This is a genomic window from Variovorax sp. H27-G14 (assembly GCF_046156345.1).
Lineage (GTDB): Bacteria > Pseudomonadota > Gammaproteobacteria > Burkholderiales > Burkholderiaceae_C > Variovorax.
Genome location: NZ_JAYLVN010000009.1, coordinates 225,934 through 268,501, shown reverse-complemented (window position 1 = coordinate 268,501; position 42,568 = coordinate 225,934). Strand labels below are relative to the sequence as shown.

The window sequence follows — 42,568 nt, the reverse complement described above, 5'->3', positions numbered from 1 at the left end:
GATTCTCGTGCGTGATGTGTGCGGGGAGCTATGTTAGGCCATCCCCGCCGTACCTCGACACTACAGCAGTGAGGGCGCTAGTGTTTCCGCCAGTTTCCCTGCATAGATGCCGCACCACGGCAGCAAGACCTCGTCGGGCGCGCCGTTTGTGGAGGCCGTGCAGCCGCGCATTGCGCTGGTTCAGGCCGGCTACCGCAACCGCTTCGGGCATCCGGCGGCGGAGGTGGCGGAGCGCTATCGGGCGCGCGGCGTTCGGTTGGTCGAGAGCACCCGGTGCGGGGCGGCGCTCTGGGCGAGCGAGCGGCCGACCGAGGTGATTTGCGAGCGTGAGCGGCGGCCGCGCTACCGGCGCCACCATGTGCCGTGAGCCCGTGGGGGCTCGTGGGAGGGCGTCGCCAAGTGCCTGACTTCGCCGTCAGATTCGGGGAGCTCGAGCTTTTTGTTTGCCGAAATCTGTGAATAAGTTGGCAAATCTGGCGCTGAAGATGGGCTGCGCGCTCGGCCAGAGTGAATCTTCTGCGTTGAGTAGTTTCGTATTCATTTCATGAAAAGGAAACACACTATGCGCCTCTCTTGCGGCTTCAGGCAGCTGTCGTCTTGCGGACAGCCCTCATGAACACCTCCGCCTCCCTCGTCACCGAGCTGTACGGCGCGCGCCTGCGAACGCACCGTGAGGGCGCCGTGCTCGTTCTCACGCTCAGCAACCCGAAGGCGCGCAATGCGCTCAATCCGTCGATCTACCGGGCCGCGGCCCAGGCCGTGCGTGCCACAGCGGGCTTTCGCACGGTGCGCGCCATCGTGCTGACCGGGGAGGGCGAGCACTTTTCGGGCGGCGGCGACCTCAAGCGGCTCGCCCGCCAGCGCAAGTTTCCGGAGGCCGAGCAGCGCGGCCACATCGACGCGCTGCACGAATGGATCATGGCCCTGCAGGACGCTCCCCAGCCGGTGATAGCCGCCGTCGAGGGCGCGGCCATGGGAGGCGGCTTTTCGCTGTGCCTGGCCTGCGACCTGATCGTGGCCGCCGAGGACGCGCGCTTTGCCATGTCGTACGTCAACATGGGCCTGTCGCCCGACGCCGGCGGCACCGACTCGCTGGCGCGGGCGCTGCCCCCGCAGGCCGCGCTGGAGATGCTGCTCGACGGCACCCCCGTGAGCGCCGACCGCTTGAAGCACTGGGGCGTGGTCAACAAGGTGGTGCCGCGCGGCACCGCCTGCGAGGCGGCGCTCGAATGGGCGCAACAGCTGGCGCGCGGCCCGTTCGAAGCCCAGGCCCGCATCAAGCAGCTGGTGCACGCGGCGCGCGACCGCAGCCGCCGCGAACAGCTCGACGCCGAGCGCGACGCTTTCCTCACCAGCCTCTACGGCGACGAGAGCGGCGAGCGCATCAAGAAATTCCTGGCACCGCGAAAGGCGGCGCTGGCCGGCGAAGGCACCGCGCAATAAATCGCGGGGAGAAACTCGCCGGGGGAAACCCTCGACCCTTCTTTTGCCTGGGCATCAGGGCTTTCACTGGCCTTGAACTTGCTAAGCTATAAGCCCAAGGAGATTGGTCGTTCCATGCACAAATTCGACGAGATGTACGAGCAGTTGCCCTATTCGGGGGCTGCGATCCGACAGCACTACAAGCGCTACGACCAATGGCTTGCGAAGCAACCCGGTGAGGTGATGCGATCGCGGCGAGAAGAGGCGGAAATGATTTTCCGCCGGGTCGGGATCACCTTTGCCGTGTACGGCGCCAAGGACGAAGACGGCTCGGGCACCGAGCGGCTCATTCCGTTCGACCTGCTGCCCCGCATCATTCCGGCCCACGAGTGGGCCAGCATGGAAAAGGGTCTGGTGCAGCGCGTGACCGCGCTCAACCGCTTCCTGTACGACGTGTACCACGACCAGGACATCATCAAGGCCGGCATCATTCCGGCCGAGCAGATCCTGAACAACGCCCAGTTCCGCCCGGAGATGATGGGCGTGACCGTGCCGCACAACGTCTACTCCAACATCTCGGGCATCGACATCGTGCGTGCCCCCGATGCCGATGGCAACGGCGAGTACTACGTGCTCGAAGACAACCTGCGGGTGCCCAGCGGCGTGAGCTACATGCTCGAAAACCGCAAGATGATGATGCGGCTCTTCCCCGAGCTGTTCAACCAGAACCGCATTGCGCCGGTCGCCCACTACCCCGATCTGCTGCTGGAAACGCTGCGCGCCAGCGCACCCCCCGCCACGGCCGAGCCCACGGTGGTGGTGCTCACGCCCGGCATGTACAACAGCGCCTACTTCGAGCACGCCTTCCTCGCGCAGCAAATGGGCGTGGAACTGGTCGAAGGGCAAGACCTGCTCATCAAGGACGACTTCGTCTACATGCGCACCACGCGCGGCCCCAAGCGCGTGGACGTCATCTACCGCCGCGTGGACGACGACTTTCTCGACCCCGAGGTGTTCCGCTCCAGCTCCACCCTTGGCACCCCCGGCCTCATGCGCGCCTACCGCGCGGGCAACGTGGTGATCTGCAATGCCGTGGGCACCGGCGTGGCCGACGACAAGTCGATCTACCCCTACGTGCCCAAGATGATCGAGTTCTACCTCGGCGAAAAGCCGATCCTGAAGAACGTGCCCACCTACATGTGCCGCAACAAGGACGAGCTGCAGTACACGCTGGACAACATGAAGGACCTGGTCGTGAAGGAAGTGCACGGCGCCGGCGGCTACGGCATGCTGATCGGCCCGGCCGCCACGCAGGCCGAGATCGAAGACTTCAAGAAGGCCGTGCTCGCCAAGCCCGACGGCTACATCGCCCAGCCCACGCTGAGCCTGTCGACCTCGCCCACCTTTGTGGACGCCGGCATTGCGCCGCGCCACATCGACCTGCGCCCGTTCGTGCTCTCCGGCAAGGAGGTGCAAATGGTGCCCGGCGGCCTCACGCGCGTGGCACTGAAGGAAGGCTCGCTGGTGGTCAATTCGTCGCAAGGCGGTGGCACCAAGGACACCTGGATTCTCGAAGCCGATCGCGCGCCCAAGCCCAAGGCGGCCACGCAGTCGCAAAGCCAATCGTCCACGTAGAAACGCAGGAGCCCATACGATGCTGTCCCGCACCGCCGACCATCTCTACTGGATGTCCCGCTACACCGAGCGCGCCGAGAACACCGCGCGCATGCTCGACGTCAACTACCAGACCTCCCTGCTGCCGCAGTCCGCCGAAGTGGCCAAGTACGGCTGGCAGGGCGTGCTGTCCATCAGCGAGCTGCTGCCGCTCTACAACAAGAAGTACGAGCACATCACGCCCACCGACGTGATGGAGTTCATGGTGAAAGACGAGAGCAACGCCTCGTCGATCGTCTCCTGCCTGAAGGCCGCCCGCGAAAACGCCCGTGCCGTGCGCGGCGCGCTCACCACCGAGGCCTGGGAAACCCAGAACACCACCTGGCTCGAAGTGAACCGCATGCTGCGCGCGGGCGACTTCGAGCGCGACCCCGGCCAGTTCTTCGAATGGGTCAAGTTTCGCTCGCATCTGTCGCGCGGCGTGACGCTGGGCACCATGCTGCAGGACGAGGCCTTCTACTTCTCGCGCCTGGGCACTTTTCTTGAACGCGCCGACAACACCGCGCGGCTGGTCGACGTGAAGTTCCATGCGCTCAACAGCGAGTTCTTCGGTGCCGCCACCGAGGAAGATCAGGAGTACGACTTCTATCACTGGAGCGCCATCTTGCGCAGCGTCTCGGCCTTCGAGGTCTACCGCAAGGTGTACCGCGACGTCATCAAGCCCGAGCGCGTGGCCGAGCTGCTGATTCTTCGCGCCGACATGCCGCGCTCGCTGCACGCGAGCCTGGCCGAGGTGGTCAACAACCTTGCCAAGGTGCAGAACGAGCAAAGCGCCGAAACCCAACGCCGCGCCGGCAAGCTGCTGGCCGATTTGCAGTACGCGCGCGTGGACGAGATTCTGGCGACGGGCCTGCATGCGTACCTCACGCAGTTCTTGGACCGCGTGAATGAGCTGGGTGGGCGGATCAGCCAGGACTTTTTGGTTCCTACGCACTGAATGACCGCGCGAGGACGCATGCGGCAGGTTGCCCATTCGTCGCGTGCGTTTTCCATCGAGGGCTTTCTTGCGCCGGGGGAATGCGCGCAGCTGGTTTCTTTGGCAGAGCGCGAAGGCTTCGCCTCGGCCGGTGTGCGCACGGCGGACGGCCCAAAGGCCATGCCAACCATCCGCAACAACGAGCGCGCGATGCTGCTGTCGCCTGTGTGGGTCGAACTGCTGTGGCAACGCTTGGCGCATGCGGCTCTGCCCGAGGTCGGCGGGCAAGTGCCCAAGGGCTTGCCGAAGGACCTTCGCTTCTACAAATACGCACCCGGTCAGCGCTTCAAGATGCACAAGGACGGGCCCTGGCATGAAGGCGGGCTCACCAGCCAACTCACGCTGCTGGTCTACCTGAACGGCGGCTTCACCGGTGGCGACACCGACTTCCGCGATTTCCGCGTGACGCCGTCAGCCGGCTCGGCGCTGCTGTTCCTGCACGATACGTGGCACGAGGGCGCAGCGGTAGAGGCGGGAACCAAGTACGTCCTGCGTTCAGACGTTCTCTACGGTCAGCGCAAGAACGACTCCACCACCACCGGAATCACCGGCGCCTGCCACCGATAGCTCCCCCCCAGCGCATCGCGCTCGGCCTTCTGCCCGCTCCACTGGATGTGCAGCATGTCCATCAGCGTCCAGCCGGTCCAGTCCGCGCGAAACGGTTGCTGCAGGGCGTTCTGCGGCCAGGGCGGCTGGTTGCGCCACACCACGGCCGGAATGCGGTAGCCCGAGGCGGTCGAAGGGCTGTGGCCCGCGCGGTCGCTCACGTGGCCCACCTCTTGGCCATGGTCCGACAGGTAGAACCATGCGCGGTAGTCGTCGGGCTTGCCCGCGGTGCGGGTCTGCTGCAGCAGCTCGGACACCACGAAGTCGTGGTACAGCAGCGCGGCGTCGTACTCTTGGCGAAAGCGCCTCACCCAGGGGGAGCGGCCTTCTTTCACCAGGCCGTTTTCCACCGCGTCGACGTCGTCGTCGAAGGGGTTGGCATTGGCCGGAAAGCGCAGGCTGTAGTGCGGGTGCGCGCCCATCAGGTGAACGACGATGAGCTTGCGCTCGGTGCTGGTGTCGGCCAGTGCCTCCTGCACGCAGTCGAGTATTTCGCCGTCCAGCGACGCGCTGGCGCGACCGGGGGTGCGGTTGACCATGTCGACCACGTCTGCAAAGCGCGCATGCTGCTGCTCGATGGCCAGATCGTCGTGGTTGCTGATCCACCAGACCTTGTAGCCCGCGGCGCGCGCCAGGGCCAGCACATGCGGCGGGTTGTCGCTGTCGGGCAGGCCGAAGCGAAACAGGTTGTGCAGCGCGGGCAGTGTGCTGGCGTCGACCGACCAGGCGTTCTTCAAAACCGCCATCTGCTCGCCGGCCTGCGCCCGGTGCGCCTGCAGGCGCGGCGTGGTCGGGCGGCCGTAGCCGTACAGGCCCATGTTGTCGCGGTTGATGCTGTCGGTAATGACCAGCACCACGGTGGACGGCCCGGCCTGCGTGATGACGGGCGCAATGGCCTTGGCCTGCGCGGTCAGGCGGTCGCGCTGCGTCTGCTGGTCGGCCCACGAGGCCTGCAGCGTGTGCAGCGACTCGACCCACTGGCTCCAGAAGACCACCGGGTGCAGCCGGCGCCACGGTTTGCTTGCATAGGCCACGCAGGACACGAGCAGGGCCAGCGCCACGAAGGCTGCGGTCCAGCGTGACGGGCGGGCAAGCGAAGACGCCGAGCGCGCGGCCCCGCGTCGCGCGAACATGCCCACCAGCACGCCCGCCACAACCAGCGCGGCACCCCACACGGCGGCCGAGCGCCAGTGCATCCACAGATATTCAGTGCTCTCGCGCGCATTGGTGTTGGCGGCGGCGCCCAGCACCATCGCGCCGTCGGGCGCGGCCTGGTAGGTGTCGAGCAGGTAGGCGCGCACCGCGCCGTCGAGCGCAAAGGCCATCACCCATAACCAGACCAGCACCGTGCGCAGCCGCCGCATGCGCGCGCTGCGCAAGGGCCACAGCAGCCACAGCACCGCGGGCGCGGCCAGCACGGCAAGCTGCGCGATGCGCCGTCCGTCATGGCCCAGGGCGATGAGCGCGAGCAGCGTGGCGCCGACCACGCCGCAGGCGAGCAGGGCGCCGCGGCGGGACGTGGGGCGTGACGTGGCAACGTCGGAAGGCAGGGTGGTCAAGGGGGCAGCGCGAGGCAAGGGCGGGCACGGAGGGCGGGGCGGGGCGGCCCGCATTCTGCCCCGGCCCCTGCGGCACCCGCCCCAGTGCCCCGATGGTGGCGAGGTTGATTCGGGGACATTCCCGGCGGAACCTGTGCGCCCTCGCGCGCCTTGTCGAAGCGCCTCACCCGGGCCGGCAGGCCCAAGGCAAGCGCCAAGCCCCGGCTCAGGTCGCCGTGGCCTGGCGCACCGCGCGCTCCCAGCGCGCCATCGATTCTTCGGCCTGCGCGCGGCCCATGGTCGGCAGAAAGCGGCGCTCGATCTTCCACAGCTTCGACAGCTGCCCCGCGTCGCTGTACACACCGGTCGACAGCCCCGCCAGGTAGGCGGCGCCCAGCGCGGTGGTCTCGATCACCTCGGGCCGCACCACCGGAATGCCCAACAGGTCGGCCTGGAACTGCATGAGCAGGTCGTTCACGCTGGCGCCGCCGTCCACGCGCAGCTCGGCCACCGGCTTGCCGCCCGCGGCCACCGCGTCGCGGCTCATGGCCTGCAGCAGCGCGGCGCTCTGGTAGGCGATGCTTTCCAGCGCGGCGCGCGCGATGTGCGCCACCGTGGTGCCGCGCGTGAGGCCGGTGATGGTGCCGCGCGCGTCGGCGTCCCAGTAGGGCGCGCCCAGGCCGGTGAAGGCCGGCACCATCATCACGCCGCCCGCGTCGGGCACGCTCTCGGCCAGCGATTGCACTTCGGCGCTGCCCTTGATGGCCTTCAGGCCGTCGCGCAGCCACTGCACCACCGCGCCGCCGACGAACACGCTGCCCTCCATGGCGTACTGCGGCGTGGTGTCGGCCTGCGCCGCACTGGTCACCAGCAGGCCGTTCTGCGAAGGCTGAAACGCGCCGCCCGTGTGCATCAGCAGAAAGCAGCCGGTGCCGTAGGTGTTCTTGGCCATGCCGGCGTCGAAGCAGGCCTGGCCGAAGAGCGCGCTCTGCTGGTCGCCCGCCACGCCGCCGATGGGCAGCGCATGGCCGAGCAGCGCGGCGTCGGTGTCGGCAAAGTGCGAGCTCGACGGCTGCACCTTGGGCAGCAGCGCGGCGGGAATGTCCAGCGCCTTGAGCAGCGCGGTGTCCCATTCGTTGGTGTGCACGTTGAACAGCATGGTGCGCGAGGCGTTGCTCACGTCGGTCACGTGCGCCTTGCCGCCGGTGAGCTGCCACATGAGCCAGCTGTCGACCGTGCCGAAGGCCAGCTCGCCGCGCTCGGCCTGCGCGCGCGCGCCGGGCACGTTGTCGAGCAGCCAGCGCAGCTTGGTGCCGGAGAAGTAGGCATCGATCACCAGGCCGGTCTTCTCGCGGATGGTGTCGGTCATGCCTTCGTCGCGCAGTTGCGCGCACAGGGGCTCGGCGCGCCGGTCCTGCCAGACGATGGCGTGGTGCACCGGCAGGCCCGTGGCGCGGTTCCACAGCACGGTGGTCTCGCGCTGGTTGGTGATGCCGATGGCATGGATGTCGGCGGCCTGCAGCTTCGCCTTGGCGAGCACTTCGCGCGCGGTGGCCAGCTGGCTGCGCCAGATTTCCATCGGGTCGTGCTCGACCCAGCCGGGCTGCGGGTAAATCTGCGTGAGCTCTTTCTGGGCGATGGCCACGATGTGGCCTTCGCGGTCGAACACGATGCTGCGCGAGCTGGAGGTGCCTTGGTCGAGGGCGAGCAGGTAGGTGGTCATGGGGTGTGTGTTTCCGTTGAGGCCGGCAGAGGGCCGTGCGCTGTGTTGCTCCTTCCCCTCCCGGGGGAAGGCTGGGATGGGGGCAGGCCTTCGACGAGGCGCCGCTTTCTTTTGCCGGCCGCCGTGCCCCCACCCCACCCCTCCCCCGTGAGGGGAGGGAGAAACGCGGGCGCGCTCATGTGTCCTTGGCAATGTCCAGCTGCACCTGCGCCGCCTGCAGCAGCTCCGCAAACGGCGCGGGCGGCTCCGCGTCGGTGAACAGCCGGTCGATCTGCGACAGGGTGCCCAGCTGAATCATCGCGGGCCGGTTGAACTTGCTGGCGTCCGCCGCAAGCCACACCTCGCGCCCCTGCGCAATGATGGTCTGCGCCACCTTCACCTCGCGCAGGTCGAAGTCGCGCAGCGACCCGTCGGCCTCGATGCTGGACACGCCGATGAGCGCAATGTCGACCTTGAACTGGCGAATGAAGTCGATGGTGGCCTCGCCCACGATGGCGCGGTCGCGCGCGCGCACCGAGCCGCCCGCCACGATCACCTCGCAAGACGCATTGCCGCTCAGGATGGTGGCCACGTTCAGGTTGTTGGTGATCACGCGCAGCCCGGTGTGGCGCAGCAGGGCCTTGGCAATGGCCTCGGTGGTGGTACCGATGTTCAGAATCAGCGAGCAGTCGTTGGGCACCTGCTCGGCCACGCGGCGGGCAATGCGCGCCTTGCCTTCGGCGTTGAGGTTTTCGCGTTGCTGGTAGCCGATGTTCTCGGTGGTCGAGCTGGGCACGCGCACCCCGCCGTGAAAGCGCGTGAGCAGGCCCGCGTCGGCCAGGCGCTGCACGTCGCGGCGCACCGTCTGCAGGGTCACGCCGAGCAGCTCGGACAACTGCTCGACGGTGGCGGCGCCGCGCGTGCGCACGGTGTCCAGGAGGTTGATCTGGCGCGGGTTGGAGTTCACAGAAGCGTCGTGGAGTGCAGGGAAACTGCAGCAAGGTTACAGTGCGCGTCGATTAAAAACGAAAGCAAACGAATCCGGGTAAGGGAAAACTCGGAGGAAAATCGCGCCAAAAGGAACCTAAATGAAAAATCTCGAAAATACAATGGCCGCCGTTGGTGACCCAGGTCACGGTTCCATGGAAGCCCTTCCAGTGAGCGATTTCTCCTCCGCCCCGGCTGCGCCGGCCTCCCCGGCCACGGACTGCGACGTGCTGATCGTCGGCGGCGGCATCAACGGCTGTGGCATCGCACGCGACCTGGCGGGGCGCGGCTGGCGCGTGGTGCTTTGCGAGAAGGACGACCTGGCTGCCCACACCTCTTCTTCTTCCACCAAGCTCATTCACGGCGGTCTGCGCTACCTGGAGTACTACGAGTTCTCGCTGGTGCGCAAGGCGCTGCAAGAGCGCGAGGTGCTGCTCAAGAGCGCGCCGCACATCATGTGGCCGCTGCGCTTCGTGATGCCGCACGACCCGTCGATGCGCCCGGCCTGGATGATCCGCATCGGCCTGTTCATGTACGACCACCTGGCCAAGCGCGAGGTGCTGCCGCCTTCGCGCAGCATCGACCTGCGCCGCCATGCGGCAGGCAAGCCGCTCAAAGACCAGTACAAGCGCGGCTTCGTGTATTCCGACGGCTGGGTCGACGACGCCCGGCTGGTGGTGCTGAACGCGCTGGACGCCAAGGCACGCGGGGCCGAAGTGCTCACGCGCACGCGCTGCGTGAGCGCCCAGCGCAACGCCGACAGCTGGACCGCCACGCTGCAAGGCGCCGACGGCACCCAGCGCACGCTGCGGGCCCGCGCGGTGGTGAATGCGGCGGGGCCGTGGGCCGAGTCCTTTCTGCGCGGCGTGGCCAGGTCGGCCAAGGGCGAGTCGCTGGCCACCAAGAGCCTGCGCCTGGTCAAGGGCAGCCATATCGTGGTGCCGCGCCTGTTCGAGCATGACCATGCGTACATCTTTCAAAACCCCGACAAGCGGATCATCTTCGCCATCCCTTACCAGGACGAGTTCACGCTGATCGGCACCACCGACATCGAGCTCACCGGCGACGACCCGGGCGCCGCGCAAATTGCGCAGGAAGAAATCGACTACCTCTGCACGCAAGCCAGCCGCTACTTCGACAAGCCCATCGTGCCGGGCGACGTGGTGTGGACCTATTCGGGCGTGCGACCGCTGCTGGACGACGCCTCGGGCGACCCGTCGGCCGTCACGCGCGACTACCTGCTGGAGTCGAATACCACCGCCGCGCCGTTGCTGTCGGTGTGGGGCGGCAAGATCACCACCTTTCGCAAGCTGGCCGAGGACGCGGCCGACGAGGTCGGCAAGATGCTGGGCCAGTCGAACGCGCAGCGCCCGGCCTGGACCGACGGCGCCTTCCTCGCGGGCGGCGACCTGTCGGGCTGGATCGGCGCGGCACGGCGGCCCGACGAAGACTTCGAGCGCTTCGTGTCGGCCGTGCAGGCCAAACACCCGTGGCTCTACGGTCAGCTGGCTCGCCGACTGGCGCGGGCCTACGGTGCGCGCATTGCCGACGTGCTGGGCAACGCCAAATCCTTTGCCGACCTGGGTGCCGAAGTGGCGCCCGGGCTGTTCGAGCGCGAACTGCGCTTCTTGCAAGACCACGAATGGGCCGTGAGCGCACAAGACGTGCTCTGGCGGCGCTCCAAGCTGGGCTTGCACTACACGCCGGCGCAGCGCGAGCAGGTCGCGGCATGGTTGCAGGCGAACGAAAAGGCATACGTGCAGGTGCACGAGAAGGTGCACGCGACGACGGACTGAAGCAGCAGGGCCGCGGAGCCGAGGGGCCCTGGCAACGGACTGGCGAGCGAAGCAGCCCGATGGAAGAAGACAGACAGACAAAGCGACAGAGAGCGAGCGAACAGCGGCTGAACCAAGACCCGTAACGGGCGGAGGGGACACATGCAACTGACTCTGGAGCGCGTGACCAAGAAGGTCGGCGCGCAAACCTGGCTCTACGCACAGAGCATCGCGCCGCGCAGCGGCGCGGTCACTGTGCTGCTGGGCGCCACGCAGGCCGGCAAGACCAGCCTCATGCGCCTGATGGCGGGGCTCGACACGCCCACCGAGGGCAAGGTGCTGGTCGACGGCAAGGACGTGACGGGCATGCCGGTGCGCGAGCGCAATGTCGCCATGGTGTACCAGCAGTTCATCAACTACCCGTCGCTCAAGGTGTTCGACAACATCGCCTCGCCGCTCAAGCTGCGCGGCGAGAAGAACATCGACGCGCGTGTGAAGGCGCTGGCCGACAAGCTGCACATCGGCATGTTTTTGGACCGCCTTCCGGCCGAGCTGTCGGGCGGCCAGCAGCAGCGCGTGGCGCTGGCGCGCGCGCTGGCCAAGAATGCGCCGCTGATGCTGCTCGACGAGCCCCTCGTCAACCTGGACTACAAGCTGCGCGAGGGCTTGCGCGAGGAGCTGACGCAGCTCTTCGCCTCCGGCGACTCCACCGTCATCTACGCCACCACCGAGCCGGGCGAGGCCCTGCTGCTCGGCGGCTACACCGCGGTGATGGACGCCGGCGAGCTGCTGCAGTACGGCCCGACCGCCGAGGTGTTCCATGCGCCGCAATCGCTGCGCGTGGCGCGCGCCTTCAGCGACCCGCCGATGAACCTGCTGCCCGCCACGGTCACGGCGGGCCAGGTGCAGCTGAACGGTGGCCCGACGCTGGCGCTGGAAGTGCCCGGCGGCGCGGCAGGCGCGGTGACTGTGGGCCTGCGCGCAAGCGCGCTGAACGTCAATGCGGGGGCGGGCGACATCGCCTTGCCGGGCAAGGTGGAGCTGGCCGAAATTTCGGGCTCCGACACCTTCGTGCACGTCGACACCGCGGTGGGCGAACTGGTGGCGCAGCTCACCGGCGTGCACCGCTTCGAGCTGGGCACGTCGATCACGCTGTACTTCAGCGCGTCGCGCGCCTATGTGTTCGATGCCGGCGAAAAGCTGGCCCTGGCGCCGGCTTGGCGCAAAGGAAACTGACATGGCCCGCATCGACCTCGACCTGGCGCATGCCTACCGCGCCAACCCCACGCAGGAGAGCGACTACGCGCTGCTGCCGCTGCAGATGAGCTTTCGTGACGGCGGCGCCTATGCCTTGCTCGGCCCTTCGGGCTGCGGCAAGACGACCATGCTGAACATCATCTCGGGCCTGCTGGTGCCTTCGCAGGGCACGGTGAAGTTCGACGGGCGCGACATGACGCGCGCCACGCCGCAGGAGCGCAACATTGCGCAGGTGTTTCAGTTCCCGGTGATCTACGACACCATGACGGTCGCCGAGAACCTTGCGTTTCCGTTGCGCAACCGCAAGGTGCCCGAGGCGCAGATCAAGAAGCGCGTGGGCGAGATCGCCGAGATGCTCGACATGAGCGGCCAGCTCAACCAGCGCGCCGCCGGCCTGGCGGCCGACGCCAAGCAGAAGATTTCGCTGGGCCGCGGGCTGGTGCGCAGCGACGTGTCTGCGGTGCTGTTCGACGAGCCGCTCACCGTGATCGACCCGCACCTGAAGTGGCAGCTGCGCCGCAAGCTCAAGCAGATTCACCGCGAGCTGAAGCTCACGCTGATCTACGTGACGCACGACCAGGTCGAGGCGCTCACCTTCGCCGAAGAGGTGGTGGTCATGACGCGCGGCAAGGCGGTGCAGGTGGGCAGCGCCGAGGCGTTGTTCGAACGGCCGGCGCATACCTTCGTCGGGCATTTCATCGGCTCGCCGGGCATGAACTTTCTTTCGGCGCAAAGCGCGAACGGCACGCTCGAGGTGGCCGGCACGCCGCTGGTGTCCCTGCGCGAGCTGCCGCAAGGGCCGCTGAAGATCGGCATCCGGCCCGAGTACCTGCGCCTGTCGAGCGCGGGTGCGGCGGGTGCGGTGCCCGCCCTGGTGAAGAACGTGCAGGACGTGGGCACGCACGTGATGCTGACGGTGGAGGCTGGTGGCAGCGTGCTGAAGGTGCGGCTGCATTCGGACGACCCGCCGCCGGCGGTGGGCGACACGGTGTGGGTGCGGGTGCTGGATGCGCATACGTGCTACTACAAGGATGAGGAGTTGGTGGCATGAGATACCTCTCAGCGATCTCCCCGATTTCTTCCCTCTCCCTCTGGGAGAGGGTCAGGGTGAGGGCAGGGGCCTCAGCATTGTTCGCGGAGGTTCTATCGCCGTCGGCCCTCACCCTGGCCCTCTCCCAAAGGGAGAGGGGACAACGCAGCAGAAGGGAGCTCACACCATGAACGCCACCAACAAACCCGTCAATCAAAAGGCCTGGTGGCTCGTGCTCCCGGTGCTCATCTGCGTGGCCTTCTCGGCCATCGTGCCGCTGATGACGGTGGTCAACTACTCGGTGCAGGACATCATCTCGCCCGATCGCCGCGTGTTCGTGGGCACCGAATGGTTTGCCGCGGTGATGCGCGACGACGAGCTGCACGAGGCGCTGCTGCGCCAGCTGGGCTTCTCGCTGTCGGTGCTGCTGGTGGAAATTCCGCTGGGCATTGCGCTGGCGTTGTCGATGCCGGCCAAGGGCTGGAAGTCTTCGGCGGTGCTGGTGGTGGTGGCGCTGTCGTTGCTCATTCCATGGAACGTGGTGGGCACCATCTGGCAGATCTACGGGCGCACCGACATCGGCCTGTTCGGCCACGCGCTGGAGGCCATGGGCTTTCAGTACAACTACACGGGCAGCGCGACCGACGCATGGCTCACGGTGCTGGTGATGGACGTGTGGCACTGGACGCCGCTGGTGGCGCTGTTGTGCTTTGCGGGGCTGCGCTCCATTCCCGATGCGTACTACCAGGCCGCCCGTATCGACGGTGCCAGCAAGTTCGCGGTGTTTCGCTACATACAGCTGCCGAAGATGCGTGGTGTGTTGATGATTGCGGTGCTGTTGCGGTTCATGGACAGCTTCATGATCTACACGGAGCCTTTCGTGTTGACGGGTGGCGGGCCGGGCAATGCAACCACCTTTCTGAGCCAGTACCTCACGCAGAAGGCCGTGGGGCAGTTCGACCTGGGGCCGGCGGCTGCGTTCTCGTTGATCTACTTCCTCATCATCCTGCTCTTCTGCTTCGTGCTCTACAACTGGATGCAGCGTGTGGGGACTCAGGAAGCTGAGGTGGAGAAATGACTTTAGCGCTGTCTTCAGGGCGCGCCCACGCCGACGGGGTACCTTGCTCCGCGAATGTCCCCCGGCCTGCGGCCTCCTCCTTTATTTCGCTGCGCAAGGCACCCCATCGGCGTGTGCGTTGGACAGAGCAGTCGTTGATCAGCGGAACACCAGCAGCGTGTCCAAGTGCACAGGGCGTCGGGTACTCCCCGCAGCGAAATAAAGGAGGAGGGCGAAGCCCGGGGGACATTCGCGGAGGGGAGTACCCGGCGGCCTGTGCACCCGCCCTGAACACACCCGCCCTGAACAGCCCAAGCTCAAGCCACCGCGCAACGGAGCAGCCGACATGAACGACAAGAGATTCCACAAGCGCAGCATCTTCCTGCTGCTGTACATCCTGTTCGCCCTGTTGCCCATCTACTGGATGATCAACATGAGCTTCAAGACGAACGAGGAGATCCTGTCGAGCTTCTCGTTCTTTCCGCAGCATTTCACGTGGGCCAACTACGTGCGCATCTTCACCGACGAGTCTTGGTACTCGGGCTACATCAACAGCCTGATCTACGTGGCCATCAACACCGTCATCTCGCTCACCGTGGCGCTCCCCGCCGCCTACGCCTTCTCAAGGTACTCGTTCCTCGGCGACAAACACGTCTTCTTCTGGCTGCTGACCAACCGCATGACACCGCCCGCCGTGTTCCTGCTGCCCTTCTTCCAGCTGTACACCACCGTCGGCCTCATGGACACCCACCTGGGCGTGGCGCTCGCGCACCTGCTGTTCAACGTGCCGCTCGCGGTGTGGATCCTCGAAGGCTTCATGAGCGGCATACCGCGCGAAATCGACGAAACCGCCTACATCGACGGCTACTCGTTTCCGCGCTTCTTCGTGCGAATCTTCCTGCCCCTCATCAAGGCCGGCGTGGGCGTGGCGGCGTTCTTCTGCTTCATGTTCAGCTGGGTCGAGCTGCTGCTGGCGCGCACCCTCACCAGCGTGAACGCCAAACCCATCGTCGCGACCATGACGCGCACCGTCAGCGCGTCGGGCATGGACTGGGCCACGCTGGCCGCGGCCGGCGTGCTCACCATCGTGCCGGGCGCCATCGTCATCTGGTTCGTGCGCCACTACATCGCCAAGGGTTTTGCGATGGGCCGCGTCTGAACTCAAGGAGTACCCCATGTTCAACTGGATGGTCTGGACCACCCCCGTGGCCGTGTTCTTCATCTGCATCGCGTTCATGCTGGTCGGCATGACGGTGTGGGAGCTCAAGTCGCCCACCACCATGCGGCGCGGCTGGCTGCCCATCGACACCACGCGTGGCGACCGCCTCTTCATCGGCCTGCTCTCGGCCGCCTACATCAACCTGGCCTTCGTCGGCCTGGCCGGCAAGTTCCAGGAATGGATGAGCCTGGAGGCCGAGCCGTCGATCTGGATCGGATTCGTGATCTCGATGCTTGCCCTTGGGCTTGTCATGCGCAAAGGCTGAGCCCATCGGGTTTTCGTCGGACGGCCGGCTCTCCGCCTCCCCGGAGCCGCGACCAAGCAGAACGGGGAAGTACCAACCGAGGAGACACAGTCATGAAGATGCGCTACACGGCACTGGCAATGGCGGCGGCAATGTTCGCCACGCACGGCGCTTGGGCTGGCGAGGCCGAAGCCAAAAAATGGATCGACAGTGAGTTCCAGCCGTCTACCTTGTCCAAGGACAAGCAGATGGAAGAAATGAAGTGGTTCATCGACGCGGCCAAGAAGCTGCAGGCCAAGGGGGTGAAGGAAATTTCGGTCGTGTCCGAAACACTGACCGTGCACGAGTACGAATCCAAAACGCTGGCCAAGGCCTTCGAGGAAATCACGGGCATCAAGGTCAAGCACGACATCATCCAGGAGGGTGACGTGGTCGAGAAGCTGCAGACCTCGATGCAGTCGGGCAAGTCGATCTACGACGGCTGGATCAACGACTCCGACCACATCGGCACCCACTACCGCTACGGCACCGCCCTGGCGCTGACCGACCAGATGACCGGCGCCTGGAAGGACTACACCAACCCCGGGCTCGACCTGAAGGACTTCATCGGCACCAGCTTCACCACGGCGCCCGACAACAAGATGTACCAGCTGCCCGACCAGCAGTTTGCCAACCTGTACTGGTTTCGCGCCGACCTGTTCGCGCGCAAGGACCTGCAGGACAAGTTCAAGGCCAAGTACGGGTACGACCTGGGCGTGCCGATCAACTGGTCGGCCTACGAAGACATTGCCGCCTTCTTCAGCGAAGACGTGAAGACCATAGACGGCAAGCCCATCTATGGCCACATGGACTACGGCAAGAAGGACCCGTCGCTGGGCTGGCGCTTCACCGACGCGTGGCTGTCGATGGCCGGCGCGGCCGACAAGGGCATTCCCAACGGCCTGCCGATCGACGAGTGGGGCATTCGCGTGGCCGACGACAAGTGCACGCCCGTGGGTGCGGCCGTGTCGCGCGGCGGCGCGACCAACTCGCCGGCCTCGGTCTATGCACTGACCAAGTACATCGACTGGATGAAGAAGTACGCGCCCAAGGAAGCCATGGGCATGACCTTCGGCGAGTCGGGCCCGGTGCCCGCGCAAGGGCAGATTGCGCAGCAGGTGTTCTGGTACACGGCCTTCACGGCGGACATGATCAAGCAGGGCCTGCCGGTGGTGAACGCCGACGGCACGCCCAAGTGGCGCATGGCACCCGGCCCGCACGGTCCGTACTGGAAGGACGGCATGCAGAACGGCTACCAGGACGTGGGCTCGTGGACCTTCCTGAAGTCCAACGACCCCGACCGCGCGACCGCGGCGTGGCTCTATGCGCAGTTCGTGACCTCCAAGACCACGTCGCTGAAGAAGTCGATCGTGGGGCTCACCTTCATTCGCGACAGCGACATCCGTTCCGACTACTTCACCAAGAACGCGGCCAAGTACGGCGGGCTGATCGAGTTCTACCGCAGCCCTGCGCGCGTGGCCTGGACGCCGACCGGCAACAACGTGCCCGACTACCCCAAGCTCGCGCAGCTCTGGTGGAAGAACGTGGCCGTGGCCGTCACGGGCGAGAAGACGCCGCAGGCCGCCATGGACAACCTGGCCAACGAGATGGACGACGTGATGGGCCGCCTGCAGCGCGCGGGCATGGCCAACTGCCCGCCCAAGCTCAATGCCAAGAGCGATCCTTCCAAGTGGCTGAGCAGCGACCACGCGCCGTGGAAGAAGCTGGCCAACGAAAAGCCCAAGGGCGAGACGGTGGCGTATGAAAAGCTGCTGACCGCCTGGAAGGAAGGCCGCGTCCGTTAAGCAGAGGCTTTGTCTGGCTCCCTCCCCCGTTGGGGGAGGGAGCCAAGACAATGGGCGCCTCATGAACATCCAATTTCGCTGCGACCCCGCGCTGTTCGACCTGTTGCCGCACCCTGTTCCGGCAAAGGCCGCGCTGCCCGACTGGTTGCGCCGCATGGCACCCCGTGCACCGTCGCAGGTGCACGAGCGCAGCATTCGCACCGTCAAGCAGTGCCCGCCGTTCGTCGATGCCATGGCGCACGGCTTCATGGTGCTGCTGCCCTGCGACGTGCGCGTGGAGGCGGGCGAGTTCAGCTGGGACTGGCCGTTGCCCGCGCTGTCGGTGCCCGGCCATCCGCGCGCACCGCTGAGCTTTCATGTGCCCGAGCAACTCGCGGGCTCGCCGCTGGCGCATGGCGCGCAGTCGGCTCTCAAGTTCAACAGTTTCTGGACGGTCGCGCTCGACGAAGGGTGGTCGCTGATGGCGGTGCACCCGGTGAACCGCGACGACCTGCCGTTCCGGCTTGTCACGGGGCTGGTCGATGCCGACCGGTTCAATGACGTCGGCATCAACTTTCCCGCGGTCTGGACCGACCCCGCCTTTCAGGGCGTGCTGCCGCGCGGCACGCCGGTGGCGCAGTGCTACCCGGTGCCACGCGCGCCGCTCTCGCTGCAGTGCGCGCCGATGTCCGAGGCGCAGGTGAAGGGCTACGCGCAGCTCGCCGAAAAAATCATGGCCGGGCCCGGCGTTTACCGGAAGGCCTTTCGCAGCAAGCGCGGTGCGGCCTGATGCTTGCTGAGCGTTCGATGACGCTCGCTGACGTTCGATGACGCCCACTGACGTTCGCTGACGCTCAGCCCGGCGCGGCCCGCAGCGCTTCGCGCAGCGTCTCGAGGTTCAGCCACAGCCGCCCGGTGGGCGCGGTCGACAGCGCATGCGCAATGCGCCCGAAGGTGCTCTCGTTCAGACGGTAGGCGCGGCCATAGGCACGCAGCGCCTCGTCCATGCGGCCGGCCTCCTGCAGCACGATGCCCAGGTTGACCTCGACTTCAGCGCGCGGCGGCGACACCCGAAGCACCTGCGCGAGCGCGTCGGCCGCACCGTCGAAATCGCCCGTGTCCTGCAGCACCAGCGCCAGGTCGAACCACGCGCCGCCGTGCGCGGGCGCCAGCGCCACCGCCTGGCGCAGCGCATGCGCTGCATCGGCTGCGCAGCCCGCGGCCTTGAGCGTGAGGCCCAGCGCATGCAGCGGTTCTTCGCGGCCCGGCATCAGCGCGACAGCGCGCTGGTGATGCGCGCGGGCCTGCGCGAGGTTGCCGGCGGCCCGTGCCACATCGCCGGCCAGCAACAGCGAAGGGCCGTGGTCGGGGCGCAGTGCGAGGCCTTGCGCAATGGTTGCGCCGGCCTGCGCGAATGCACCCTCGGCCAGTTGCAGGCGCGCCAGCAGTTGCAGCACGGCGGGGTGCGGCGGGTGCTGGGTGCGGGCGTGTTCGCAGAGTTGTTGCGCGTGCGATGCCTGTCCCGCGTTGACGAGGCGGATTGCCAGCGCCAGCAGCTGTTCGATGGAGGAGGGAGGGGCGGACGTTGCGGTCATTCCGGACAGGGCAGTCATGGACAGGGTCGGCGGCGCGGTGCGTCGACTGTAGCGCGCACGGCCCGCTCCGCCTGTGCCGCACTCAACCGCACTCAACTGCACTCAGCCCGCGATCGACCGCTGCAGGTTGCCGCGCGCCCGCGCTTCCAGCTGCGCATGCATGCGCGGTGTGGCGTACAGCGCCGGTCGGTCGAGAAAGCGCTGAAGAATCGCGCGGCGGCGCGGCAGGCGCACGGCTGCGGGAACGAAGCCGTACTCCTCCCCCACCTGCTGTTCGTACTCGTCGAAGCGCGCGCGTTCGGCACCCAGAATCGACAGGTCGATGTCGATCAGCAATTCGGCGTCGCGGCCTTCGGGCACCGCGTCGTGGCAGGTGGCCATCACCAGCGTGTGCACGCGTTCAGCCGCTGCTTCTTGCACGCCCGCCGCAAGAAGGGCCTGGCGAGCCCAGTCGGCGCTGCGCGCTTCGTTGTCGTGCGCATGCACGTCGTAGACGGCGTCGTGGAACCAAAGCGCGAGCGCCACTTCGCCGGGGTGCTCGGCCAGCGCCTTCTCGCGCTCGAACCACGCCAGGCATTCGCCCAGGTGCTGCATCGTGTGGTAGCGGCGCTGGGGCTCGCCGTAGCTGCGCTGCAGGGTGTCGCACAGCGCATCGTCCGCATGCGCCACGCCCAGTGCCTGCCAGGCCTGGTGCCAGTTCGCGCGCAGCGCCTCGGGCGTCATGGTGCCTACTGCTCCATCGCGGCCTTGACCTCTTGGCCAAGGTCGAGCACGGACATGGCGTAGTAGCTGCTCCAGTTGTAGCGCGTGATCACATAGAAGTTGCGCGTGCCGGCCACGTAGGTCGGCGGTGCGTCGGCACCGTTCTGCAGTTCGACCAGCGCCAGCAGGCCCTTGTGCCGGATGCCCTCGCCCTCGGGCACCGCGCCCGCGGCCACGAAACTGTCGGCGCTGAAGGTGGGCAGGATGTCGGGCGCCAGCAGCACCGCCTTCTGCAGCCGGGCCTCGTCGAAGTGCACCGGGTAGATGGCCGGCATGCCGGGCTTCCAGCCGAAGGCCTTGAAGTAGTTGGCCACCGAGCCGATCACATCGGCCGGGTTGTTCACCAGGTCGATGCGCCCGTCGCCGTCGAAGTCGACCGCGTACTTGGCCATGCTGCTGGGCATGAACTGCGGCATGCCCATGGCGCCCGCGTAGCTGCCCAGCGGCGTGAGCGGGTCGTCGGCGGTGCGGCTCTCGGTGCTCAGAAAGCTCTCGAGCTCGCCGCGAAAGAAGGCCTGGCGCTCGGCGGCGCGCGGGTGGCCGTCGGGGAAGTCGAACGAGAGCGTGGCCAGCGCGTCGATCACGCGAAAGTTGCCCATGTTGCGCCCGTAGATGGTCTCCACGCCGATGATGCCGACCACGATTTCCGGCGGCACGCCGTACACCTGCTCGGCACGCGCCAGCAGCTCGGCATTGGCGCGCCAGAAGCGCACGCCGGCCGCAATGCGCACCGGGTCGATGAAGCGGCTGCGGTAGGTCTGCCAGTTCTTCACCGTGCCGACCGGGCCCGGCAGCATGAGCCGTGGCACGTTGGGCAGGAAGCGCGCGCTGCCGATGGTGGCGCGCACCCAGTTGCGGTCCAGGCCGCGGCGTGCCGCCACCTCGTCGGCGAACTGCATGGCGTCGTCGCGCGTGGCGTAGGGGGTGCTGCCGCGAACCGCGGTGACTGCATTGCCCGTGGTGCCGCGGCCGTTGGAAGACTTCTGTGCCGCGGCCCCGGCGGACCATGCGCAGCAGGCAACGAGAAGTGCGGCTGCGGTGGCGGCGCGGGACGGCTTAGGGAGGAAAAATCGCATGGGTTGGATTGTGACGTCCGCTTGCGCGGCGGCCCTTCAGGGACACATGTGGTTTCAGCCGCGCGGGGGGCTGCTGGTGCTGATGCTGGCCCTGGGCCAGGCGAGGCGGCGGAACTCGGCACGCAGCGCGGACAGCGAACCCGGCGTGGCCGGTGCATAGCGTTGCGCCTCCAGCTTCAGCAGCCACGCGCGCACGGCGTTTGCGCCGCTGCCGAAGCGGGCCTCGGCAGCGGCGGCCATCTGGCGCGGCGGCGCGGTCTCGGGCAATGCGAGGCCGGCCTTGACAAGCCGTGCGCGCGCCCGGCCCAGCAGGCGCAGCCAGGGGTCGTGCCGGCTGCGTTCCCACAGCGTCCAGGCCGCGCCCGCCAGGCTCGCACCCACCAGCAGGTAGAGCAGCACATAGGCCAGGTCTTCGAGGCTGGGCGCATCGAAGCCGATGTTCTTCAGCAAGTTGAGCTGGCGGCTCTGCGTGTAGTTGAGCACCCACTGGTTCCAGCCGTTGTTCACCGCCTCCCAGGCGGCGCGCAGGTTCTGCGCGAAGCTCGGGCTCATGGCGCCGATGGCGCCGGCGAACAGGCCCGGCTGCGCGGCCAGGCGTTGCGATTGGCCGATGCGCCCCGGGGCGACCGAGGCCGTCGGGTCCACGCGCGTCCAGCCCGTGCCCTCTTGCCAGACCTCGGCCCAGGCATGGGCGTCGCTCTGGCGCACCACCCAGTAGTTGTCCAGGCTGTTGAACTCGCCTCCCTGGTAGCCCGTGACGATGCGCGCCGGCACGCCCAGGTTGCGCATCAGCACCACGAAGGCCGAGGCGATGTGCTCGCAGAAGCCTTCCTTGCGGTCGAACCAGAACTCGTCTGCGGTGTCGTTGCCGTAGACGCCGGGCTCCAGCGTGTAGCTGTAGCCACCGGTGCGCAGGCGCCGCAATGCGGCCTGCACGAAGGCCCGGGTATCGGGCTGCGTACCGGCTTGCGCCAGCGCGGGGTCTGCGCGCATCTCGGCGGCGAGTGCCGCGGTGCGCGGGTTGGTGCCGTTCGGCAGCGCCAGGTAGGCCTGCAGCTGGCCGCCCACGCGCCTGAGCGGGCCGCTCTGGAACTGCGGGTAGCTCTCGGCGCGGTAGCGCACCAGGTCGTTGAGCGGGCGGTTCGCAAACCACTGCAGATCGGGCGTGCCGGCCACTTCCAGGCCGGGTGCCTCGGGCGCCTTCTGCGCGACGTCGAGCGTCAGCAGCCAGGGGCGGTTGTTGGGCTCCAGCGTGACCTCGTAGCGCACCGGGTTGCCGCTCACGCGCAGGTTCAACGACCCTTGCGCGCCACGTGCCCAGTAAGGCAGCGCGGTCCATTCGCGGCCGTCGAACTGCGCGAGCACCGGGCCGCGAAAGTAGAGCTGGCTTTGCGGCGGCGGCGTGTTGTTCTCGAACTTGATGCGCGCGGCAATGCTGTCGTCCAGCGCCAGTTCGGCGATGGTGCCCACGCGCATGGTGTTCGACAGCCCGCTGCGCCCCGCCATGGCGTCGCTCGGCGTGCCCCACAGCGGCGCGAGCCGCGGGAACAGCAGAAACAGCGCCAGCATGATCGGCGCGCCGGCCAGCGCCATCCACCCGGCGGTGCGGGCGGCCTGCATCAGCGGCGGCCGGCCCACCGGCATGTGCGCATTGACCAGCGCGGTCAGCAGGCCCAGCAGCGCCAGCAGCATGGTGAAGGCGGTCAGCAGCGACTGCGAATAGAAGAAGTTCGTGAGCATCGCGAAGAAGCCCAGAAAGAAGATGACGAAGGCATCGCGCCGGGCGCGCAGCTCCAGCGTCTTCAGCGCGAGCAGGATCACGACGAGCGTCACGCCCGCGTCGCGGCCCAGCAGGGTGCGGTGCGTGGCGTAGGTGGCGCCCAGCGTCATGGCCAGCAGCGCAACGCGCCACCATTTGCTGGGCAGTGGCTGTGCCTTGACCGCGAGCAAGCCGCGCCACAGCAGCACCATCGCTGTGATGGCCGAGCACCACCACGGCAGGTTCTCCACCTGCGGCAGCACGATCAGTGCGATGACGGCGAGCAGAAACAGCGTGTCCCGCGCATCGCGGGGCAGGGCGGCCAGCCGGGCCATGAGGATTTTCATGGGGCGCGGGCTTTCTTCAGCACAGGGCCAGGGCCTCGAGGCATGCGCGCTTGTGCGCCTCGCCTTGCGAGGGGTTCACGGTGCGGCCGGCCACGCGCACGCCGTAGTCCACGCCCAGCCGGTCGGCCATCAGCACCCACGCGCACAGGCGAGAGAGCCGCCCTTCGGCGTCGGACAGGCCGGCGGCTTGCGCGTCGAGCCAGAGCTCTTCGCGCTGCGTTTGCTGGGTGTCGCGGCTCACCAGGTCTTCGGAGCCGGCGGCCTGCGCGCGGGCCGCCTTCTTCCACACCACCAGCTTGAGCGGATCGCCACGCCGGTAGGCGCGCACGCCGTCGTACTCGCCCGCGTTGTGGGCCCGCAGCGCGGCGGACACGGCGGCCGAGCCCGATAGCGGCTCGCCCGGCGGCAGTGGCGGCGGATGCGCCTCGGGCGCGGGGTACACCAGCATCTGCGCGGCCGGGCGCCACACGGTCCACACGCGGAAGGTGCCGAGCGGAAAGCGGGTCTCGGCCGTCAGCGGAGGCACGGGGTGTAGGCCGCGCCGCTCGGGCTTGAAGGCGATCTCCACGGTCGATGTGCCTTCGGCCGGCACGTCGGTCCAGGCCCACTGGCCGCTGCCGCGCACCGCCATGCCGATGCCGTAGCGCACGCTGCGGCGGGTGTTGTGCAGTACCACCCTGAAGACGGCCGCGGCGCCCGCGTAGTGGGCCTCGGGCGCCACCATGTGCATGGCCAGCCCGCGCAACGTGGCATGGCACACATGCATGCCCACGGCCACGCTGCCCGCCAGCAGAAAGGTCAGCAGGTAGCCCAGGTTGAGCTGGTAGTTGATGGATGCAATCAGCAGCACCAGCAACGTGGCCGCCAGCGTCCAGCCGGCCCGCGTGGGCACGATGTACACGTTGCGCTGCGTGAGCTCCAGCGTGTCCGATGGCGCGCGGCGCGACAGAAACCAGCCATCGATGCGCGAACGCAGGGCGCCTGCGGGGCTCACGGCAAAGGCACCGCCGCGATCATCGCGCGCACCTGCTCCACCGCGCCGCGGCCCGCGTCACCCACCGGGGTGAGGCGGTGGGCAATGGTTTGCGGCAGCACGGCCTGCACGTCGTCGGGCGCCACGTAGTTGCGGTTGGCCAGCAGCGCCTGCGCCTTGGCCGCGCGCAGCACGGCAATGCCGGCGCGTGGCGACAGGCCCTGCAGGAACCAGCGGCCCGAACGGGTGGCGGCAATCAGGTCCTGCACATAGTTGAGCAGTGCGTCCGCCGCATGCACCTGCTGCACGCGCTGCTGCAGCGCGGTCAGCTCGCTGGCGGTCAGCAGGGCGGGCAGGGTGGCCAGCATCTCGCGGCGGTCGGCGCCGGCGAGCAGCAGGCGCTCGGCGGCGCGGTCGGGGTAGCCGAGCGAGATGCGCATCAGAAAGCGGTCGAGCTGCGACTCTGGCAGCGCGAAGGTGCCGAGCTGGTCCTGCGGGTTCTGCGTGGCAATCACGAAGAAAGGGGTGGGCAGCGGGCGGGTCTCGCCTTCGACGGTGACTTGCTTTTCTTCCATCGCCTCGAGCAGCGCGCTCTGGGTCTTGGGGCTGGCGCGGTTGATTTCGTCGGCCAGCAGCACCTGCGCAAAGATCGGCCCGGGGTGGAACACAAAGGCCTGCTGGGCGCGGTCGTAAATGGCCACGCCGGACAGGTCGCCCGGCATGAGGTCGGCCGTGAACTGCACGCGCGAAAACTGCAGCCCGAAGGTGTGTGAGAGCGCGTGCGCCAGGGTGGTCTTGCCCACGCCCGGCACGTCTTCGATCAGCAGGTGGCCACCCGCCAGCAGGCAGGCCACGCAGTCCCGAACCTGGGCCTCTTTGCCCACGATCACCGTGTTAAGCTGGTTAAGCAATGTGGCTAGCTTTGCAGCAACGTCCATATTTGTATCCATATGCAAACGATACCGTAAGACCTTGCGGCCCCATACCGCGTGAGGTCTAGACGCGACAGAGACATGGGCAAGACAGGCTACTTCACACATCGCGACTTCTGGAAGCACGACATGGGCGATGGGCATCCAGAGTGCCCCGGCCGGCTGGATGCCATCGAAGACCGCTTGCTTCTGACCGGCGTGCGCGACGCGCTGGACCACCGCGAGGTGCCACTGGCCACCCTGCAGCAGATCACCCGGGCACACAGCGCCGAGCATGTCGAGAACCTCGAGGCGCTGCACCAGCGCCTGGTGGCCGACGAGCCCGCAGGCGGCCCCGACCATGCGCAGGTCGACCCCGACACCGTGCTCACCCGCTTCACCCTGCTGGCCGCGCGCCGCGCCGCCGGTGCCGCCATTGCCGCGACCGACGCGGTGATGGCCGGCGAGCTGGAAAACGCCTTCTGCTCGGTGCGCCCGCCCGGCCACCATGCGTGCCGGGAGCAGGCCATGGGTTTTTGCTTCTTCAACAACGTGGCCATTGCGGCGCGGCACGCCATCGACGTGCACGGCCTGGAGCGCGTGGCCATCGTCGACTTCGACGTGCACCACGGCAACGGCACCGAAAACATTCTGTCGAACGACCCGCGCGTGCTGATGGTCGGCTTCTTCCAGCACCCGTTCTACCCGTACAGCGGCACCGAGCACCCGGCCGCCAACATGCTCAACATGCCCATTCCGGCCTACACCAAGGGCATGGACGTGCGAGAGATGATCGAGGCGGTGTGGATGCCGCGGCTGGAGGAGTTCAAGCCGCAGATGGTGTTCATCAGCGCTGGCTTCGACGCCCACCGCGAAGACGACCTGGGCCAGCTCGGCCTCAACGAAAACGACTTTGCCTGGATCACCGGGCGCGTGCACGACGTGGCCAGGCGCCATGCCAAGGGCCGCATCGTCTCCATGCTCGAAGGCGGCTACAACCTCGACGCCCTGGCGCGCAGCGTGGAAGCCCACATTCGCGTGCTGGCGGACCTTTAGTACAGCGGGCGCGCACCGCGCCACGTCTTTTTTCAAGCGATGAATTTCAACGACTTCACCCAACGCCTAGGCCAGGTCGATGCGCGCGGCGTGGGCATCGAGCTGGCCGCGCTGGTGGCCTGCGTGGCCGCGGCCTGGGCCCTGTGCAAATGGTTCGGGCGCGACCAGCCCAAGGACTCCATCTGGTTCGGCGAGCGCACCTTCGACGGCGTGCTGTTTCCGCTGCTGGCGCTGGTGCTCACCGAAGTCGCGCGGCGCGTGGTGCTCGACTTTCAGACCGTGCTGGTGCTGCGCATCGCGGTGTCGATGTTCCTGTCGCTGGCCGTCATTCGGCTGTTCGCGCGGGTGCTGCGCGCGGTGTTCCCGGCGTCCAACCTCGTGCGGCTGCTGGAGCGCACCATCTCCTGGCTGGCATGGATTGCGGCCGTGCTGTGGATCGTCGGCCTGCTGCCGCCGGTGCTGGCCGAGCTGGACGACATCACGCTGGCCTTCGGCAAGACGCGCGTGAGCCTGCAGACCATCTTTCAGGGCGTGCTGTCGGCCGGGCTGGTGATGGTGATTGCGCTGTGGATCGCGTCGACCATCGAAAAGCGCATCCTGCGCGAAGCCGTTACCGACCTGTCGATGCGCAAGGTGGCGTCTAACGCGGTGCGCGCGTTCTTGCTGCTGGTGGGGTTGCTGTTTGCGCTGTCTGCGGTGGGGGTGGACCTGACGGCGCTGTCGGTGCTGGGCGGCGCGCTGGGCGTGGGCCTGGGCTTCGGCCTGCAGAAGCTGGCGGCCAACTATGTGAGCGGCTTCGTCATTCTGCTGGAGCGCTCCATTCGCATCGGCGACAACGTGAAGGTCGACACCTTCGAAGGTCGCATCACCGACATCAAGACGCGCTACACACTCATTCGCGCGGGCAACGGGCGCGAGGCCATCGTGCCGAACGAGTCGCTCATCACCAGCCGGGTGGAAAACCTGTCGCTGGCCGACCGAAAGTTCAACATCACGACCACCATCGTGGTGGGCTACGAGAGCGACGTGGCGCAGGTGCAAAGCATCCTGTGCGAGGCGGCCAAGGCGCAGCCCCGCGTGATGAGCGACCCGGCGCCGGTGGCCTTTCTGATGAACTTCGCGCCCGACGGGCTGGAGTTCACGCTGAACTTCTGGGTGGCCGACCCCGACAAGGGCAAGGACAACCTGCGCTCGGCCATCAACATTGCCATCCTCGACGGGTTGCGCGGTGCGGGAATTGACATTCCTTACCCGCAGCGCGTGCTGCGTGTGGAGTCTTTACCGGCTGGCATCGCGCAAGCGCCCGACGCTGTTTTATAATCGTGAAAAAGCACGATCGTTCTTTTATCGGCGCCCAAGTGCCCGGCAAGAAGAATGAAGAGGCCGCAAAGGTCGCGTCCTAGAATGACCGGCTGCTCTCAAAAGCCCCCTTTTTGCAATCCAATGGAGTCAAGTCAATGAAGGTTCTTGTACCTGTCAAACGGGTCGTCGACTACAACGTGAAGGTGCGTGTGAAGAGCGACGGCACCGGTGTGGACATTGCCAACGTGAAGATGAGCATGAACCCGTTCGACGAGATCGCGGTCGAAGAGGCTGTGCGCTTGAAGGAAAAGGGCGTGGTCACCGAGGTGATCGCTGTCTCTTGCGGTGATGCGAAGTGCCAGGAGACCTTGCGCACCGCGATGGCCATCGGCGCCGACCGCGGCATTCTGGTCGAGACCACCGAAGAGCTGCAGCCGCTGGCCGTGGCCAAGCTGCTGAAGGCGCTGGTCGACAAGGAACAACCGCAACTCATCATCCTGGGCAAGCAAGCCATCGATGACGACGCGAACCAAACGGGCCAGATGCTGGCTGCCTTGGCTGACCTGCCCCAAGCCACCTTCGCCTCCAAGGTCGAAGTGGCCGACGGCAAGGCCACCGTGTCGCGCGAAGTCGACGGCGGCATGGAAACGCTGACGCTCACGCTGCCCGCGGTCATCACGACCGACCTGCGCCTGAACGAGCCGCGCTACGTGACGCTGCCGAACATCATGAAGGCGAAGAAGAAGACGCTCGACATCTTCAAGCCCGAAGACCTGGGTGTCGATGTGAAGCCCCGCCTGAAGACCCTGAAGGTTGCCGAGCCACCGAAGCGCGGTGCCGGCATCAAGGTGCCTGACGTTGCAGCGCTGGTGGACAAACTGAAGAACGAAGCGAAGGTGATCTGAACATGACCGCACTAGTTATTGCCGAACACGACCACGCCAGCATCAAGCCGGCTACTTTGAACACCGTGACTGCTGCATTGGCTTGCGGTGGTGAAGTGCACGTTCTTGTCGCTGGCGCGAACGCAGCAGAAGCCGCCAAGGCCGCAGCACAAATCGTGGGCGTGACCAAGGTCATCGCAGCAGACAGCCCGAGCCTCGCTGAAAACCTCGCAGAGAACGTCGCAGCCCAAGTCCTCGCGATCGCCGCGAATTACAGCCACATCCTGTTCCCGTCCACCGCCAACGGCAAGAACGTGGCCCCCCGCGTCGCTGCCAAGCTGGACGTGGCCCAGATCAGCGACATCACCAAGGTCGACAGCCCCGACACGTTCGAGCGCCCGATCTACGCCGGCAACGCGATCGCCACCGTGCAGAGCAGCGATGCCACCAAGGTGATCACGGTTCGCACGACCGGCTTCGACGCAGCAGCCGCCACCGGTGGCACTGCCACAGTCGAAACCGCTGAAGGCGTCGCGGACAGCGGCAAGAGCACCTTCGTGAGCCGTGAAGTCACGAAGAGCGAACGCCCTGAACTCACCGCCGCGAAGATCATCGTCTCCGGTGGCCGTGCCCTGGGCAGCGCCGAGAAGTTCCAGGAGGTCATGGCGCCTCTGGCCGACAAGCTCAACGCAGGCCTCGGCGCCAGCCGCGCAGCCGTCGACGCAGGCTACGCCCCGAACGATTGGCAAGTCGGCCAGACCGGCAAGATCGTCGCCCCGCAGCTGTACATCGCCGCAGGCATCTCGGGCGCCATCCAGCACTTGGCCGGCATGAAGGACTCGAAGGTCATCGTCGCGATCAACAAGGACGAAGAAGCCCCCATCTTCAGCGTGGCCGACTACGGCCTGGTGGCCGACCTGTTCGTGGCCGTGCCCGAGCTGGTGAAGGCGCTCTGACCGTACCCACGCAATGAGCCAGAGGGCATCGTTCGCGATGCCCTTTTCGTATCCGCTGTATCTGGAGACAAGACATGAGCTACACCGCCCCCCTCAAGGACATGCTGTTCGACATCGAGCACCTGGCCAACATCGGCGAGATCGCCAAGCTGCCCGGCTTCGAAGAAGCCGGCCTCGAAACCGCGCAGGCCGTGCTCGAGGAATGCGCGCGCTTCAACCAGGACGTGGTGGCGCCGCTGAACGTGGAGGGCGACCGCAACCCCTCGACGTTCAAGGACGGCGTCGTCACCACCACGCCGGGCTTCAAGGAAGCCTTTGCGCAGTACGTCTCAGGCGGCTGGCAAGGCCTGCAGCATCCGGCGGACTTCGGCGGCCAGGGCCTGCCCAAGACCATTGGCGCGGCCTGCGGCGAAATGCTCAACTCGGCCAACATGAGCTTCGCGCTGTGCCCGCTGTTGAGCGACGGCGCCATCGAGGCGCTGCTCACGGCCGGCTCCGACGAGCTGAAGGCGGTGTACCTCGAAAAGCTCGTGAGCGGCCAGTGGACCGGCACCATGAACCTCACCGAGCCGCAGGCCGGCAGCGACCTGGCCATGGTGCGCAGCCGGGCCGAACCACAGCCTGACGGCACCTACAAGGTGTTCGGCACCAAGATCTTCATCACCTACGGTGAGCACGACATGGCCGAGAACATCGTGCACCTCGTGCTGGCCCGCGTGAACGGCGCGCCCGAAGGCGTGAAGGGCATCAGCCTGTTCGTGGTGCCCAAGTTCATGGTCGGCAAGGACGGCACGCTCGGCGAGCGCAACGACGTGCACTGCGTGAGCATCGAGCACAAGCTGGGCATCAAGGCCTCGCCCACCGCCGTGCTGCAGTACGGCGACCACGGCGGCGCCGTGGGCTACCTCGTGGGCCAGGAGAACCGCGGCCTGGAGTACATGTTCATCATGATGAACTCGGCCCGCTACGCGGTGGGCATGCAGGGCATTGCGATTGCGGAGCGCGCCTACCAGCACGCCGTGGCCTACGCGAAAGACCGCGTGCAGAGCCGCCCGGTCGACGGCTCCATCAACGCCAGCGCGCCCATCATTCACCACCCGGACGTCAAGCGCATGCTGATGACCATGCGCGCCTACACCGAAGGCTGCCGCGCCATGGCCAGCGTGGCCGCTGCCGCCTACGACGCCGCGCACCACAGCGCCGACGCCGACGCACGCAAGCAGAACCAGGCCTTCTACGAATTCATGGTGCCGCTGGTGAAGGGCTACAGCACCGAGATGAGCCTCGAGGTGGCGTCGCTGGGCGTGCAGGTGCACGGCGGCATGGGCTTCATCGAGGAGACCGGCGCGGCGCAGTACTACCGCGACGCGAAGATCCTCACGATCTACGAAGGCACCACCGCCATCCAGGCCAACGACCTCGTGGGCCGCAAGACGGCGCGCGACGGCGGCCAGACCGCCAAGGCCATTGCCGCGCAAATCGAGAAGACCGAAGCCGAACTCGCCAAGAGCGACCATCCCGCCGCGGCTGCCGTGCTCAAGCGCCTGACCGCCGCGCGCCTGGCGTTCATCGACGTGGTCGACTTCGTGGCCGGCCAGACCAAGGCCTCGCCCAACGCGGTGTTTGCAGGCAGCGTGCCCTACCTGATGCTCGCGGGCAACCTGGTGGCCGGCTGGCAGCTGGCGCGCTCGTTGATCATTGCGCAGGACTTGGCCTCGCGCAGTTTCGACACCGACTTCATGCTGGCGAAGATGGCCACGGCGCGCTTCTATGCCGAGCACATCCTGAACAAGGTGCCGGGCATGCGCGACAGCATCGTCGACGGCGCCGAGAGCGTCACGGCGCTGGCGCTCGACGCGTTCTGAGCCCCGGCCGTGTCGCCCAACTGACGGGCGGCACGGGCCTCTTCCTCTTATAAAACCGAAACTCATTTCCGGAGACAACATGTCCAAGCTGCCCCCCGTCCTGGCGAACCTGCCGCTGCCCATCATCGGCTCGCCGCTGTTCATCATCAGCAACCCCAAGCTCGTGATTGCCCAGTGCAAGGCCGGCGTGGTCGGCTCGATGCCCGCGCTCAACGCGCGCCCCGCGGCGCAGTTGGAAGAGTGGCTCATCGAGATCACCGAAGAACTCGCGGCCTACAACAAAGCCAACCCGGACAAGCCCGCCGCGCCCTTCGCCATCAACCAGATCGTGCACAAGAGCAACGACCGGCTCGACCACGACATGGAAATGGTCGTGAAGTACAAGGTGCCGATCGTCATCACCTCGCTGGGCGCGCGCACCGACGTGAACGACGCGGTGCACAGCTACGGCGGCGTCACGCTGCACGACATCATCAACAACAAGTTCGCGCAGAAGGCGATCGAGAAGGGCGCCGACGGCATCATCGCCGTGGCGGCCGGTGCCGGCGGCCATGCGGGCGTGAAGAGCCCGTTTGCGCTGGTGCAGGAAATTCGCCAGTGGTTCGATGGCCCCATTGCGCTGTCGGGCTCCATTGCCACCGGTGGCGCGGTGCTCGCGGCGCAGGCCATGGGCGCGGACTTTGCCTACATCGGCACCGCCTTCATCGCGACCGAAGAGGCGCGTGCGAGCGACGACTACAAGCAGGCCATCGTCGACGGCAACTCCGACGACATCGTCTACTCGAACCTGTTCACCGGCGTGCACGGCAACTACCTGGCGCCGAGCATCGTGGCGGCCGGCATGGACCCCACGAACCTGCCCGAAGGCGACCTGAAGACCATGAACTTTGCCACCGGCGAAGGCAGCAAGGCCAAGGCCTGGAAAGACATCTGGGGCTCGGGCCAGGGCATTGGCGCGGTGACCGAAGTGGCCAGCGCCGCGGTCTTCATCGAAAAGCTCAAGCGCGAATACCAGGAAGCAAGGCAGCGGCTCGCGCTTTGACCGCCATAGCGAACGGCGCGGCGCCTGCCAGCGCGCCGTCGTCATCGCTGGGACGCATGCCGCTGCTCGACGCGGCCAAGGGCATCGCATGCGCCGTGATCGTCGGACACCATCTCTCGCGCTACGGCCCGATGCCGGCCGGCGCGTACGCGCTCGCGCCTGACCTGTTCGCCTGGCTGTCCGACCAGGGCCGCCTGGCGGTGCAGGTGTTTCTGGTGATTGCCGGCTTTCTGGCCGCGGCCAGCCTCGCGCCCGACGGCACGCTGCGCGTGGACCGGCCGGTGGCGCGCATTCTTCAACGCTACGGTCGGCTGGTGATGCCGTACCTGGCCGCGCTCACGGTGTGCGTGCTGGTGGCGGCGGTGGTGCGGCCCTGGCTCGACGAAGAGGTGGTGCCCGCATCGCCCACCTTCGGCCAGCTGGTGGCGCACGGGCTGCTGCTGCAGGACTTGCTGGGCTACGAGTCGCTCTCCACCGGCGTGTGGTACGTGGCCATCGACTTCCAGCTGTTCGCGCTGGCGCTGGCGCTGGTGGGCTTGCCCACGCTGCTGCAGCGTTCGAGCGGTGGCGCCGGCGGCGGTGGGGCGGGTGCGCGCCTGCGCGCGCGCTGGGCGCCGGTGGCCTTGGTGATCGTGCTGGCCGTGGCCTCGCTGGCGCTGTTCAACCGCAACGCGGGGCTGGACGACACGGCCTTCTATTTCTTCGGCACCTACGGCCTGGGCATGCTGGTGTTCTGGGCCGGGCGCGCCACGCGCTTCAGCACCTGGCAGGGCGCGGTGTCGTTGCTGGCGCTGGTGGGTGCGGGCGCGCTGGCCATCGACTGGCGCAGCCGCATCGCCACTGCGCTGGTCACGGCGCTGCTGCTGGCCATCGCGCAGCGGCGGCAGTGGCTGTCGCCCACGCACTGGCCGGCGGCGGCGGTGCCGTTGCAGCGGCTGGGGCGCATGTCGTACTCGCTGTTCCTCATTCACTTTCCGGTGCTGCTGGCCATGAACGCGGCGGTGGCCAATGCCGGGCCGCACGGCGCGTGGGTCGACGCGGTGGGGCTGGTGGCCACGTTCGGCCTGTCGGTGGCGGCCGCGGCGCTTTTGTACCGCTGGGTGGAAGCACGCCCGGCGTCGTGGCGCGGGGTGTTCACGCTGTTCGCTGCGCTGCTGGTCAGCGGCCTCGTCGTTTCGCACTGAGGCTTGAGGCCCTGGTCGCGGCGGTTGTCGCGGCTTTCTTGGCGGCCCTTGGCTGCGGCGCCCGTTGCGGCGCCGCGGCTTGATTTTTCTCAAACGGTTGCTTTCAAGTCCCGGTGCGCGCAGGCTCCGGGCTCGTCAGTTGCGCCCATCTTCGATAGAATTGTGGAAGTTTCAGTAAATACTGAAAATTCACGAAATCAAGGAATGACCAAGCACTCGCCATCACCCTCGCCACTGCGGGCCTTTGCGTCGCCCGATGTGGGTGGCGTAGTGCAAGGGGCTGCCGCGCTGTTCTGGTTGCCGCAGGCCGCGTTGCTGGCGATGGCGGTGCAGGGCCTTGCGCAGGGCCGGGGTTTTGCGGCGGTGGTGTGGCCGGCGGGCGCGATTCTTCTGCTCGGCTTGCTGCGCGCCGCTTGCGAGGCGTGGGGCTCGCGCCGCACCTTCGGCCGCGCCCGGGCACAGCTCTCCGTGCTGCGCGCGCAGACGGCGGCGGCGCTGGCCGCAGGCTCGCCGCTCGACCGTGCCCGCGCGCCTTCGGGCCTGGCCGCCAGCGTGCTCGCCGAGCAGGCAGAGGCGCTGGTGCCGTACCTTGTGCGCTACCAGCCGGCGCGTTGGCGCGCGACGGTGGTGCCGCTGTTCATCCTGTGCGCGGTGGCTGCTTTCTCTTGGGTGGCCGCGCTGGTGCTGCTGTTCGCCGCGCCGCTCATTCCCATCTTCATGGCCATCGTCGGCTGGCGCGCCAAGGCTGCCAGCGAGGCGCAGATGGTGGAGATGGGCGGCATGAACGCCTTCCTGCTCGACCGCCTTCGCGGCCTGACCACCTTGCGCGCGCTGGGCGCGGTGGACGCCACGGCGCACCGCCTGGGCGACGCCGCGCAGTCGCTGCGCACGCGAACCATGGCGGTGCTGCGCATCGCGTTCATGTCGTCGGCGGTGCTGGAGCTTTTCTCTGCGCTCGGCGTCGCGATGGTGGCCGCGTATGTAGGCTTTCATTTGCTGGGCACGCTCGGCTTCGGCGCCTGGGGGCGGCAACTGAGCCTGGGCGAAGGTGTGTTCGTGCTGTTGCTGGCACCGGCCTTCTTCGAGCCGTTGCGCGAGCTGTCGGCCGTATGGCACGACCGGGCCGCGGGCGAGGCGGCGTTGCAATCGCTGGAGCAACTGCAACGCAACGCGCTGCCGCTGCCTGGCGCCAATGCCTCGTTGACCCGCACTTCGGCGGGCGTGCCGGCCGCTGCGCCGGCCCTCACCATCCACAACCTGCATTTCGCCTGGCCTGGAGAAACGCAAGACGTGGTCGACGGCTTCGAGCTGCGTGTGGCCGCGGGCGAGCATGTCGCGCTGATGGGCCCGAGCGGCGCGGGCAAGACCGCCTTGCTGTCGTTGATTGCCGGCCTGGTGCCGGCGCGCCGTGGCGACATCGTCATCGGTGGCGTGACGCTCACCGACCACACCGTGGCCGCATTGCGCCAGCGCATGGCGTGGATGGGTCAGGCGCCGCATGTGTTCGCCGGCTCCGTGGAGGCCAACGTGGCGCTCGGCCGTGTGGGCATCGACACGCCGCAGGTCGCCAGCGCCATGCGCTTTGCCGCACTCGAAGACGTGGCGCAGGCACACCCCGGCGTGGCGTTGGGCGAAGGGGGCAGCGGCCTGTCGGGTGGCGAAGCCGTGCGCCTGGCACTCGCACGCATCGCCGTGCACCCCCATGCGGACCTGCTGCTGGTGGACGAACCCACTGCCCATCTCGACACCGAAACCGCTGAGCGCGTCGCCGATGCCCTGGTGGCCCTGGCGCGCGGCAAGACCCTGGTCGTTGCCACGCACGACCCGGTGCTGGCGGCGCGCATGCACCGCGTGGTGAGCCTGAATGCGCAAGCGATGGAGCAGGCCGCGTGAACACTGTTCGACCTGCACCCGCAACCTCGTCGCACTGGCGCGACCTGCGCCTGGTGCTGCGCCCATTCCTCGCCGAACAGCCGCGCCCTTTGCTGCTCGGTGCGCTGCTCGCAGCACTTACCGTGCTCACCGGAATGGCATTGCTCGGCCTCTCGGGCTGGTTCATCACCGCGACCGCGCTGGCCGGTCTGCATGCCGCCACCGCCTTCACTTTCGACGTGTTCATGCCGTCCGCCGGCATCCGTTTGCTTGCGCTGGGGCGCACCGCGTCGCGCTATGGCGAGCGGCTCGTCACGCACGACGCAACCTTCGCGGTGCTGGCCGCGCTGCGCGTTCGACTGTTCCGCGGCTGGGCCCGGCCAGAGGCAGCGCGCGCACTGCTGATGCGGCCGGCCCGCCTGCTGTTTCGCCTCACGTCGGACATCGACGCGCTCGAATCGCTGTACCTGCGCCTGTTCGTGCCGGCCGCCGCGGCGTTGGGCGCCGCGGTGCTGGCGGGCGTGGTGCTCGGCTTCATGCATGCGGGCATGGGGCCCGCATTGGCGCTCTGGCTGGTGGTCGCGGGCTGGGGCATTGCCTGGGCCGTTGCCAAGGGTGCGCGCCGCCCGGCCGTGCAGCGCGCGCATGCCATCGAAGCGCTGCGCGCACGCGCCGTCGACCTGGTGGCGGGCCAGACCGACCTAGTAATGGCAGGCCGCCTCGACGCCCAACGCGACGCGCTGATGCACGCCGACGCGCAGCTCGCCAAGGCCGACCTGGCCCTGAACAAGCTCGAGGCCGCGGCCGGCTTCGCCTACGGCAGCGCCGGCACCTTGACGCTGGTCGGCGTGCTGCTGGCCGTCGGCGCGCTGGTCGGCGAGGGCGTCATCGGCGCGCCGGCTGCTGCATTGGCACTGCTCGTGGCGCTCACTGCCAGCGAACCCTTTGCGGCCCTGCGCCGCGGCGCGCTCGACGCGGGCCGCACCTGGCTGGCTGTTCGCCGCCTTGCACCGCGCATGAGGGATGAAGCAGACCAAGCCGCGCGCCCCACGGAAAGCTCTTCGGCGTTGAACCTGCAGGGCATCACCGTCGCACACAGCGGCAGCCGCACGCCGGTGCTTAGCGACCTGTCGCTCACGCTGGCGCCAGGCGAGCGCGTGGCGTTGATCGGCGCGAGCGGCGCGGGCAAGTCGACATTGCTCGCCGCCATTGCCGGCGAGATCACGCCGCAGGCAGGCCAGGTCAGCGCGCAGCCCGCGTGCCTGCTGACCCAACGCACCGAGCTCTTTCAGGACAGCCTGCGCGACAACCTCCGCCTGGCCGACCCCGCTGCCACCGATGACCAATTGCACGCCGTGCTGCAGGCCGCCGGCCTCGCGAGCGATGTGCGTGCGATGCCCGCAGGCCTGGCCACGCGCCTTGGCGAAGGCGGCCTCGGCCTGTCCGGCGGCCAGTCGCGCCGCCTCGCATTGGCCCGCCTGCTGCTGCGCCCCGTGCCGCTGTGGCTGCTCGACGAGCCCACCGAAGCGCTCGACGCCGCCACCGCCCACGACGTGCTGCAGCGCCTTGCGCAGCACGCCGGCACTCGCACCTTGCTCATTGCCACGCACCTGCGCCGCGAGGCCGCGCTGGCCAATCGCCTGGTGTGCATGCGCCAGGGCCGCATCGTTGCCGACCTGCGGCGCGGCAGCCCCGCCTTCGACGCCGCGCTGCGCAGCCTGCGCCCCGACTGAACCCAGAACCACAGTACCCATAACCAAGAAAACAGGGCACACAAAAGGAAGACCTTATGGACCTCGACATCGTTGCGCTATCGCGCCTGCAGTTTGCCGTGACGGCGCTGTATCACTTCTTGTTCGTGCCGCTCACGCTCGGGCTTTCGATCATCCTGGCCATCATGGAGACGGTCTACGTGATGACCGGGCGCGTCATCTGGCGCGACATGACCAAATTCTGGGGCGTGCTGTTCGGCATCAACTTTGCGATGGGCGTGGCCACCGGCATCGTGATGGAGTTTCAGTTCGGCATGAACTGGAGCTACTACAGCCACTACGTGGGCGACATCTTCGGCGCGCCGCTGGCCATTGAAGGGCTCATGGCCTTCTTCATGGAGGCCACCTTCGTGGGGCTGTTCTTCTTCGGTTGGGACAAGCTCTCCAAGGTGGGCCACCTGACCGCGACGTGGGCGGTGGCCATTGGCTCGAACTTCTCGGCGCTGTGGATCCTCATTGCCAACGGATGGATGCAGAACCCCGTGGGCGCGGCCTTCAACCCCCAGACCATGCGCATGGAGGTGACCGACTTCTTCGCGGTGCTGACCAACCCGGTGGCGCAGGCCAAGTTCGTGCACACCGTGTCGGCGGGCTATGTGTGCGCCGCCGTGTTCGTGCTGGGCGTGTCGGCGTGGTACCTGCTCAAGGGCCGCCACATCGAGCTTGCCAAGCGCTCGATGACTGTTGCTGCCTCGTTCGGCCTGGCCGCCTCGCTGTCGGTGGCCGTGCTCGGCGACGAGAGCGGCTACCTCTCCGGCGAGCACCAGAAGATGAAGCTGGCCGCCATCGAGGCCATGTGGGAAACGCAGCCCGCGCCCGCCGCCTTCACCGTCATCGGCTTCCCCGACCAGCAGGCGCGCGAAACGCACTACGCCATTCACATTCCGGGCGTGATGGGCCTCATAGGCACGCGCTCGCTCGACACCGTGATGCCCGGCATCGACGAACTGGTGAAGCGCGCCGAAGCCCGCATTCGCGAGGGGCTGAAGGCCTACGACGCGCTGCAGAAAATTCGCGAGGCCGGCAAGACCCCGGTGACGCAGGGCGTGCGCGATGCCTTCGAGGACAACGGCATCAACATGGGCTACGCACTGCTGCTCAAGCGCTATGTGGACGACCCGCGCACCGCCACCGACGAACAGATCAGCAAGGCCGCATGGGACACCGTGCCGCAAGTGGCGCCGCTGTTCTGGCTGTTCCGCGTGATGGTGGGCATCGGCATGCTGCTGATCTTGCTGACCGCCACCTTCTTCGTGCTGTCAGCGCGCCGCAAGCTCGACAGCCACCGCTGGCTGCTGAAGCTGGCCGTGTGCGCCATTCCGCTGCCGTGGCTGGCCATCGAGGCCGGCTGGCTGGTGGCGGAGTTCGGTCGCCAGCCCTGGGTGATCGAAGGCGTGCTGCCGACCGCGGTGGCCGTGTCCAACCTGGGCGTGAAGACGCTGCTGCTCACGCTGGGGGGCTTCATTGCCATCTACTCCGTGCTGCTGGTCATCGAGATGAAGCTGCTGCTCAAGGCCATTCAGAAGGGGCCGCAGGCGGAGCACGCGCCCGACGAGGGCGACACGCTCTCGCACGTGCCACCGGCGCTTGCCAGCACGCGCAACGTTGCAGGTACCGCTGCAGGTGCCACTTCAGGTGCCGTCATTTCTTCCACTGGGAGCGCCGCATGACTCTTCACACACTGCTGGACTACGACACCCTGCGCTTCATCTGGTGGCTGCTGATCGGCGTACTGCTGGTGGGCTTTGCCGTGACCGACGGCTTCGACCTGGGCAGCGGCATGCTGCTGCCCTTTGCGGCGCGCAACGACATCGAGCGGCGCGTGGTCATCAACAGCGTGGGCCCGGTGTGGGAGGGCAACCAGGTGTGGCTCATTCTGGGCGGCGGCGCCATCTTTGCGGCGTGGCCGCAGCTGTATGCGGTGTCGTTCTCGGGCTTCTACCTGGCGATGTTCGTCATTCTCTCGGCGCTCATCCTGCGGCCCGTGGCCTTCAAGTTCCGCAGCAAGCGCGAGTCGGTGCAATGGCGCGCGCGCTGGGACGGGGTGCTGTTCTTCAGCGGCTTCGTGCCCGCGCTGATCTGCGGCGTGGCTGTGGGCAACGTGCTGCAGGGCGTGCCGTTTCGCTTCGACGCTGACATGCACATCTTCTACGACGGCGGCTTCTTCGGCCTGCTGAACCCGTTCGCCGTGCTGTGCGGGCTGGTGTCGGTGGCCATGCTGGTGATGCACGGCGCGGCCTGGCTGCTGCTGAAGACGGAGGGGCCTGTGGCCGAGCGCGCACGCACCTACGGCATCGTGGCCTCGGTGCTCACCGTTGCGCTCTATGCGCTGGCCGGCGTGCTGCTGGCCACCTACGTCGGCGGCTACCGCATCAGCAGCGTGGTCGATGCGGTCGGCCCGTCGAACCCGATGCTCAAGACGGTGGAGCTGCATGCCGGCGCATGGACCGCCAACTACACAGCGCATGCGTGGACGCTGGCCGCGCCGGCGGCGGGCTTCATCGGCGCGCTGGGTGCGTTGCTCGGGCTGGTGTTGCGCAAGCCGGTGCTGGCCCTGCTGAGTGCCGCATTGGGCATCGCCGGCATCATCATGAGCGTGGGCGCATCGATGTTCCCGTTCATCCTGCCGTCGTCCATCGACCCGCGTGCCAGCCTCACGGTGTGGGACTCGTCGTCGAGCCACCTCACGCTGTTCATCATGCTGGTGGTCACGGCGTTTTTCATTCCCATCATCGTGGCCTACACCGGCTGGGTGTATCACGTGCTGTGGGGCAAGGTCGACGAACAAGCGATCCGCGACGAGAGCGGACACGCGTACTGAACGGAGCAAAAAAAGATGTGGTACTTCGCCTGGATACTCGGCCTGCCCCTGGCCGCTGCCTTTGCCGTGCTCAACGCCATGTGGTACGAGCTGATGGACGACGACGCCGTGCGCAAGGGCAAGTTCGAAACGCCCGAGGCTGCTGCGGGGCAAGAGCGCCTTTAGGTTCGGCTCCGGGTTCGGCTTCGGTAGCCGGAGCGGCAGCCCTTCGCGGGCTGCGCCTGCTCAGCTTTTCTTCTTCGACGCGCCACCGCCCGTGAGGCGGTCCTTCAGCGTCAGCACCTTCGTCACGGTCGCGCCCATCCCCATCAGCTGCATGGCGGTTTCGGGCGCGAGCCGCTGCACGTCGTCGAACCATTTCATCAGCCGGTCGATCAGGTCGTGCATTTCGCGCATGCGCTCCTGCGCGTGACGCTCGGTGTCGCTGGTGGGTGACTCCAGCAGCGCGTTGCGCAGCATCGAGAGCGTGGGCTCGATCTCGCGGCGGCGCCGCTCCTCGGCCAGCACCCTAAAGATTTCCCACACATCCGAAGGCGCCTCGAAATACTCGCGGCGGTCGCCGGCGTGGTGCCGCAGGTGCACCAGGCGCCAGGCCTGCAGCTCCTTCAGGCCCATGCTGACGTTCGAGCGCGAGAACTCGAGCAGCTCTGCAATTTCGTCGGCATTGAGCGCGCGCTCCGACAGGTACAGCAGCGCATAGATTTGCCCGACGGTGCGGTTGATGCCCCATTTGCTGCCCATTTCTCCGAAGTGGGCGACGAACTGGCGGTTGAGGGGGGGGAGGTCGATGGAAGAGGCCATGCGACGGATTGTCGCGCTGGCGTGCTGGAAATTCGGAAACTTCCGAAAACTCCAGAAACGGAAAACCCCCTCAACAAGTACCTGGTGTTCCAGGCGCCCCTTCGGCGCCTGCCGAGTCCGCCTCGCGGCGCCGCCGGTACGAACCCGGCGCGCCGCCCGTCCAGGCCTTGAAGGCCCGCTGGAACGCCGCGCTGTCGGCAAACCCCAGCTCTTCGGCCAGCGCCGCGAGCGGCACGGTGCTGGTGTTGAGCCGCACGATGGCCAGGTCGCGCCGCAGCTGGTCTTTCAGCGCCTGGAACGACGTGCCCTCCGTGGCCAGGTGCCGCTGCAGCGTGCTCACCGACATGTGCAGCACGCCCGCAGCAGTGGCCAGGTCGGCCCATGCCGGGCGGTGCTGCTGCAGCACCGTTCGCACGCGCGCGCTCACCGCCTGCTCGGCCAGCCGAGGCAGGATCACGTTGGCGGGCGAGGCCGCCAGAAAGGCCTGCATCTCCTGTGCGTCGCGGTGCACGGGCGTGTCTAGCGCGCTGGCGTCGAACCACACGGCCGACAGCGGCTGGCCGAACTGCAGCGGACCGGGGAACACCTTGGCATAGCCATCCGCATACGGCGGCAATTCGAAGCCGAAGTCGAAGCGGCGCGCCACCAGCCGCCCGCCGTGCAGCCAGGCGAACAGGCGCCAGTACACGCGCAGCATCAGCTCATGCAAGAAGTTCTGGTGCGTGGCGGGGGCCGCGTTCAGCTGCAGACCGAAGCCCGCCAGCGTGCCCTCGCGCAGCAGCACCAGAGACAGGTCGTCCTGCAGCAGGCTGAAGGTGTGGGCCACGCGGCGCAGCGCCACCTCGAAGGTGCGCGCGCCCAGCGTGGAGCGCGTCATCAGCGCAAAGCTGCCGCAGCGCAGCCGTCGCGTGAGAAAGCCCAGCGCCTCGTCGTCCATGCGCTGCATGAGCAGGGCGAAGAGCGCCACGTACTGCTCCGCCGTGATGCGCGCGCCCACCTCGCTCAGCAGCGCGGGGGCGATGCCTGCGTCTTCCAGCGCCGTGGTGATGCACAACGGCGCACACTGTTCGCCCGACGCTTGCCGCGCGCGCACGCCCGACAGCATGCCCTGCACAAAGGCAATGGGAATGGTGACGGGTGGTTGCAGCATCGGGCGTGTCGATTGACGTGTTCTGCCATGCGATCGAAGCGAAGTGCAATCGCCGGGCGGTGGCTGGATTTCTACCATGCGACTGCACAAGAACAAGACGGAGACAACACCATGTACCTGACCCAGGGCCTTCACCGGGCCGTGCAGCAGCGCCCCCATGCCATTGCGGTGCGCTTTGCCGGCCGCGCACGCAGCTTCAGCGAGATGGCCGAGCGCGTGGCGCGCCTGGCCGGCGCGCTGCAGTGGCTCGGCATGCAGGCGGGCGACCGCGTTGCCATGCTGTCGCTCAACTCCGACCGTTATCTGGAGTACCAGCTGGCCGTGCCCTGGGGCGGCGGCGTGCTCAACCCCTGCAACATCCGCTGGTCGGCCGCGGAAATTCTGTATTCGCTGGAAGACTCGGGCTCCACGATTCTGCTGGTCGACGACACCTTTCGCGGCGTGGTCGAGCAGATGCGTGGCCAGTCGAAAAGCTTGCGTGAGGTGATCTATTGCGGCGACGGCCCCGTGCCGGCGGGCATGCATGGCTACGAAGGCCTGATCGACGCCGCCTCGCCCGTGCCCGACGCGGTGCGCCGCGGCGAAGACCTGGCCGGCATCTTCTACACCGGCGGCACCACCGGGTTTCCCAAGGGTGTGATGCTGAGCCACACCAACATCTGCAGCTCGGCCCTGGCCGCGCATGCCGAGGGGTTGGCGCCCGACGGCGGCTGCTACCTGCATGCCGCGCCCATGTTCCACCTGGCCGACATGGGCCTGGCCACGCCGCACTGGTTTGCCGGCAACACGCACGCCATCATTCCCATGTTCACGCCAGAAGGCGTGCTCGACGCCATCGAGCGCGACCGCGTGACCAGCCTGCTGCTGGTGCCCACCATGATCCAGATGCTGGTGGACCACCCCGCCATGCGCAAGCAGCGCGACCTGAGCAGCCTGAAGGGCATCACCTACGGCGCCTCACCCATCTCCGAGGCCGTGCTCAACCGCGCCATGGAAGCCTTTCCGGGCGTGGACTTTGTGCAGGCCTACGGCATGACCGAGCTGTCGCCCATCGCCACGCTGCACCCGGCCTTCTTCCACACGGCCGAGGGGCGCAAGCGCGGCAAGCTGCGCTCGGCGGGCCGCGCCAG

36 protein-coding genes and 1 pseudogene (1 of these 37 cut by a window edge) are annotated in these 42,568 nt (G+C 67.4%); 26 read left to right on the top strand and 11 right to left on the bottom strand.

The window, feature by feature from the left end:
- Positions 1-106: 106 nt before the first annotated feature.
- The 5 genes and pseudogenes from VLK31_RS21800 to VLK31_RS21780 form a co-directional block, all read left to right on the top strand.
- Positions 107-367 (top strand): annotated as a pseudogene (locus VLK31_RS21800) (ComEC/Rec2 family competence protein); the annotation flags it as partial.
- A gap of 245 nt (positions 368-612) precedes the next feature.
- On the top strand, positions 613-1,443 hold the full coding sequence (locus VLK31_RS21795; protein ID WP_409170525.1) for an oxepin-CoA hydrolase, alternative type: 831 nt from the start codon (positions 613-615) through the stop codon (positions 1,441-1,443).
- Positions 1,444-1,557: 114 nt separating this feature from the next.
- The gene (locus tag VLK31_RS21790) at positions 1,558-3,057 is read left to right on the top strand and encodes a circularly permuted type 2 ATP-grasp protein (RefSeq protein WP_409170524.1); all 1,500 of its coding nucleotides are present in this window, start codon (positions 1,558-1,560) and stop codon (positions 3,055-3,057) included.
- A 19-nt stretch (positions 3,058-3,076) separates the two neighbouring features.
- A complete protein-coding gene (locus VLK31_RS21785; RefSeq protein WP_409170523.1) occupies positions 3,077-4,033 on the top strand; it encodes an alpha-E domain-containing protein in 957 nt (318 codons plus the stop codon).
- An 18-nt stretch (positions 4,034-4,051) separates the two neighbouring features.
- On the top strand, positions 4,052-4,639 hold the full coding sequence (locus VLK31_RS21780) for a prolyl hydroxylase family protein (protein ID WP_409170522.1): 588 nt from the start codon (positions 4,052-4,054) through the stop codon (positions 4,637-4,639).
- On the opposite strand, the gene VLK31_RS21775 is transcribed toward VLK31_RS21780, so the two are convergent.
- The 3 genes from VLK31_RS21775 to VLK31_RS21765 form a co-directional block, all read right to left on the bottom strand.
- Positions 4,585-6,291, bottom strand: a complete 1,707-nt coding sequence (locus VLK31_RS21775; RefSeq protein ID WP_409170521.1) for a sulfatase-like hydrolase/transferase — start codon at positions 6,289-6,291, stop codon at positions 4,585-4,587. The two genes, VLK31_RS21780 and VLK31_RS21775, sit on opposite strands and share 55 nt — an antisense overlap.
- Positions 6,292-6,442: 151 nt before the next feature.
- Positions 6,443-7,939 (bottom strand): glycerol kinase GlpK, encoded by a 1,497-nt coding sequence (glpK, locus tag VLK31_RS21770; protein ID WP_409170520.1) that lies wholly within the window; start codon positions 7,937-7,939, stop codon positions 6,443-6,445.
- A gap of 175 nt (positions 7,940-8,114) precedes the next feature.
- On the bottom strand, positions 8,115-8,885 hold the full coding sequence (locus tag VLK31_RS21765; protein ID WP_409170519.1) for a DeoR/GlpR family DNA-binding transcription regulator: 771 nt from the start codon (positions 8,883-8,885) through the stop codon (positions 8,115-8,117).
- A 121-nt stretch (positions 8,886-9,006) separates the two neighbouring features.
- Here VLK31_RS21765 and glpD point away from each other — a divergent pair, with 121 nt between their 5' ends.
- The 8 genes from glpD to VLK31_RS21725 all read left to right on the top strand — a co-directional run bounded on the left by glpD (position 9,007) and on the right by VLK31_RS21725 (position 18,100).
- A complete protein-coding gene (gene glpD, locus VLK31_RS21760) occupies positions 9,007-10,701 on the top strand; it encodes a glycerol-3-phosphate dehydrogenase (protein ID WP_409170518.1) in 1,695 nt (564 codons plus the stop codon).
- A gap of 141 nt (positions 10,702-10,842) precedes the next feature.
- Complete coding sequence (locus tag VLK31_RS21755; protein ID WP_409170517.1) at positions 10,843-11,916, top strand: ABC transporter ATP-binding protein; 1,074 nt, start codon at positions 10,843-10,845, stop codon at positions 11,914-11,916.
- 1 nt (position 11,917) lies between these two features.
- Positions 11,918-12,988 (top strand): ABC transporter ATP-binding protein, encoded by a 1,071-nt coding sequence (locus tag VLK31_RS21750; protein ID WP_409170516.1) that lies wholly within the window; start codon positions 11,918-11,920, stop codon positions 12,986-12,988.
- A 166-nt stretch (positions 12,989-13,154) separates the two neighbouring features.
- Positions 13,155-14,045 (top strand): carbohydrate ABC transporter permease, encoded by an 891-nt coding sequence (locus VLK31_RS21745; protein WP_409170515.1) that lies wholly within the window; start codon positions 13,155-13,157, stop codon positions 14,043-14,045.
- A 325-nt stretch (positions 14,046-14,370) separates the two neighbouring features.
- Complete coding sequence (locus VLK31_RS21740) at positions 14,371-15,183, top strand: carbohydrate ABC transporter permease (RefSeq protein WP_409170514.1); 813 nt, start codon at positions 14,371-14,373, stop codon at positions 15,181-15,183.
- 16 nt (positions 15,184-15,199) lie between these two features.
- The gene (locus VLK31_RS21735) at positions 15,200-15,508 is read left to right on the top strand and encodes a DUF2160 domain-containing protein (RefSeq protein WP_409170513.1); all 309 of its coding nucleotides are present in this window, start codon (positions 15,200-15,202) and stop codon (positions 15,506-15,508) included.
- Between the two features lie 92 nt (positions 15,509-15,600).
- Positions 15,601-17,331: an ABC transporter substrate-binding protein gene (locus VLK31_RS21730; RefSeq protein ID WP_409170512.1), complete on the top strand. Its 1,731-nt coding sequence runs from the start codon at positions 15,601-15,603 to the stop codon at positions 17,329-17,331.
- Between the two features lie 61 nt (positions 17,332-17,392).
- Positions 17,393-18,100 carry a hypothetical protein gene (locus tag VLK31_RS21725; RefSeq protein WP_409170511.1) on the top strand — a complete coding sequence of 236 codons (708 nt, stop codon included), beginning with the start codon at positions 17,393-17,395 and terminating at the stop codon, positions 18,098-18,100.
- Between the two features lie 64 nt (positions 18,101-18,164).
- Here the strand turns inward: VLK31_RS21725 and VLK31_RS21720 are convergent, their stop codons facing one another.
- The 6 genes from VLK31_RS21720 to VLK31_RS21695 all read right to left on the bottom strand — a co-directional run bounded on the left by VLK31_RS21720 (position 18,165) and on the right by VLK31_RS21695 (position 24,760).
- Positions 18,165-18,923 carry a tetratricopeptide repeat protein gene (locus VLK31_RS21720; protein ID WP_409170510.1) on the bottom strand — a complete coding sequence of 253 codons (759 nt, stop codon included), beginning with the start codon at positions 18,921-18,923 and terminating at the stop codon, positions 18,165-18,167.
- An 84-nt stretch (positions 18,924-19,007) separates the two neighbouring features.
- Positions 19,008-19,628 (bottom strand): N-methyl-D-aspartate receptor NMDAR2C subunit, encoded by a 621-nt coding sequence (locus VLK31_RS21715; RefSeq protein WP_409170509.1) that lies wholly within the window; start codon positions 19,626-19,628, stop codon positions 19,008-19,010.
- A 5-nt stretch (positions 19,629-19,633) separates the two neighbouring features.
- Positions 19,634-20,743: a lytic murein transglycosylase B gene (mltB, locus tag VLK31_RS21710; protein ID WP_409170508.1), complete on the bottom strand. Its 1,110-nt coding sequence runs from the start codon at positions 20,741-20,743 to the stop codon at positions 19,634-19,636.
- 54 nt (positions 20,744-20,797) lie between these two features.
- Positions 20,798-22,849 (bottom strand): transglutaminaseTgpA domain-containing protein, encoded by a 2,052-nt coding sequence (locus VLK31_RS21705; protein ID WP_409170507.1) that lies wholly within the window; start codon positions 22,847-22,849, stop codon positions 20,798-20,800.
- Between the two features lie 16 nt (positions 22,850-22,865).
- Positions 22,866-23,843, bottom strand: coding sequence for a DUF58 domain-containing protein (locus VLK31_RS21700; RefSeq protein WP_409170506.1), 978 nt, complete (start codon positions 23,841-23,843; stop codon positions 22,866-22,868).
- Positions 23,840-24,760: an AAA family ATPase gene (locus VLK31_RS21695; protein WP_409170505.1), complete on the bottom strand. Its 921-nt coding sequence runs from the start codon at positions 24,758-24,760 to the stop codon at positions 23,840-23,842. The genes VLK31_RS21700 and VLK31_RS21695 overlap by 4 nt, the downstream gene beginning before the upstream one ends.
- 75 nt (positions 24,761-24,835) lie before the next feature.
- Here VLK31_RS21695 and VLK31_RS21690 point away from each other — a divergent pair, with 75 nt between their 5' ends.
- From VLK31_RS21690 to cydX, 12 genes are all read left to right on the top strand, one after another.
- The gene (locus VLK31_RS21690; RefSeq protein WP_409170504.1) at positions 24,836-25,789 is read left to right on the top strand and encodes a histone deacetylase family protein; all 954 of its coding nucleotides are present in this window, start codon (positions 24,836-24,838) and stop codon (positions 25,787-25,789) included.
- Between the two features lie 39 nt (positions 25,790-25,828).
- Positions 25,829-27,109 (top strand): mechanosensitive ion channel family protein, encoded by a 1,281-nt coding sequence (locus tag VLK31_RS21685; RefSeq protein ID WP_409170503.1) that lies wholly within the window; start codon positions 25,829-25,831, stop codon positions 27,107-27,109.
- A gap of 137 nt (positions 27,110-27,246) precedes the next feature.
- Complete coding sequence (locus VLK31_RS21680; RefSeq protein ID WP_409170502.1) at positions 27,247-27,996, top strand: electron transfer flavoprotein subunit beta/FixA family protein; 750 nt, start codon at positions 27,247-27,249, stop codon at positions 27,994-27,996.
- 2 nt (positions 27,997-27,998) lie between these two features.
- On the top strand, positions 27,999-28,931 hold the full coding sequence (locus VLK31_RS21675) for an electron transfer flavoprotein subunit alpha/FixB family protein (RefSeq protein WP_409170501.1): 933 nt from the start codon (positions 27,999-28,001) through the stop codon (positions 28,929-28,931).
- Positions 28,932-29,005: 74 nt separating this feature from the next.
- Positions 29,006-30,796, top strand: coding sequence for an acyl-CoA dehydrogenase (locus VLK31_RS21670; RefSeq protein ID WP_409170500.1), 1,791 nt, complete (start codon positions 29,006-29,008; stop codon positions 30,794-30,796).
- 79 nt (positions 30,797-30,875) lie between these two features.
- Positions 30,876-31,838: an NAD(P)H-dependent flavin oxidoreductase gene (locus VLK31_RS21665; protein WP_409170499.1), complete on the top strand. Its 963-nt coding sequence runs from the start codon at positions 30,876-30,878 to the stop codon at positions 31,836-31,838.
- A 56-nt stretch (positions 31,839-31,894) separates the two neighbouring features.
- Positions 31,895-33,022 carry an acyltransferase family protein gene (locus VLK31_RS21660; RefSeq protein WP_409170534.1) on the top strand — a complete coding sequence of 376 codons (1,128 nt, stop codon included), beginning with the start codon at positions 31,895-31,897 and terminating at the stop codon, positions 33,020-33,022.
- Positions 33,023-33,226: 204 nt separating this feature from the next.
- Entirely contained in the window at positions 33,227-34,915 is a 1,689-nt protein-coding gene (gene cydD, locus VLK31_RS21655; RefSeq protein ID WP_409170498.1) for a thiol reductant ABC exporter subunit CydD, read from the top strand.
- The gene (gene cydC / locus VLK31_RS21650) at positions 34,912-36,627 is read left to right on the top strand and encodes a thiol reductant ABC exporter subunit CydC (protein ID WP_409170497.1); all 1,716 of its coding nucleotides are present in this window, start codon (positions 34,912-34,914) and stop codon (positions 36,625-36,627) included. Before cydD ends, cydC begins: the two co-directional genes overlap by 4 nt.
- 56 nt (positions 36,628-36,683) lie before the next feature.
- On the top strand, positions 36,684-38,336 hold the full coding sequence (locus tag VLK31_RS21645; protein WP_409170496.1) for a cytochrome ubiquinol oxidase subunit I: 1,653 nt from the start codon (positions 36,684-36,686) through the stop codon (positions 38,334-38,336).
- Complete coding sequence (cydB, locus tag VLK31_RS21640) at positions 38,333-39,487, top strand: cytochrome d ubiquinol oxidase subunit II (protein WP_409170495.1); 1,155 nt, start codon at positions 38,333-38,335, stop codon at positions 39,485-39,487. Before VLK31_RS21645 ends, cydB begins: the two co-directional genes overlap by 4 nt.
- A 15-nt stretch (positions 39,488-39,502) precedes the next feature.
- Positions 39,503-39,652, top strand: a complete 150-nt coding sequence (gene cydX / locus VLK31_RS21635; RefSeq protein WP_409170494.1) for a cytochrome bd-I oxidase subunit CydX — start codon at positions 39,503-39,505, stop codon at positions 39,650-39,652.
- A 60-nt stretch (positions 39,653-39,712) separates the two neighbouring features.
- On the opposite strand, the gene VLK31_RS21630 is transcribed toward cydX, so the two are convergent.
- Positions 39,713-40,288: a GbsR/MarR family transcriptional regulator gene (locus tag VLK31_RS21630; protein WP_409170493.1), complete on the bottom strand. Its 576-nt coding sequence runs from the start codon at positions 40,286-40,288 to the stop codon at positions 39,713-39,715.
- A gap of 70 nt (positions 40,289-40,358) precedes the next feature.
- Positions 40,359-41,438, bottom strand: a complete 1,080-nt coding sequence (locus VLK31_RS21625; protein WP_409170492.1) for an AraC family transcriptional regulator — start codon at positions 41,436-41,438, stop codon at positions 40,359-40,361.
- 111 nt (positions 41,439-41,549) lie between these two features.
- Between VLK31_RS21625 and VLK31_RS21620 the strand changes: the two genes are divergently transcribed.
- Positions 41,550-42,568 carry the 5' portion of a long-chain-fatty-acid--CoA ligase gene (locus VLK31_RS21620; protein ID WP_409170491.1) on the top strand. Its footprint extends 541 nt past the window's final position, so only the first 1,019 of its 1,560 coding nucleotides appear in the window; the start codon lies at positions 41,550-41,552; the stop codon falls past the right edge of the window.

Bases quoted from the DNA above. Each gene is read 5' to 3' on its own strand.
- VLK31_RS21795 (WP_409170525.1), top strand. From the start codon at position 613: ATGAACACCTCCGCCTCCCTCGTCACCGAGCTGTACGGCGCGCGCCTG.
- VLK31_RS21790 (WP_409170524.1), top strand. From the start codon at position 1,558: ATGCACAAATTCGACGAGATGTACGAGCAGTTGCCCTATTCGGGGGCT.
- VLK31_RS21785 (WP_409170523.1), top strand. From the start codon at position 3,077: ATGCTGTCCCGCACCGCCGACCATCTCTACTGGATGTCCCGCTACACC.
- VLK31_RS21780 (WP_409170522.1), top strand. From the start codon at position 4,052: ATGCGGCAGGTTGCCCATTCGTCGCGTGCGTTTTCCATCGAGGGCTTT.
- VLK31_RS21775 (WP_409170521.1), bottom strand. From the start codon at position 6,291: ATGCGGGCCGCCCCGCCCCGCCCTCCGTGCCCGCCCTTGCCTCGCGCT.
- glpK (WP_409170520.1), bottom strand. From the start codon at position 7,939: ATGACCACCTACCTGCTCGCCCTCGACCAAGGCACCTCCAGCTCGCGC.
- glpD (WP_409170518.1), top strand. From the start codon at position 9,007: ATGAAAAATCTCGAAAATACAATGGCCGCCGTTGGTGACCCAGGTCAC.
- VLK31_RS21755 (WP_409170517.1), top strand. From the start codon at position 10,843: ATGCAACTGACTCTGGAGCGCGTGACCAAGAAGGTCGGCGCGCAAACC.
- VLK31_RS21750 (WP_409170516.1), top strand. From the start codon at position 11,918: ATGGCCCGCATCGACCTCGACCTGGCGCATGCCTACCGCGCCAACCCC.
- VLK31_RS21745 (WP_409170515.1), top strand. From the start codon at position 13,155: ATGAACGCCACCAACAAACCCGTCAATCAAAAGGCCTGGTGGCTCGTG.
- VLK31_RS21740 (WP_409170514.1), top strand. From the start codon at position 14,371: ATGAACGACAAGAGATTCCACAAGCGCAGCATCTTCCTGCTGCTGTAC.
- VLK31_RS21735 (WP_409170513.1), top strand. From the start codon at position 15,200: ATGTTCAACTGGATGGTCTGGACCACCCCCGTGGCCGTGTTCTTCATC.
- VLK31_RS21730 (WP_409170512.1), top strand. From the start codon at position 15,601: ATGAAGATGCGCTACACGGCACTGGCAATGGCGGCGGCAATGTTCGCC.
- VLK31_RS21725 (WP_409170511.1), top strand. From the start codon at position 17,393: ATGAACATCCAATTTCGCTGCGACCCCGCGCTGTTCGACCTGTTGCCG.
- VLK31_RS21720 (WP_409170510.1), bottom strand. From the start codon at position 18,923: ATGACTGCCCTGTCCGGAATGACCGCAACGTCCGCCCCTCCCTCCTCC.
- VLK31_RS21715 (WP_409170509.1), bottom strand. From the start codon at position 19,628: ATGACGCCCGAGGCGCTGCGCGCGAACTGGCACCAGGCCTGGCAGGCA.
- mltB (WP_409170508.1), bottom strand. From the start codon at position 20,743: ATGCGATTTTTCCTCCCTAAGCCGTCCCGCGCCGCCACCGCAGCCGCA.
- VLK31_RS21705 (WP_409170507.1), bottom strand. From the start codon at position 22,849: ATGAAAATCCTCATGGCCCGGCTGGCCGCCCTGCCCCGCGATGCGCGG.
- VLK31_RS21695 (WP_409170505.1), bottom strand. From the start codon at position 24,760: ATGGACGTTGCTGCAAAGCTAGCCACATTGCTTAACCAGCTTAACACG.
- VLK31_RS21690 (WP_409170504.1), top strand. From the start codon at position 24,836: ATGGGCAAGACAGGCTACTTCACACATCGCGACTTCTGGAAGCACGAC.
- VLK31_RS21685 (WP_409170503.1), top strand. From the start codon at position 25,829: ATGAATTTCAACGACTTCACCCAACGCCTAGGCCAGGTCGATGCGCGC.
- VLK31_RS21680 (WP_409170502.1), top strand. From the start codon at position 27,247: ATGAAGGTTCTTGTACCTGTCAAACGGGTCGTCGACTACAACGTGAAG.
- VLK31_RS21675 (WP_409170501.1), top strand. From the start codon at position 27,999: ATGACCGCACTAGTTATTGCCGAACACGACCACGCCAGCATCAAGCCG.
- VLK31_RS21670 (WP_409170500.1), top strand. From the start codon at position 29,006: ATGAGCTACACCGCCCCCCTCAAGGACATGCTGTTCGACATCGAGCAC.
- VLK31_RS21665 (WP_409170499.1), top strand. From the start codon at position 30,876: ATGTCCAAGCTGCCCCCCGTCCTGGCGAACCTGCCGCTGCCCATCATC.
- VLK31_RS21660 (WP_409170534.1), top strand. From the start codon at position 31,895: ATGCCGCTGCTCGACGCGGCCAAGGGCATCGCATGCGCCGTGATCGTC.
- cydD (WP_409170498.1), top strand. From the start codon at position 33,227: ATGACCAAGCACTCGCCATCACCCTCGCCACTGCGGGCCTTTGCGTCG.
- VLK31_RS21645 (WP_409170496.1), top strand. From the start codon at position 36,684: ATGGACCTCGACATCGTTGCGCTATCGCGCCTGCAGTTTGCCGTGACG.
- cydB (WP_409170495.1), top strand. From the start codon at position 38,333: ATGACTCTTCACACACTGCTGGACTACGACACCCTGCGCTTCATCTGG.
- cydX (WP_409170494.1), top strand. From the start codon at position 39,503: ATGTGGTACTTCGCCTGGATACTCGGCCTGCCCCTGGCCGCTGCCTTT.
- VLK31_RS21630 (WP_409170493.1), bottom strand. From the start codon at position 40,288: ATGGCCTCTTCCATCGACCTCCCCCCCCTCAACCGCCAGTTCGTCGCC.
- VLK31_RS21625 (WP_409170492.1), bottom strand. From the start codon at position 41,438: ATGCTGCAACCACCCGTCACCATTCCCATTGCCTTTGTGCAGGGCATG.